Origin of the sequence: Bacillus sp. ISL-45, assembly GCF_018613195.1 — a bacterium.
Classification (GTDB): Bacteria; Bacillota; Bacilli; order Bacillales; family Cytobacillaceae; genus Mesobacillus.
Genome location: NZ_JAGGQQ010000024.1, coordinates 57,672 through 115,342 on the forward strand (window position 1 = coordinate 57,672; position 57,671 = coordinate 115,342).

At 45.3% G+C, this 57,671-nt stretch carries 56 protein-coding genes and 1 pseudogene (2 of these 57 cut by a window edge); 31 read left to right on the forward strand and 26 right to left on the reverse strand.

Features of this window, described 5'->3' with window-relative positions:
* The 3 genes from J7E35_RS22400 to J7E35_RS22405 form a co-directional block, all read left to right on the forward strand.
* Positions 1 to 294, forward strand: partial view of an MFS transporter gene (locus J7E35_RS22400; RefSeq protein WP_214784339.1) — the final stretch only. It extends 912 nt beyond the left edge of the window; the window shows 294 of its 1,206 coding nt (coding positions 913–1,206); its start codon lies beyond the left edge, outside the window; the stop codon is at positions 292 to 294.
* A gap of 216 nt (positions 295 to 510) precedes the next feature.
* Complete coding sequence (locus J7E35_RS23405; protein WP_251041186.1) at positions 511 to 882, forward strand: hypothetical protein; 372 nt, start codon at positions 511 to 513, stop codon at positions 880 to 882.
* Positions 813 to 2,618 (forward strand): choice-of-anchor J domain-containing protein, encoded by a 1,806-nt coding sequence (locus J7E35_RS22405; RefSeq protein WP_251041187.1) that lies wholly within the window; start codon positions 813 to 815, stop codon positions 2,616 to 2,618. Before J7E35_RS23405 ends, J7E35_RS22405 begins: the two co-directional genes overlap by 70 nt.
* Before the next feature lie 52 nt (positions 2,619 to 2,670).
* On the opposite strand, the gene J7E35_RS22410 is transcribed toward J7E35_RS22405, so the two are convergent.
* The gene (locus J7E35_RS22410) at positions 2,671 to 2,973 is read right to left on the reverse strand and encodes a cytochrome-c oxidase (RefSeq protein ID WP_251041188.1); all 303 of its coding nucleotides are present in this window, start codon (positions 2,971 to 2,973) and stop codon (positions 2,671 to 2,673) included.
* 297 nt (positions 2,974 to 3,270) lie between these two features.
* On the opposite strand from J7E35_RS22410, the gene J7E35_RS22415 reads away from it, so the two are divergent.
* Positions 3,271 to 5,562: a glycoside hydrolase family 65 protein gene (locus J7E35_RS22415; RefSeq protein ID WP_214784342.1), complete on the forward strand. Its 2,292-nt coding sequence runs from the start codon at positions 3,271 to 3,273 to the stop codon at positions 5,560 to 5,562.
* A 313-nt stretch (positions 5,563 to 5,875) separates the two neighbouring features.
* Complete coding sequence (gene pgmB / locus J7E35_RS22420; RefSeq protein WP_214784345.1) at positions 5,876 to 6,544, forward strand: beta-phosphoglucomutase; 669 nt, start codon at positions 5,876 to 5,878, stop codon at positions 6,542 to 6,544.
* A 290-nt stretch (positions 6,545 to 6,834) separates the two neighbouring features.
* Here pgmB and J7E35_RS22425 read toward each other — a convergent pair whose 3' ends face one another.
* A complete protein-coding gene (locus J7E35_RS22425) occupies positions 6,835 to 7,896 on the reverse strand; it encodes a hypothetical protein (RefSeq protein ID WP_214784348.1) in 1,062 nt (353 codons plus the stop codon).
* A 166-nt stretch (positions 7,897 to 8,062) separates the two neighbouring features.
* On the opposite strand from J7E35_RS22425, the gene J7E35_RS22430 reads away from it, so the two are divergent.
* Positions 8,063 to 8,992 (forward strand): NAD(P)/FAD-dependent oxidoreductase, encoded by a 930-nt coding sequence (locus J7E35_RS22430; protein ID WP_251041189.1) that lies wholly within the window; start codon positions 8,063 to 8,065, stop codon positions 8,990 to 8,992.
* A gap of 212 nt (positions 8,993 to 9,204) precedes the next feature.
* Here J7E35_RS22430 and J7E35_RS22435 read toward each other — a convergent pair whose 3' ends face one another.
* Positions 9,205 to 10,740: an FAD-dependent oxidoreductase gene (locus J7E35_RS22435; RefSeq protein WP_214784351.1), complete on the reverse strand. Its 1,536-nt coding sequence runs from the start codon at positions 10,738 to 10,740 to the stop codon at positions 9,205 to 9,207.
* A 180-nt stretch (positions 10,741 to 10,920) separates the two neighbouring features.
* On the opposite strand from J7E35_RS22435, the gene J7E35_RS22440 reads away from it, so the two are divergent.
* The 4 genes from J7E35_RS22440 (at position 10,921) to J7E35_RS22455 (ending at position 15,133) form a co-directional block, all read left to right on the forward strand.
* The gene (locus J7E35_RS22440; protein WP_214784355.1) at positions 10,921 to 12,261 is read left to right on the forward strand and encodes a UDP-glucose dehydrogenase family protein; all 1,341 of its coding nucleotides are present in this window, start codon (positions 10,921 to 10,923) and stop codon (positions 12,259 to 12,261) included.
* Positions 12,262 to 12,342: 81 nt separating this feature from the next.
* The gene (gene ybaK, locus J7E35_RS22445; protein WP_214784358.1) at positions 12,343 to 12,819 is read left to right on the forward strand and encodes a Cys-tRNA(Pro) deacylase; all 477 of its coding nucleotides are present in this window, start codon (positions 12,343 to 12,345) and stop codon (positions 12,817 to 12,819) included.
* 635 nt (positions 12,820 to 13,454) lie between these two features.
* Positions 13,455 to 14,552 carry a PRK06851 family protein gene (locus J7E35_RS22450; protein WP_214784361.1) on the forward strand — a complete coding sequence of 366 codons (1,098 nt, stop codon included), beginning with the start codon at positions 13,455 to 13,457 and terminating at the stop codon, positions 14,550 to 14,552.
* 59 nt (positions 14,553 to 14,611) lie between these two features.
* Positions 14,612 to 15,133: a transporter gene (locus tag J7E35_RS22455; RefSeq protein WP_483297671.1), complete on the forward strand. Its 522-nt coding sequence runs from the start codon at positions 14,612 to 14,614 to the stop codon at positions 15,131 to 15,133.
* Positions 15,134 to 15,370: 237 nt separating this feature from the next.
* Here the strand turns inward: J7E35_RS22455 and J7E35_RS22460 are convergent, their stop codons facing one another.
* The 6 genes from J7E35_RS22460 to J7E35_RS22485 form a co-directional block, all read right to left on the reverse strand.
* Positions 15,371 to 16,732 (reverse strand): YjiH family protein, encoded by a 1,362-nt coding sequence (locus J7E35_RS22460; RefSeq protein ID WP_251041190.1) that lies wholly within the window; start codon positions 16,730 to 16,732, stop codon positions 15,371 to 15,373.
* Between the two features lie 361 nt (positions 16,733 to 17,093).
* Positions 17,094 to 18,746 carry a glycoside hydrolase family 13 protein gene (locus J7E35_RS22465; protein WP_214784367.1) on the reverse strand — a complete coding sequence of 551 codons (1,653 nt, stop codon included), beginning with the start codon at positions 18,744 to 18,746 and terminating at the stop codon, positions 17,094 to 17,096.
* Positions 18,747 to 18,813: 67 nt separating this feature from the next.
* The gene (locus J7E35_RS22470; protein ID WP_214784370.1) at positions 18,814 to 19,839 is read right to left on the reverse strand and encodes a LacI family DNA-binding transcriptional regulator; all 1,026 of its coding nucleotides are present in this window, start codon (positions 19,837 to 19,839) and stop codon (positions 18,814 to 18,816) included.
* Between the two features lie 24 nt (positions 19,840 to 19,863).
* On the reverse strand, positions 19,864 to 20,685 hold the full coding sequence (locus J7E35_RS22475; RefSeq protein WP_214784373.1) for a carbohydrate ABC transporter permease: 822 nt from the start codon (positions 20,683 to 20,685) through the stop codon (positions 19,864 to 19,866).
* A complete protein-coding gene (locus J7E35_RS22480) occupies positions 20,685 to 21,545 on the reverse strand; it encodes a carbohydrate ABC transporter permease (RefSeq protein WP_214784376.1) in 861 nt (286 codons plus the stop codon). Before J7E35_RS22480 ends, J7E35_RS22475 begins: the two co-directional genes overlap by 1 nt.
* 127 nt (positions 21,546 to 21,672) lie before the next feature.
* Positions 21,673 to 22,980: an ABC transporter substrate-binding protein gene (locus J7E35_RS22485; protein WP_214784379.1), complete on the reverse strand. Its 1,308-nt coding sequence runs from the start codon at positions 22,978 to 22,980 to the stop codon at positions 21,673 to 21,675.
* A gap of 420 nt (positions 22,981 to 23,400) precedes the next feature.
* On the opposite strand from J7E35_RS22485, the gene J7E35_RS22490 reads away from it, so the two are divergent.
* Both J7E35_RS22490 and J7E35_RS22495 read left to right on the forward strand, forming a co-directional pair.
* On the forward strand, positions 23,401 to 24,261 hold the full coding sequence (locus J7E35_RS22490) for a Cof-type HAD-IIB family hydrolase (RefSeq protein WP_214784382.1): 861 nt from the start codon (positions 23,401 to 23,403) through the stop codon (positions 24,259 to 24,261).
* Between the two features lie 54 nt (positions 24,262 to 24,315).
* Positions 24,316 to 25,416 (forward strand): PQQ-dependent sugar dehydrogenase, encoded by a 1,101-nt coding sequence (locus J7E35_RS22495; protein ID WP_214784385.1) that lies wholly within the window; start codon positions 24,316 to 24,318, stop codon positions 25,414 to 25,416.
* 244 nt (positions 25,417 to 25,660) lie between these two features.
* On the opposite strand, the gene J7E35_RS22500 is transcribed toward J7E35_RS22495, so the two are convergent.
* From J7E35_RS22500 to J7E35_RS22545, 10 genes are all read right to left on the reverse strand, one after another.
* Positions 25,661 to 26,320, reverse strand: a complete 660-nt coding sequence (locus J7E35_RS22500; protein ID WP_214784388.1) for a TetR/AcrR family transcriptional regulator — start codon at positions 26,318 to 26,320, stop codon at positions 25,661 to 25,663.
* Positions 26,321 to 26,341: 21 nt separating this feature from the next.
* Positions 26,342 to 27,373 (reverse strand): ABC transporter permease, encoded by a 1,032-nt coding sequence (locus J7E35_RS22505; RefSeq protein ID WP_214784390.1) that lies wholly within the window; start codon positions 27,371 to 27,373, stop codon positions 26,342 to 26,344.
* Positions 27,363 to 28,085 (reverse strand): ABC transporter ATP-binding protein, encoded by a 723-nt coding sequence (locus tag J7E35_RS22510; RefSeq protein ID WP_214784393.1) that lies wholly within the window; start codon positions 28,083 to 28,085, stop codon positions 27,363 to 27,365. The genes J7E35_RS22505 and J7E35_RS22510 overlap by 11 nt, the downstream gene beginning before the upstream one ends.
* A 135-nt stretch (positions 28,086 to 28,220) precedes the next feature.
* On the reverse strand, positions 28,221 to 29,123 hold the full coding sequence (locus tag J7E35_RS22515) for a FixH family protein (protein ID WP_214784396.1): 903 nt from the start codon (positions 29,121 to 29,123) through the stop codon (positions 28,221 to 28,223).
* Positions 29,120 to 29,794 (reverse strand): ABC transporter ATP-binding protein, encoded by a 675-nt coding sequence (locus J7E35_RS22520; protein WP_214784399.1) that lies wholly within the window; start codon positions 29,792 to 29,794, stop codon positions 29,120 to 29,122. Before J7E35_RS22520 ends, J7E35_RS22515 begins: the two co-directional genes overlap by 4 nt.
* Positions 29,791 to 30,588: an ABC transporter permease gene (locus J7E35_RS22525; RefSeq protein ID WP_214784402.1), complete on the reverse strand. Its 798-nt coding sequence runs from the start codon at positions 30,586 to 30,588 to the stop codon at positions 29,791 to 29,793. The genes J7E35_RS22520 and J7E35_RS22525 overlap by 4 nt, the downstream gene beginning before the upstream one ends.
* Positions 30,552 to 31,886, reverse strand: a complete 1,335-nt coding sequence (gene nosD / locus J7E35_RS22530) for a nitrous oxide reductase family maturation protein NosD (protein ID WP_214784406.1) — start codon at positions 31,884 to 31,886, stop codon at positions 30,552 to 30,554. Before nosD ends, J7E35_RS22525 begins: the two co-directional genes overlap by 37 nt.
* Before the next feature lie 2 nt (positions 31,887 to 31,888).
* Entirely contained in the window at positions 31,889 to 32,449 is a 561-nt protein-coding gene (locus J7E35_RS22535) for a hypothetical protein (protein WP_214784409.1), read from the reverse strand.
* A gap of 88 nt (positions 32,450 to 32,537) precedes the next feature.
* Positions 32,538 to 34,409, reverse strand: a complete 1,872-nt coding sequence (gene nosZ, locus J7E35_RS22540; RefSeq protein WP_214784412.1) for a Sec-dependent nitrous-oxide reductase — start codon at positions 34,407 to 34,409, stop codon at positions 32,538 to 32,540.
* A 19-nt stretch (positions 34,410 to 34,428) separates the two neighbouring features.
* Positions 34,429 to 34,884: a cytochrome C gene (locus J7E35_RS22545; protein WP_214784415.1), complete on the reverse strand. Its 456-nt coding sequence runs from the start codon at positions 34,882 to 34,884 to the stop codon at positions 34,429 to 34,431.
* A 290-nt stretch (positions 34,885 to 35,174) separates the two neighbouring features.
* On the opposite strand from J7E35_RS22545, the gene J7E35_RS22550 reads away from it, so the two are divergent.
* Positions 35,175 to 35,510 carry a hypothetical protein gene (locus tag J7E35_RS22550; RefSeq protein WP_214784418.1) on the forward strand — a complete coding sequence of 112 codons (336 nt, stop codon included), beginning with the start codon at positions 35,175 to 35,177 and terminating at the stop codon, positions 35,508 to 35,510.
* A gap of 29 nt (positions 35,511 to 35,539) precedes the next feature.
* Here the strand turns inward: J7E35_RS22550 and bshB2 are convergent, their stop codons facing one another.
* Positions 35,540 to 36,208, reverse strand: a complete 669-nt coding sequence (bshB2, locus tag J7E35_RS22555) for a bacillithiol biosynthesis deacetylase BshB2 (RefSeq protein WP_214784421.1) — start codon at positions 36,206 to 36,208, stop codon at positions 35,540 to 35,542.
* A 35-nt stretch (positions 36,209 to 36,243) separates the two neighbouring features.
* Positions 36,244 to 36,591, reverse strand: a complete 348-nt coding sequence (locus tag J7E35_RS22560; protein ID WP_214784425.1) for a YojF family protein — start codon at positions 36,589 to 36,591, stop codon at positions 36,244 to 36,246.
* Positions 36,592 to 36,873: 282 nt separating this feature from the next.
* Between J7E35_RS22560 and J7E35_RS22565 the strand changes: the two genes are divergently transcribed.
* On the forward strand, positions 36,874 to 37,230 hold the full coding sequence (locus tag J7E35_RS22565) for a DUF2512 family protein (protein WP_214784428.1): 357 nt from the start codon (positions 36,874 to 36,876) through the stop codon (positions 37,228 to 37,230).
* 462 nt (positions 37,231 to 37,692) lie between these two features.
* Here J7E35_RS22565 and pdxK read toward each other — a convergent pair whose 3' ends face one another.
* A complete protein-coding gene (gene pdxK / locus J7E35_RS22570) occupies positions 37,693 to 38,517 on the reverse strand; it encodes a pyridoxine/pyridoxal/pyridoxamine kinase (RefSeq protein ID WP_214784431.1) in 825 nt (274 codons plus the stop codon).
* 567 nt (positions 38,518 to 39,084) lie between these two features.
* On the opposite strand from pdxK, the gene fdhD reads away from it, so the two are divergent.
* The 12 genes and pseudogenes from fdhD to J7E35_RS22625 all read left to right on the forward strand — a co-directional run bounded on the left by fdhD (position 39,085) and on the right by J7E35_RS22625 (position 51,411).
* Entirely contained in the window at positions 39,085 to 39,879 is a 795-nt protein-coding gene (fdhD, locus tag J7E35_RS22575) for a formate dehydrogenase accessory sulfurtransferase FdhD (RefSeq protein WP_214784434.1), read from the forward strand.
* A gap of 55 nt (positions 39,880 to 39,934) precedes the next feature.
* Positions 39,935 to 40,507 (forward strand): twin-arginine translocation signal domain-containing protein, encoded by a 573-nt coding sequence (locus J7E35_RS23875; protein WP_483297672.1) that lies wholly within the window; start codon positions 39,935 to 39,937, stop codon positions 40,505 to 40,507.
* A gap of 12 nt (positions 40,508 to 40,519) precedes the next feature.
* A pseudogene (gene fdnG / locus J7E35_RS22580) lies at positions 40,520 to 42,919 on the forward strand (formate dehydrogenase-N subunit alpha); the annotation flags it as partial.
* Entirely contained in the window at positions 42,919 to 43,746 is an 828-nt protein-coding gene (locus tag J7E35_RS22585; RefSeq protein ID WP_214784440.1) for a 4Fe-4S dicluster domain-containing protein, read from the forward strand. The pseudogene fdnG and the gene J7E35_RS22585, both read left to right, overlap by 1 nt.
* Complete coding sequence (locus J7E35_RS22590) at positions 43,739 to 44,446, forward strand: formate dehydrogenase subunit gamma (RefSeq protein WP_214784443.1); 708 nt, start codon at positions 43,739 to 43,741, stop codon at positions 44,444 to 44,446. Before J7E35_RS22585 ends, J7E35_RS22590 begins: the two co-directional genes overlap by 8 nt.
* 85 nt (positions 44,447 to 44,531) lie before the next feature.
* Complete coding sequence (locus J7E35_RS22595; protein WP_214784446.1) at positions 44,532 to 45,341, forward strand: formate dehydrogenase accessory protein FdhE; 810 nt, start codon at positions 44,532 to 44,534, stop codon at positions 45,339 to 45,341.
* Positions 45,342 to 45,357: 16 nt separating this feature from the next.
* The gene (mobA, locus tag J7E35_RS22600; protein WP_214784449.1) at positions 45,358 to 45,957 is read left to right on the forward strand and encodes a molybdenum cofactor guanylyltransferase; all 600 of its coding nucleotides are present in this window, start codon (positions 45,358 to 45,360) and stop codon (positions 45,955 to 45,957) included.
* Positions 45,958 to 45,988: 31 nt separating this feature from the next.
* Positions 45,989 to 47,221: a molybdopterin molybdotransferase MoeA gene (locus J7E35_RS22605; protein WP_214784452.1), complete on the forward strand. Its 1,233-nt coding sequence runs from the start codon at positions 45,989 to 45,991 to the stop codon at positions 47,219 to 47,221.
* Between the two features lie 13 nt (positions 47,222 to 47,234).
* Positions 47,235 to 49,154 (forward strand): molybdopterin biosynthesis protein, encoded by a 1,920-nt coding sequence (locus J7E35_RS22610; RefSeq protein ID WP_214784455.1) that lies wholly within the window; start codon positions 47,235 to 47,237, stop codon positions 49,152 to 49,154.
* Positions 49,155 to 49,616: 462 nt separating this feature from the next.
* Positions 49,617 to 50,081, forward strand: coding sequence for a molybdenum cofactor biosynthesis protein MoaE (locus J7E35_RS22615; protein WP_023613507.1), 465 nt, complete (start codon positions 49,617 to 49,619; stop codon positions 50,079 to 50,081).
* Positions 50,074 to 50,307 (forward strand): molybdopterin converting factor subunit 1, encoded by a 234-nt coding sequence (gene moaD / locus J7E35_RS22620; protein WP_023613508.1) that lies wholly within the window; start codon positions 50,074 to 50,076, stop codon positions 50,305 to 50,307. The genes J7E35_RS22615 and moaD overlap by 8 nt, the downstream gene beginning before the upstream one ends.
* An 84-nt stretch (positions 50,308 to 50,391) precedes the next feature.
* Positions 50,392 to 51,411: a thiazole biosynthesis adenylyltransferase ThiF gene (locus J7E35_RS22625; protein WP_214784458.1), complete on the forward strand. Its 1,020-nt coding sequence runs from the start codon at positions 50,392 to 50,394 to the stop codon at positions 51,409 to 51,411.
* A 94-nt stretch (positions 51,412 to 51,505) separates the two neighbouring features.
* Here J7E35_RS22625 and J7E35_RS22630 read toward each other — a convergent pair whose 3' ends face one another.
* Positions 51,506 to 51,832 (reverse strand): YflT domain-containing protein, encoded by a 327-nt coding sequence (locus J7E35_RS22630; protein ID WP_214784462.1) that lies wholly within the window; start codon positions 51,830 to 51,832, stop codon positions 51,506 to 51,508.
* Between the two features lie 247 nt (positions 51,833 to 52,079).
* Between J7E35_RS22630 and J7E35_RS22635 the strand changes: the two genes are divergently transcribed.
* The 3 genes from J7E35_RS22635 to J7E35_RS22645 all read left to right on the forward strand — a co-directional run bounded on the left by J7E35_RS22635 (position 52,080) and on the right by J7E35_RS22645 (position 53,742).
* Positions 52,080 to 52,769: a uracil-DNA glycosylase gene (locus tag J7E35_RS22635; RefSeq protein ID WP_214784465.1), complete on the forward strand. Its 690-nt coding sequence runs from the start codon at positions 52,080 to 52,082 to the stop codon at positions 52,767 to 52,769.
* 265 nt (positions 52,770 to 53,034) lie between these two features.
* Positions 53,035 to 53,352: a YwdI family protein gene (locus tag J7E35_RS22640; protein WP_214784468.1), complete on the forward strand. Its 318-nt coding sequence runs from the start codon at positions 53,035 to 53,037 to the stop codon at positions 53,350 to 53,352.
* Positions 53,353 to 53,370: 18 nt separating this feature from the next.
* On the forward strand, positions 53,371 to 53,742 hold the full coding sequence (locus J7E35_RS22645) for a DUF423 domain-containing protein (RefSeq protein ID WP_214741367.1): 372 nt from the start codon (positions 53,371 to 53,373) through the stop codon (positions 53,740 to 53,742).
* An 82-nt stretch (positions 53,743 to 53,824) separates the two neighbouring features.
* Here J7E35_RS22645 and gerQ read toward each other — a convergent pair whose 3' ends face one another.
* From gerQ to hemQ, 3 genes are read right to left on the reverse strand one after another with little or no spacing between them, the layout of a single operon-like run.
* A complete protein-coding gene (gene gerQ / locus J7E35_RS22650; RefSeq protein ID WP_214784471.1) occupies positions 53,825 to 54,361 on the reverse strand; it encodes a spore coat protein GerQ in 537 nt (178 codons plus the stop codon).
* 13 nt (positions 54,362 to 54,374) lie between these two features.
* Entirely contained in the window at positions 54,375 to 54,560 is a 186-nt protein-coding gene (locus J7E35_RS22655) for a hypothetical protein (RefSeq protein WP_214784474.1), read from the reverse strand.
* Between the two features lie 48 nt (positions 54,561 to 54,608).
* A complete protein-coding gene (hemQ, locus tag J7E35_RS22660) occupies positions 54,609 to 55,352 on the reverse strand; it encodes a hydrogen peroxide-dependent heme synthase (RefSeq protein WP_214784477.1) in 744 nt (247 codons plus the stop codon).
* Positions 55,353 to 55,606: 254 nt separating this feature from the next.
* Between hemQ and pta the strand changes: the two genes are divergently transcribed.
* Positions 55,607 to 56,584 carry a phosphate acetyltransferase gene (gene pta / locus J7E35_RS22665; RefSeq protein WP_214784481.1) on the forward strand — a complete coding sequence of 326 codons (978 nt, stop codon included), beginning with the start codon at positions 55,607 to 55,609 and terminating at the stop codon, positions 56,582 to 56,584.
* A gap of 430 nt (positions 56,585 to 57,014) precedes the next feature.
* Positions 57,015 to 57,671, forward strand: the 5' portion of a protein-coding gene (lipL, locus tag J7E35_RS22670; protein WP_214784485.1) for an octanoyl-[GcvH]:protein N-octanoyltransferase. It continues 189 nt past the right edge of the window; the window shows 657 of its 846 coding nt (coding positions 1–657); it begins with the start codon at positions 57,015 to 57,017; its stop codon lies off the right edge, out of view.

Below are 57,671 nucleotides of genomic sequence, written 5' to 3' on the forward strand. Positions count from 1 at the left end.
GCATTGCTTATTACAGCCGGCATCCTGCTATCATTTTTCAACCTGGGTGCCTGGGGTGCGTTATACGCCTATACGCCGGAACAATACCCAACCACAATACGCGGCTCGGGTGCAGGTATGGCTGCATCCTTTGGCCGCATCGGCGGGATTATCGGGCCGCTGATGGTCCCATATTTATCAGCACAGAATCTCACCATCACCGCCATATTCACGATTTTCTGCATAGCCATTCTCATTGGTGCCGCCGCAGTATTCTTTTGGGGTACGGAAACGAAGCAGAAGGAGCTTGCGTAATAAAATAAAAAATCGTCCGCCAGAACATTTGGCGGACGATTTTTTATTTTCGTAAAGCCTAAAATAACCCATGCACATAGAATTGGTAATTAAGTCCCGTTTGGTGAGTAACAAGGAAAAAGTGTTTCTAAATATAGTTATATATTCTCTTATTTCTGGAAAATTTAGCATGTTAAGATTTTTATAGTTATTTCGTAGGACGAAAGGAGAAAGAAAATGAAATCGAAAATACTATCAATCTTAACAACAGGAGCTTTGGCTCTTTCACTGGTTGCACCAGCAGTGTCTGTACCGGAGGCAGATGCCGCAACAACAGCCAAATGGGATATTGAAAGATATGGTGACAGAGTTGATATAGACAGCCGTTTGGACCAGCTTTCCAGGGATGAGGAATTCTTAAAGAAGGCGGAGCAATCTATCAAGGAACAGGCAGAAGGCATTCAGTTTGATGAAAATGTTGGATCAGAAAGCGGTGCTGCTGACAGCACTTTTACCTTTGATGGCGTACGAAAAAGTTTTTGGACAGAAACCTTTCTTTCAAAGATTTTACTTTACGCAGAGTCGGAGAAAATGTTGAGATTTGGGTAGCAAACGACCTTGCATTCCCTGAAGGCGACCCGCGCCCTGCGCACGTCGTGACCCAGGAACAGGTGGACAAGCTGCGCGATGAATTTGACAGCAATATTTATCCAAAGGCAACGGAATTTTTTGGTACACCTGATGTCCATGACGGCTCTCAGTCTCCGTTGATTGAATGGGGCTATTTCCCTGAGGGATACTATGAAACTAGCGATAAAGTCGTCATGCTGGTTGATAATGTTCAGGATGATAACTTCCACGATCCTAGCTATCCGTTCTTTGTAGCTGGTTTCTTCTGGCAGACGCTGGAAAATTATATGGACCGCAATATCATTACAATTGATACAAACAGCTGGGAAACACGTCTGGAAAGCACGTTCTTTGGAACAACGATCCATGAACTGCAGCACTTGATCCATGCTGATAATGACTCTGCTGAAGAAACATGGATCAATGAAGGAATGTCTACATTCTCTGAATATCTTGGAGGATACGGACATGATGATCGCTCAATCAACTTCTATCTTGATCACCCGGAGAATTCACTAGTGAATTGGGATGACCACCGTACAGCAACAACTGGTCCAGAAACGATTGCCGATTATGGACAGGTCTATCTGTTCACACTTTATATGAATGACAAATATGGCAAAGAGTTCATCCGTGATCTTGCTACAAGCGATGTTACCGGCATTGACGGCGTGAACAAGACGCTTGCGAAGCATGGTTATACAGAAGACTTCACACAGGTATACCAGAATTTCATCACAGCACTCGCACTAGACAGCAGCCAGCCTGGCGATGGCGTGTATAACTTTGACAGCATCGACCTTCGTGACCTTGCAGTGGACAACGATGGCACTAAGCGCGGCTATACTGTTGATTATGAAGGAGCGCTAGAGTTTGAAAAAGATGGCGTCCCAGCATGGGGCGGGGACTTCAAGGAGCTTGAATTCGAAGATAGAATCGACGGAATTTCCTTTGATGGTATCGACTTCCTGCCAACACTATGGAAAGCAGTAGCGGATCCAACAGATGAAACCAACCAGGTGCTATGGGGCAATAAAGGTGATGAGGCAGACAATACATTGATTTTTGAAGCGGACCTTTCAAATGTCAATAGCGCTACTCTGAACTTCGATCATTATCTTGATATCGAAGAGCATTGGGATTTTGGTGTTGTTCAGGTGTCAACTGACGGCGGACAGACATGGACAAGCCTTGCGAATGAAAATACTACATCCGATGTAGTGGAAGAGGGCTATCCAAAAATCAAGGAAAACGTACCAGGATTTACTGGTCACAGTGAAAGTTGGACAAATGAAACCTTCGATCTAAGTGAATATGCAGGACAAAAGGTTCTTCTATCATTCCGTTACCTAACTGACTGGGGCTATAATGACAAGGGCTGGTTCATTGACAACATTTCAATTCCTGAAATCGGCTTTAGCCAGGATGGTTCATCAACTGAGGCGTTCACGTCCATGAACGAGATTTTAGGCAAGTACGTAGAGTACACAGTGACCTTCATCAATGAAAAACAGGCTGCTGGCAAAAAGCCGGTTTACAAGGTAGTGACTGTCGATCCGTTTAATGTAACTGAAGAGGATGCTCTTCAGCTAAGACAATTATTCATGGACGGCAAGAACTACATGATTACAAGCTATGCGGCACCTGCTGATGATAAGAACCCGGTAGACTTCAGCTATGAAGTTCAATTACGGGAAAAAAACGGCAAGAAATAATCTGAAAAGCTGCGGCCATCCGATGGTCGCAGCTTTTTTCTGTTGCCAGAAATCATGCCTTAACATACTTAAATACATTCACCAAGAACAGAATGCCTCCGAGAACGATGACTAGTGATCCAACGATGGCAAAGACAGTGAAAATGACACCCCCTATCAACATGGATAATGTGATCCCGCCCTGCATGACGGGCACCCCGATGTTATGCAGCCAGAAATGCTTAGTGGCTAGTTTGCTGTTCCCCGCTTCAGGAAAAAAATGATAAACCGTTCCGAATAGGGCCATAGAAACCCATCCAAGCAGATTTAAGTGGGCATGTACCGAAGTCAGTGTGAAATCATGCGCGATCCCCATAATGATTCCTAAAATGATAGCAATGACGAAATAGACCGCAGAGACCTTGAAAAATCGTATGCTAATAACAGTTTCCTCCTTCCTTATTTAGTTCTTTTAGATTATATTTATTTTCTGAAAATTTATAACATATGTACTAACTAAGTAGGTGAAAAAGTTTTTTAGCGGATTATAATAGTAAAATAATAATAAGTTCAGCATGACACAAAATTATCACCGTTGCTTTTATCATTTTTACGGAAATTCATGATATAATAGTGCAAACGTTTGTACAACTTCTAAAAGGAGATAAAAGCTATGAAAAGATTATTTGGCATTGATAGCTGGAAGATCGTCGAAACGGACTTGCATAAAGAAGATTTCCGGCTTGCGGAAAGCATCATGAGCCTGGGAAATGGCCATATGGGCATGCGCGGAAACTATGAAGAAACATATACTGGAGACTTTCATCGAGGTTCATATATTGCTGGAGTCTGGTTTCCAGACAAAACGCGCGTAGGCTGGTGGAAAAATGGCTACCCGCACTATTTTGGCAAGGTCATTAACTCAACGAATTTCATCGGCATCAAAGTATTTGTCGATGGAGAGGAATTGGATCTGCACAATGCTGAAGTAAGCGATTACTACCGTGAGCTTGATATGCAGCACGGTGTCTTGACACGCCGTTTTACAGTCGTCCAGAACGGCAAGGAAACAGAAGTGGAATCCATCCGCTTTTTATCGGTTGCTGAAAAAGAACTGGCTGCGATCAAGTATTCAGTCACTGCCAAGAACTATAATGGAAACGTTACCTTTGTTCCTTATCTTGATGGGGACGTGCGCAACGAGGACTCTAACTATGACGAGGACTTCTGGTATGAAGTGAGCAGGGATGCATCAGAACATAACGGCAGCCTTGTGATGAGGACGAAAGACAATCCATTCGGAACTCCGACTTTCCAGGTGGCGACAACTATGCAAACGGTTGTCGACGGGAATGCAGCCAAAGTCGAAGTCAACGAAAAAGAAGAATACGTTGAAAATGTCATCGAAGTGAAAGCTGAGCAGGGGCAAGCTGTTACCCTTTACAAGTATGTTGCTGTGACAACAGACCGTGACTACAAAGCTGGCGAGCTTGTTTCTAAAGGCCGCGAAGTGCTAGCGCGTTCCATTGTAAAAGGCTTTGATGAACTATTGGAAGAACACAGAAATGGCTGGCTGAGCCGCTGGGATATCGCTGATGTTGAGATTGCAGGCGATGATGAAGCACAGCAGGGCATCCGCTTCAACTTGTTCCAGCTATTCTCGACATACTATGGTGAAGACTCCCGTTTGAACATCGGACCTAAAGGTTTTACAGGTGAAAAGTACGGCGGTGCGACTTACTGGGATACAGAGGCTTACGCAATCCCGCTATACCTTTCTACGGCAGAGTCTGAGGTTTCCCGTAACCTGCTGATCTACCGCCACAACCAGCTTGATGGAGCCTACCATAACGCGAAGCAGCAGGGTCTCCACGGCGCGCTTTACCCAATGGTTACTTTTACAGGCGTCGAGTGCCACAATGAGTGGGAAATCACATTTGAGGAAATCCACCGAAATGGTGCAATCGCCTACGCGATCTATAACTATGTGAATTACACTGGAGATAAAGATTACCTCCATGAATACGGAATTGACGTTCTCGCCGGCATCTCCCGTTTCTGGGCAGACCGCGTCCACTACAACAAGTCCAGTAACGTCTACATGATGCATGGTGTAACAGGGCCGAATGAATACGAAAACAATGTCAACAACAACTGGTACACAAACCGTATCGCTGTCTGGACATTGCGATACACGCTTGAAGTCATCGAGCTCCTTAAGCAGAATGGCCATGAGGACCGCCTCGCAGGCCTGGAGTTCTCTGATGCCGAGCTTGCCAAATGGCAGGATATTATCGAGAAGATGTACTTCCCTTATGATGAAGAAAAAGGTGTCTTCGTCCAGCACGATACATTCCTTGATAAAGATCTGAAGACGGTCGATGAGCTTTCTGCAGAAGACCGCCCGATCAACCAGAACTGGTCATGGGATAAGATCCTGCGCAGCTGCTTCATCAAGCAGGCTGACGTATTACAGGGGCTATACTTCTTCAACCATGAATTCACGGAAGAAGAGAAGCGCCGCAACTTTGAATTCTATGAGCCAATGACGGTCCATGAGTCATCGCTGTCACCAAGTATCCACGCAGTGCTTGCAGCAGAGCTTGGCATGGAAGAGAAGGCGTACGAAATGTATAACCGCACGGCGCGCCTTGACCTTGATAATTACAATAACGATACAGAAGATGGCCTGCACATCACAAGCATGACTGGTGCATGGCTTGCTATTGTTCAGGGCTTCGCAGGCATGCGCACAGCGGAAGGAACACTGTCATTCGCACCGTTCATTCCGAAAGCATGGAACCAGTACAGCTTCAACATCATCTACCGTGACCACCATATCAAGGTAGAAGTGAACCAGGAAAACGTCGTCCTCACGCAGCAAGGTCCGGAACTTGCGATGAAGCTTTATAGTGAAGAGGTAACGATCCCTGCAGATGGCGAGCTTTCTGTAAAATTGAAATAAGATGCTGAGGAGATCTTTGGGGAAGCCTGAAGGTCTCTCTCTCAATAAAGAGGCAGCGCAGCACTATATGTCGGTTTTAATGGACATTTTAGAGTGTGAATGGAATCGAAATGTCCAAGAAGCAGGTTTTAATGGACATTTTGAAATGTGAATGGAATCGAAATGTCCAAGAAGCAGGTTTTAATGGACATTTTGAAATGTGAATGAAATCGAAATGTCCAAGAAGCAGTTTAATAGACATTTTGAAATGGGAAGGACTCACAACAATGTCTATCGTGAAGTTAAAAGAAAGAATCGGGAAAGGAGTTTGATTATGACTAGACCATTAAAAGCATTCATTTTTGACCTTGACGGGGTCATAACGGATACTGCGGAATACCACTTTTTGGCTTGGAAGGCGCTGGCTGAGGATTTGGGCATTACTTTTACCCGTGAAGATAACGAGGAGCTGAAGGGCGTTTCCCGAATGGATTCCCTCGAAAAAATTCTTGAGCTGGGCGGCCGTTCAGGGGATTTTTCAGCTCAGGAAAAAGAAGCACTGGCTGAGAAGAAGAATGAGCATTACCTCACGCTGATCCAAAACATCACTCCAGCTGACCTTTTGCCGGCTATCAAGGACTTGATCTCGGATATCAAGGCAAAAGGTCTTAAGCTGGGTCTCGCGTCCGCAAGCAAGAACGCGTTCACCGTAATGGACTCGCTTAGAATGAAATCCGAGTTCGATATCATTGTTGACGCGAAAACAGTCGTGAACGGCAAGCCGCATCCAGAAGTATTCCTGCGCGCTGCAGAAATGCTTGGTGTTGAGCCAGAAGCATGCATTGGTGTCGAGGATGCCGCAGCAGGCGTACAGGCCATCAAAGCTGCTGGTATGTTCGCTGTTGCTGTCGGTCCAAAGGAAAGCTTCGAGAATGCTGATATTGTTTATGTAAGCACGGCAGAACTTTCGTTGGAAAAAATAGTAGAAGTATATAATGGCTAAGAAAGATTTAGGACCCAGTCGCTCTTGTACGGCTGGGTTCTTACTTTTTTTGGAAGAAGGGGAGAATATCTTGTCTGAGTGGGAGATTAAGGCCTTTTATTGGGAGATTAATTAGTTGCTTCGGGAGAATATCGCTTTGGTTCGGGAGATTAATGCACTTCATCGGGAGATTAATCCTCTTTATCGCGAGATATCCACGTTGCTTAAGGATTAATACTTTTCTTCAGGAGATAATTATCTTTCATGAGGAAATTATGTTGGTTAAATGAGAGATTTAGCAAAAAAAGCGATCACTCAGGGAGTGACCGCTGCAATTCATGGTAAAAAACATCGGGTTCGTCGACATTCAGGACGATTCGGTCCGCTTTTCGCTTCAAACCGTAGATGAGATGAAGATCCTGCGGCTTATGCAGCAGGATTTCAAACATCGGCTTTTCCTGGATCAAATCAGGCACTCTGGCATCAAAAAGTTCTTTTTGCTCTTTTTTGCTGAATTTCTCCGGCCCTTCGTAATGTTTGATTTCCTTAATATTGCTTAAAGGCAGGTGCATCGAACTTGAGAACCCTGTCTGCAATAACAAATGGTCCGCTGTCAGCAAGTATGGGGTCAGGCGTGTGGCCTGAAGTTCAGCCAGCATGAACAGAATACCGTATATGTTCAAAATCAGCCCGATATAGGAAACAATCGGATTCCAGCTGTGCAGGAAGTAGTGCAGCCCAACCGATTCAATCGCGATGGCATGGATGATCATGATATAGACAGCATTCACGCTTGTTTTTTTATGATAGGTAAAAGCCGTGCCGTGATCAATCTGAACTTTCTTTTTCCACGAGAACAGAGCGTAGTGGAACATGGAAAACTCGGTGACAAGGATTTTGGCAGTATTATGATCTGGCAGACTTGTTTCTACAGCTTTTCGGATGTTGAAAAGAAAGAACGAATTTCGGTTGGCCAGGGTTTTATACTCTTTAAGCAATTTTGGAAGCCTTGTAATGACGGTGTAGGCTATATATAGCTCAAACAATAGGAATGCGCCTTCCGAAACCAGCAAGAGATAGGGAAGGAAGGGGTAATCCGATAGATGCTCCTGCGGGACGATGAAGTAGGCGGCAGCAAAGCCAGCGAAGATCACAAGCCCCATGTATTTCAGTGAATATCTTTTGCGGATGACCATGAAGTACGTCAAGAGAGGCAAAATGAACAAAAGGTCCAGCAGTGAACCGATTACAGCACCCTCTGGAACTGGCCCGAACATCGAGGTTCGATAAAGAATGAAATTCGTTGCTAGAATCAAAGAGGCTAAAACTACATATAGCAGTAATATTGGTTTTTTGGCGATAGCACTTGTCATTATTATCCACCTCGACTTTATTATAACTGATTTCATAGTGCTAAAGCAGTAATTTAAGGGTGTTCGACAAAACTAGTGTTTATAGGAAAATTGAGAAAATTCCTTATGAATTTTTAAGTAAAAATAAACCGGATTACTCCACCTTTAAAAAGGGAAACATGCTATTATGATACTTTTGAAAAGGCGGTGGATCGGTATGTATGATTGCCTCATAGTTGGAGGCGGGATTGCCGGGCTACAGGCGGCGATACAGCTTGGGCGATACGATCATAATGTGATGGTTTTGGATGCAGGTGATGGCCGGTCGGCGATTTGCCAGAGCTACCATAATATCCTTGGCTATCCAGATGGAGTAAGCGGACCTTACTTAAGAGAAATCGGCCGTCAGCAGGCGGAGCAATATGGTGTTGAATTCGTGATTGGCAAGGCTGAAAGTGCCGAAAAGATGGAGAGTGGATTCGAAGTAAAGGCAGAGAGCGGCGACACATACAAGGCGAAGACTATACTTCTGGCCACGGGCGTCATGGATCGGATTCCCCCATTTCCTGAGCTGATGCCCACGCTTGGAATCAGTGTGTATATTTGTCCGGATTGCGATGGCCATGAAGTGAAAGACAAGTCCACAATCGTGATGGGATCGGGCAACCCTGGTGCGAACATGGCATTGACCCTGAATTATTTCACGAACAAACTCACCTATGTAAATCACGAAAACAAAGAAGTGGATGAGGAAACAATGACCTCATTGAAGGAAAAAGGCATAAAGTATGTCGAAGGGCCGATTGAAAAAGTGCTGGCAGATGGCCCTGACTTCAGGGGAGTTGTGCTTGCTAACGGTGAGGAACTCACTTCAGAACGCGGCTTCATAGCTTTCGGCGGTAATGAAGTGAAATCGCAGCTCGCACAACAACTCGGCGTCGATCTTCATAAAAACAAGCATGTTTTAGTAGATCCGCGGACAAAAATGACCAATGTCGACAAAGTCTGGGCTGCAGGTGACCTTGTCGCCCATTCTGAGCAAACGACCATTGCGATGGGAGACGGCATGCAGGCCAGCATCTGGATTCATAAGACACTTTTAGCGGATAAGGGATAGTGATTCGTGATTAATCCCTGTTGAGAGCGATATAATCCCCTTTGGGAGCGATATAATCCCCTTTGGGAGCGATATATTCCCTGTTTGGAGCGATATAATCCCTGTTGGCAGCGATATAATCCCGATTGAAAACAATATAATCCCTGTTGGAAACCTAAATTCCCTTTGGATATAATGAAAGCCGCCACTCAGACATGAATGGCGGCTTCGCTTTATTCAAAATCAATTTTTTTCAGCGGCAGTTCGGCTGGACCTTCAATGACATCCCCCTTGTAGGAGAAACGGGAGCCATGGCATGGGCAGTCCCATGTGCGTTCGCCGTTATTCCACTCGAGTTCGCAGCCCATATGGGTACAAGTTGTATCGACGACGTGAAGCTGGCCATTTTCATCGCGATAGGCGCCGGCACGCTTGCCGTTGACTGTCACGGCTGCGCCCTCGTCACTTTCAAGTGATGTCGCCTGGGTTGATGGGCGTTCCAGCTTTCCTTTTATAAGCGTTTTCGCAATGTGTGCGTTAGTTGAAATGATTTTCCTTAACTCAGGATCGGCTTTGAATCTTTGCGGGTCAAAGACTTCCTTGTAAGGATTGTCTTTTTTCAAAATTAAGTCACTGATCAGCAGAGCAGCATTAGTACTGTTTGACATGCCCCATTTCCTGTAGCCTGTTGCCACAAAGATATTCTCTGTGGCGGCGGAGTATTGACCGACGAAAGGGATTTTATCAAAGGTTGTTGGGTCCTGGGCAGACCACCTAAACGGGATTTCCTTCACGCCAAACGTTTCTCCTGCAAATGCCTCAAGTGCTTCATAGTATTGATGAGTATTCGTTTTATGACCTACCTTATGACTGTCCCCGGCAAACAGGACTAATTTCTCCCCGTTCCAATCGGTATAGCGAAGGGAACGTGTAGGAGTTTCGGCGTTGATGTACATTCCTCCAGGAAATTCCTTTTCGGTTCTGACTGCCAGGAGATAAGACCGGTTAATATGCATTCTGGAAAAATAAAATCCCTTTAAATCGTAAAAAGGAAAGTGAGAGCTGATGATCATCTGATTACAGTGCACCTTATGATTATCTCTTGTCGTGATAACCGGTTCAGAGCCTTCTTCCATATCAACTGCTGTGGTATTTTCGTAAATTTGCCCGCCCATTTCCGTAAATTCTTTCACAAGATGGTGCAAATATTTTAAGGGATGGAATTGAGCCTGGTCTCTCATAACTACAGCCGCCATTGCGTTTACCGGAATCGGCACCTCTGACACGTACTCGCTTCCGATGACACCAAGCTTTTCATAAGCCTTGAATTCATTGATCAGGCTCTCCATTTCCTTATCGGAATTCGTATAGATATAAGCATCTTCTTCGGTTAAATCACAGTCGATCTGCTGCTCTTTGACAATGTTTTTAACAAATTGCATAGCATCATAATTTGCCTGGTAGTAAAGCTTCGCCTTTTCTTCACCAAAGTGGCTGATCAGTTCATCATAGATAACCCCGTGCTGTGCAGTAATTTTTGCGGTCGTATGTCCGGTAGTCCCGTTTAGAATGGAACCTGCTTCGATGACGGCGACCTTTGCTCCTGATTTAGCAAGCAAGTAGGCTGATGTCAAACCCGTCATTCCGCCTCCAACAATAGCAATGTCGACTTTTAAATCCTGCTCAAGTTTAGGGAAAGACGGAAGCTCTGCTGTTTTACGCCAATACGGTTCCGGAAAACGCGGCAGCTTTGAAGTATAATCGTTCATCAACAATCCTCCTTAAAATTCTTCATAATAACTAATTTTTCCTATTTTGATAAAAAACATGCTTTATTCTTTTTACCCGCTTGAAAAAGGACTAGACAAGTTTTTACCAAATTGAACGGGTTGGCTAACAATGGGACGGCTGCATGATAAAATAGAAGCATCAATGATTGGAGGGCCAATATGGAAATCACAGTTGTCGGGACAGGTTATGTTGGCCTTGTCACCGGAGTTTGTTTTGCTGAAGTTGGATACAGTGTAACTTGTTTTGATATAGATGAACGTAAAATTGCTGCCCTTTCTGAAGGGAGATGTCCAATTTATGAGCCCGGTCTTGAAGAGATGCTCAAAAAGAATCTTAAGGAAGGCCGGCTTCGTTTTACATTCGATACTAAATTGGCCTGTAAAAATAAGGATTACCTTTTTATCGCTGTCGGGACGCCTGAAAATGAAGATGGGTCGGCGAACCTTGAATATCTGGAGGCATCGATTGATCAGATTGGCTTGAATCTGAACAGAGATGCAGTCATAGTCATTAAAAGCACCGTGCCGGTAGGGACAAATGAGAGGGTTTATAAGAAGCTTCAGGAGAGCATTCCGGACAATATCCAGGTGAAAGTCGTTTCAAATCCTGAGTTCCTTCGTGAAGGCTCGGGAATCCTTGATACATTCCATGCAGACCGGATTGTCATTGGGTCAGACGATCATGAGGCGGGCCGTGCGGTCGCTGATTTATATAAACCTTTTGGCCGGCCTATTTTACAGACAGATATCCGCAGTGCGGAGCTCATCAAGTATGCTTCCAATGCGTTTTTGGCAACGAAGATCAGTTTCATTAATGAGGTGGCCAATCTATGTGAGCACACAGGCGCAAATATTGAAGATGTATCAAAAGGAATGGGCATGGACGAAAGGATCGGCAGCCAATTTTTAAAAGCGGGGATTGGCTATGGCGGCTCCTGTTTCCCGAAGGATACAAAGGCACTTGAAAAGCTGACAGATTACTATAATTATGATTTTAAAATCCTCCGGTCTGTGATCGAGGTGAACAGCAGGCAGAAGCAGCAGCTGTTTGATAAAGCTCGCGAACTGCTTGGGAAACTTCAGGGGAAAAGGGTGGCTGTCCTGGGGCTGGCGTTCAAGCCGCATACTGATGACATCCGCGAGGCGCCAGCTGTTGAGCTGATTTCCCTGCTGATTGAAGAGCAGGCGGACATCTCCGTCTATGATCCGGCTGCTTCCGCAAATGTCGCAGACCTTTTTGGCAGCCAGCTATATTATGCAGAGACAGTGGATGGTGCGATTAAAGGGGCTGATGTCGTCTTCATCATGACCGAGTGGCCGCAAATCACCCAATATGATTTAGAGCGTTTCCCGCTATTCATGCGAGAACCGGTTATTTTTGACGGAAGGAACTGCTATGACCTGGCCGAGGCGGAGTCAGCTGGTTTAACGTATGTTTCCGTTGGCAGGAAGGCTGTTAATGTGAATCGGAATCTGGAAAACTCCGGACTTAAGAGCTAAGCGTGAAGAGAACGTGATTGAACCGTCACCCTTCTCTAAGGTAAAATTATCCTAAATCCCTTCAATCAAGGAGGAACGAGGATGGCTAAGGTTAAAACGAACGCAATGCGGATTCTCGACACGCAGAAGGTGCCGTATGAGATTCTGACTTATGACTCGAAGGATGGCAAGATTGATGGCGTTGCCGTTGCGGGGAAAATTGGCCGAGATGCTGCACAGGTCTACAAGACGCTTGTGGCAGTGGGATCAAGTAAGGATCTCTACGTCTTTGTCATTCCTGTCGCAGCCGAGCTCGATCTGAAAAAGGCAGCGAAGGAAGCAGGCGAAAAGAAAGTGGAAATGCTCCCGGTCAAGGATATTCAGAAATTCACCGGCTATATCCGCGGCGGCTGTTCACCAATCGGCATGAAAAAGAATTATCCTACCTTTTTGGATGAGAGCGCCCAAGAGCTTGAGACCATCATTGTCAGCGCGGGGAAGATTGGCTTCCAGGTCGAGTTGACTACTGAACATTTATTGAGTACTTCCAAGGGAAAATATGGTCAATTGACGAAATAGACAAACCACAGCTTAAGGAGCTGTGGTTTTTTCAATTAATATCAATTCTAATATCTCTAATATCATTTAGGCTTGTTTAAATTGGTCTGTGATTCCCGTTCCAAACGCTTCGCTTTCCGTGGAGAAGAGTTATGAAAATCCCAACTACCGGAGCTCCTGCGTTCTCCCATGACTTGCTAATTCCGCAGAACATTGAGTAGATTCCTTGAATTAACCCCCGTACGAAGAAAGTAAGTTAGCATTTTTGAGAAGTCTTCGCGCCTTCAAAAATCATCATTGGGCATTAACAAGAGGCTAATTTAAATAACACTTGCCCGGGAAATAGATTTCAAAAAGGCTCTTTTCTCAAACTTTGTTGCTCTTGACTACAAAATAGGATTGAATGACCTATTTTTCTTCACAAGTACTCTTTTGTGAGAAAAGAGCATGCAAACTTAATACCGACCAACAAAATGGCCTTCTATTACGTTAAAATCGGCTTTAGGATTTTAACAACAATCTTTACGAAAACCGCCTTCAAAAAAGACAAATTTGGAATGTGATCTGGGCAATCACCCAGAACAAATTCCCTGCATATAGTAAGGAGGAAGCGAAAACTTTCCGTTTAAACGAACGGTTGGAGGGAGTGCTAATCTATGTCAGGGAAAATCCTGAAATACTTTGCCGGCGGCAACACGGCACGCGGGTTTTACAGCTTATATGATTCCAGCTTGCAGGGCTTGTCCCGGCTATTCATATTGAAGGGCGGGCCAGGAACAGGAAAATCCTCGCTCATGAAAAAGATCGGCAATGAATGGCATGAAAAAGGTTATGATGTACAATTCCTGCATTGTTCATCAGACAATAAATCAATTGATGGCGTGTTAATTCCTGAATTAAATGCCGGGATCGTTGACGGAACAGCTCCTCATGTCATCGAACCGAAAGCACCTGGAGCGGTAGAGGAGTACGTCAATCTGGGTGAAGCATGGAATTCCGCAAAGCTTCAGGAACATAAGGAGAAAATCCTGCAGCTTAGTGAAAAAATCAGTGAGGCATTTAATTCTGCTTACAGCCTTTTTGCCGAAGCGCTGGGAATTCATGACGAATGGGAAAAAATCTACATTGAGAACATGGATTTCGATAAGGCGAATGAGCTGACAAACAGATTAATAGATCAATTCTTCGGAGACAGTACATCTTCAGAAGGAAGCGGCCGGGTGTACGACCGATTCCTTGGCGCCGCCACTCCGGTTGGCGCAGTCGACTTCGTTCCGAACCTGACTGAAACCGTCGGCAAGAGGTACTTCATCAAAGGCCGGCCAGGCTCTGGAAAGTCCACCATGCTGAAAAAACTGGCAGCCGAAGCACAGTCTCGCGGATATGACGTTGAAGTCTATCACTGTGGGTTTGACCCGCACAGCCTGGACATGGTCATTGTCCGCGAGCTTGATTTTGCTATCTTTGACAGCACCGCGCCGCATGAATATTTTCCTGAAAGAGAGACGGATGAAATCATCGATATGTATACAGAGTTGATCACTCCTGGTACAGATGAAAAATATGAAGCGGAAATTAAGGATGTCGGCGGAAGGTATAAAGCAAAGATGAACGAAGCAATCGCATCACTGGCCCACGCAAAAGAACTGCGCGACCAGTTGGAGTCAATCTATATCGAAGCCATGGACTTCGCAAAGGTAGACGAAATCACCGGCCAGATTCAAAAGGGTATGGAAAGCCTGGGTGCCAACTAGCACCGAATTGGGCGTTTTGCGTACATTACAAGGAAGACTTTTAGAGAGGGGATATGAGTTTGTACTATAATAACTACAACCCATATGCACAAAATCAACAATTTGAAGATGATTATGGCTTTTATGAAAATGACTTTTACCACCAGGAAGAATTGAGGACATTCCCTGGAGGACCGGGTGGATTTCCAGGCCAGGGTGGAGGCATTCCTGGAGGTGGGTTTCCGGGGCAAGGCGGTGGCATCCCAGGTGGCGGCTTCCCAGGCGGAGGACCAGGTGGGTACCCTGGAGGCGGCTTCCCAGGCGGGTACCCTGGAGGCGGCCAGCAGGGAGGAGGACCGCCATCATCACCGCCGCCGGCCTACGTGCCGCAAGAACAGGCAACGGCATTTGCTGTTGACCCAGGCGGTATCAGAAGATGTATGTACCGCTTTACGTATATCTGGCTGGTCGATGGCAGAAGCTTCTGGTTCTATCCAATCTTCCTCGGCAGGAATTCCATTGCCGGCTGGAGATGGAGCCGCCGCCGCGGGTGGGTATACTACGGCATGGACCTCAGACAGATCCGGTCATTCCAATGTTAATTTAAACGCCAAACGGAGCCCCTGAAAATTTCAGGGGCTCCGTTTTACCTTTATCATTAAAAAAGGCTGTTTTCGTAAAAATTGTTGTTAAAAGCTTAAAGCCGATTTTAACGTAATATATAACCATTTCGCAGGTCGGTATAAAGTTTGCATGCTCTTTTCTAATAAAAGAGTCAACTTTGCGAAGAAAAATAGGTCATTCAATCCTATTTAGTGGTCAATAGTGACAAAAGTGCCTTAAAAAATGATATGCGCAACCAGCACGATGATTGGCAATGTAATGAGTGTACGCTGCAGGAAAATGATGAACAATTCCCCGAAGCTGACAGGGATTTTCGATCCAAGCAGCAGTCCGCCAACCTCAGACATATAGATAAGCTGTGTGACGGATACCGACGCAATGATGAACCTTGTCATCGGGCTCGCGATATCAGCACCGATTACGGAAGGAAGGAACATATCCGCAAAGCCGACGATCAATGTCTCTGATGCCGCCTTCGCCTCAGGTACCTGCATCAGCTCAAGCAGCGGAATGAACGGCATTCCGAGCCACTGGAAAACTGGTGTGTATTCAGCGACAATCAGCGCCAATGTTCCAAGTGCCATGACGATTGGCGCAACACCCATCCACATATCAAGGATATTGCGGATGCCGGCCAGGAAGAAATCTTTAAAGCTTTTGTTAGTGCTTGCTTTTTCGACAGCCTGTGCCATACCCCAGGAGAAAGGTGTATAGCCATCAGGAATGTTTTCCTCAGAGTAGTCGTTGTTCTGCTCGACATAATACGTATCCTGCTTCCTGGAAAGAGGCGGGATTCGCGGAAGGATGACGGCTGCAACCACACCGGCCAGTGTCACAGTCAAATAGAATGGCACGAACATTTTAGCAAGGCCTACCTGGGAAATGACGACAAGGCTGAAAGTGATGGAGACAACAGAGAATGTCGTCCCGATGACAGCCGCTTCTCGTCTGGTATAATAGCCTTCTTCATATTGCTTGCTCGTCAGGAGGACCCCGATTGTGCCATCGCCGAGCCATGACGTAAGAGTATCGATGGAAGAACGGCCAGGCAATGTGAAAATTGGGCGCATGATTTTAGCCATCAAGGTGCCGAACAATTCAAGCAAACCGAAGTTCAGCAATAAAGGCAGGAATAATCCTGCAAAGAGGAAAACAGAGAAAAGGATTGGCAAAAGGTCATTGAGCAGCAGTCCGCCTGTGTTAGCTGACCAGACTGCTTCTGGTCCTAATTGAAATAAAGTCATAACTGCAAAAATAGCTCCTAGTATACGGGCAATGAGCCAGACAGTTGGAACATCGAATAAAGATTTAAGAAAATGATTGCGATTAAGGACTTCTGGTCTAACGCTTTTAATCAATAATGTTCCAATTAATGTCAGGACAATGATCACAGTCATGATCGCAGGCAGCGTTCCGCCAAGCAAGTCCTGGAGCCATCCAGAAAGAACAGCGATTGGTATCGTGATTTCTCCATTATAGGAGATTGGTAACATAAAGAAAAATATTCCTATTAATGAGGGAATGATAAATGCTAAAAAGTCCCCCGTGGATCTTCTTTTACGTAATGGTTTTTCCAAAATGATTCACCCTTAAAATACATATTTATAAGCCAAAAATTATTTTAATGCATAACCCCTGTTTTGCCAACACTTTTCTCTCCCCAATTCCTTCCTGTGTTATATTCTCCTAAAGCAAGCAAGCTAAACTTCAATTCGCCACCCTTATGTAAAATTCAATTTTTTTTAGCAAAATTCCTCCTGTTTAACGGAAATTCTTAATAGGACTATTACCTTATTTAATAAGAATGATAAAGATTCTTGAAAAAATGGAGCAGTTGGAAGTAGAGGATGGGGAAGAGGTCGTTTATCAGACCTTTGTTGTCAGGTTAGAGGTTGGAGAATAAAAGGGAGTGCCGTCAAATAGGCACTCCCTTAAAAATTACTTCAAATATACTCTTGTTTCATACGGCTTCAATGTGAATGGAGCTTCCTGTTCCTCAGCCTTATAGTTGTTCAGCAGCAATTTGCTTTCTTCAAGCGGGAATCCGTTGAAGTCAAATGCTGCTGGCACACCGGAAAGGTTAGAGATGACCAGGGCTTGCTCGTCATTTAATGTTCTTGTATAGGCATAGATTTGTTCGTGATCTTCAAGAACTAAATCGTATGTGCCATAGGTGAAAATTTCATTAGCCTTCTTTACCTCGATCATTTTTTTGTAAAAATGAAGGATGGAGTTCGGGTCTTTAAGCTGGGCTTCGACATTGACATCTCTGTAATTCGGGTTCATGCCAAGCCAGGGATTGCCTGTTGTAAAACCGGCATTGTCAGCATCTGACCATTGCATTGGCGTCCGGGAATTATCACGGCTTGTGGCCCAAATGAAATCCATGATTTCTTCATGCGGCACACCGTTTTCGCGGCGGATTTTATAAAGGTTCTTGATCGCGACATCATCGTAATCCTCAATCGAAGGGAACTGGACATTGGTCATGCCGATTTCCTGTCCCTGGTAGATGAAAGGCGTGCCCTGCATCAGGAAGTACATAGCAGCGAGCGCTGTCGCACTTTCGCGCCAATACTCCTTGTCATCACCCCAGGTTGAAACGATACGCGCTTTATCATGGTTTTCGATGAATAGTGCATTCCAGCCATGGCCTTCAAGACCTTTTTGCCAGCGGGTAAAAGTTTTCTTCAATTTTGCCAGGTCGAGTGCCTTCTTTTCAGAGTCCCACAGGTCAAGGTGCTCAAACTGGAATACCATATTGAACTTTCCTTGTTCCTCGCCAACCCAAAGATCGGCTTCCTCGATGCTGACGCCATTTGCCTCGCCGACGGTCATGATGTCGTATTTAGAGAATGTTTCCTCCTTCAATTCCTCGAGGAATGTCTGGATCCCGTCAACATTCATATGCTTGTCAAAAGAAGAAACATACTGCACTCCTTCAGGATTAGGCATGTCCTTAAAGCCTTCTTCTTTTTTGATATGGCTGATCGCATCGACGCGGAAACCATCAATTCCCTTATCAAGCCACCAGTTGATCATATCGTATAAAGCAGTGCGGACTTCTTTGTTTTCCCAGTTCAAATCAGGCTGTTTGCGGGAGAAAATATGCAGGAAGTACTGATCTGTCTTTTCGTCATACTCCCAGGCAGAACCGCCGAAAATGCTCTCCCAGTTATTAGGCTCGGCGCCATCCTTGCCATCGCGCCAGATATACCAGTCGCGCTTCTGGCTATCCTTGGACACACGGGACTCGATGAACCATTTATGCTCATCGCTCGTATGGTTTATAACAAGATCGATAATCAGCTTCATGCCGCGTTTATGCGTTTCAGCAAGCAGTTGGTCGAAGTCTTCCATCGTACCGAATTCATCCATGATATCCTGGTAATCACTGATATCATAGCCGTTATCATCATTAGGGGATTTGTACATCGGGCAAATCCAGATCACATCGATCCCTAAATCCTTTAAGTAATCAAGCTTTGAAATCATTCCTTGCAAATCGCCGATGCCGTCGCCGTTGGAATCCATGAAGCTTCTTGGATATACCTGATAGGCAACAGCCTCTTTCCACCATTTGTGTTTCATGTGAACCCTCATTTCTTTGTATGATCCTGATGTATCCCGTTATTTCACATTAGTCATTTGCGCTGCATTACTTATGAATTGGGCTGCACGATTTCCGTTCAATCATCCTCGCCGGGATTGTAACCCTTTTTGGCAGTGCAACCGGATTTTTGATGATTTCTATTAAACAGTTAGCCGCTTCAAAACCTAACTGGAAGATGTCGATATTAACAGAAGTCAGCTGCGGTTTCATATGTTCCGCGAGCGGTACATCATTAAAGCTTACGATTGAGATTTCCTCAGGCACCTTGATATTGAGTTCCTCGGAATAACTCATAAGCTCGATGGCGGTAAAATCATCTGCTACCACTAGGGCAGTAGGCGGCTCATCTGAAGAAAGGAATCTGGTGATGCCTTCTTTTCCTTCAGATTTTATGCATTGCTCGTGGATAATATATTTTTCGTCAAATGGGATGCCAGCTTCTTGCAGGGCTAGCTTATATCCCTCAAGCCGGTCTATGGTAAAAACATGCTCCAAATTGAAACCGATAAAAGCAATTTTTTGATGCCCGAGCTTGATCAAATAATCCGTAACCTGTTTGGTAATATAAATATTGTCATTGTCGACATAGGTAATCCGCTCAGCATTCATATTCGGGCGTCCTATGACCGTAAAAGGGAACTTATGCTCCAGCAAGTAGTTCATGATCTTGTCATCCGTTTTCGAATACAGAAGGATGATGCCGTCAACCCTGCGGCCCTGCACCATCGAGACAACCTGATGGAAGATTTCCTCGTCCGTGATGCCTGTGGTTAAATAAACCCCGAATTGATGTTCATGGGCTTTCATGCTGATTCCCCTGATGACCTCAGGGAAAAACGGGTTCTGTAATGCCTGGGTAGCCGAATTGGGCATGACAATACCAATGGTTTCGGTACTCCTTACAACCAGGCTCCGTGCTTGGAAGTTCGGGTGATACCCCAGTTTCTCCATCACCTTCCGTACACGCTTCTTCGTTCCTTCATTGATATGAGGGTGATCAGCAATCACCCTGGAAACGGTAGATGGTGACACACCGGCTGCCTTCGCTACATCTTTGATTGTGACTGCCATTGGTCGTCTCTCCTATAGTATCGATTATTTTACCGAGCCTTCTGAAACTCCCTTGATGATCTGCTTTTGGAGGAAGAAGTAAATAATGATGACCGGAATGATCGCGATCGTCAGTCCTGCCAGTGCCAGATGCCATTGTTTAGTATATTCCCCAAAGAAGAAGAACATCTTAAGCGGAATTGTTTCCATTCCCGGCTTATTGATGACAAGGGAAGGAAGCAGGTAGTCGTTCCAGATCCAGATGATGTTCAGGATGGCCACTGTGACAGATACTGGCTTCAGCATCGGAAAAATGATGTGCCAAAAAATCTGGAATCGGTTCGCGCCATCGATGGTTGCTGCTTCATCAAGTGATTTCGGGATCCCGCTCAATGTTCCGTGGTAAAGGAAGATCGATAAGCTGGCCCCAAAACCAAGATACATGAAAATCAGTCCGCCTCGGTTCAGCATCTCCAGTTTACCAAAAATGGACACCAATGGAATCATTACTGACTGGAAGGGGATAAGCATTGCCGCTACAAACAGCATGAAGATAATCCCGCTGGTTTTCCCGCCGCGTCTTGAAAGGGCATAGGCAGCCATCGATGAAAAAATGATGATGACAGCCACAGCCAGCACCGTAATCAATACAGAGTTGAAAAAGGTTTTTAGAAAATCCAAACGCTCAAATGCAACTGTGTAATTCTCGAATGAGAAAACATCCGGAAGCTTCAATGTATCTTCAAACATTTCACGCTTTGTCTTGAAAGAGTTAACGATCATCAGGTAAAACGGGGAAAGCCAGATCAGGGCAAGGATGATGCCGAGAATTTCAAGAATGAGTCTGCTCTGCTTCTTCTTTTTCATTACATCTCGACCTCCCGTTTTTTATTGATATAAACCTGTGTAAGCGATATAGCCGCAACAATCAGGAAGAAAATGACCGCCTTTGCCTGTGCGAATGCCATCGCGTTTTCGACGAATGCCGTTTTGAAAATTTCCATCGCAACCATCTGTGTCGAATTGTATGGACCGCCGCCGGTGAGCGACAGATTCTGGTCATAAAGCTTGAATGAATTTGAAAGTGTCAGGAACAAGCTGACTGTGAACGCCGGCATGACCAGCGGGAAGGTGACGTGATAAAAACGCTGGAAGCTGTTCGCTCCGTCAATTTCTGCTGCTTCAAGCAATTCCTGCGGTACGCCTTCCAGGAATGAAATATAAATGACCATGATGTAACCGGCCATCTGCCAGCTCATAAGAATCGCCATTGCCCAGAAGCCTGTTGTCTCAGTGGACAGCCATCCCTCCAAAGCTTCAACGCCAATCAGTTCTCCGACGCTCGCAAAAACCTTTGTGAAAATGAACTGCCAGATGAAACCTAAGATCAGTCCGCCAATCAGGTTCGGCATGAAGAAAATCGTTCTCAGGATATTATTCGTCCTGAATTTTTGTGTAACCAGCAATGCAAGTGAAAGGCCAAAGAAATTGATCAGGAATACAGAGACAACAGTGAACTTCGTTGTGAACCATAATGCATCTCTGAAATCTTCCTCAGCAAAAAGCGCTTTATAATGTTCAAGGCCTACAAATGAAGGTGTCCTGATCCCGTTCCAGTCAGTGAATGAGTAGTATACGCCGTATGCCAGCGGCAAAATGACCACTAGAGCAAGCGCGAATAGAGCTGGAGCCAGGAAAAGCCAGTACCAGAGGTTCCGGTTACGCATCTGTAAATCCTCCTATCTTAGTGGGAAGTTAAATTTTTCCGAAGCGAATGTACAAAACAGCTTCGTGAAAAAAGATAGGAAACAAAACAGCCGCAGCCGTTCTGTTTCCTTCTTTAGTTAACACTTATTACTTACGAGCTTCAGCCCAAGCTTTGGAAGACTGTTCTACTAATTCGTCCCAAGTCATTTCGCCGCTCACATATTTTTGGATGTTGATGCCAAGCTTTTCTTGTCCCCAACCAGTTGGGTAACCCATGAAAGTCCAAGCCAAAGTTTTGCCAGCTGAAGAGTATTCATAGATTTCTTTTGCAAGTGGATCAGAGATCTTGCCAGCATCGTATCCTTCATAAGCAGGGATGAATTTGAAATCTTCGATAACGGCTGTTTTGCCTTCTTCAGAAGTATATAACCAGTCTAAGAAATCCTTAGCTGCCGCTACTTCTTTTTCATCCTTGTTGCTGTTTACAGCCCAGTACATTGGCACGCCAACCGGGATTGAGTCTTCTTTGTAGCCCTCAACCGGGATCGGAAGGATGCCTACGCCGCTGTTAGCCAGCTCTTCATCGATGCCAGCGATTGAACCAGACACCCAGTTACCTTGCTGGATGATCGCTGCTTTGCCAGTAGAGAATAGCTCTTCAACTTGCTTAGCATAGTCAAGGCTTACAGTCGGCTGGTCAGAGTATTTGTTCTGCAGGTCAAGAACCTTCTTGAATGCATCGCCGTGCTTAAAAGTAACTTCCTTAGCTTCGAAAGCGTTGATTACGTTCTGGTCAAATTCAGGTGCAAGGAACACGTTTGAAAGGTGAAGTCCTGTTACCCAAGTTTCTTTTGCAGGAAGAGCGAAAACAGAAGTAAGGCCTAGGTCTTTCTTCTTGCTGTCAAGCGTCTTGACCGCTTCTTCTAGAGCGCTGTAGCTAGTGATGCTCTTTGGATCGATTCCTGCTTCTTCAAAGATTGCTTTGTTATAGATGAAGCCATAGCCTTCCTGGTTATATGGAAGCCCAAGTACTTTGTCGTCTTTTGTTACGCCTTCAAGAGTTCCGCTAAGGGCAGCTTTTGCAGCGTCTGTGTCAGAAAGGTCTGCAAGCTTATCCTTCCAGTCTTCCACGTCCTGCGGTCCGCCTACGTTATAGATGGTAGGTTCATTGCCTGAAGCGAACTTGGATTTAAGTGCAGCACCGTAATCTTCGCCGCCGCCGACAGTTGTGATGTTGATGTCAACGTCCTCATTAGCTTCTTCATAAGCTTTTGCGATGTCTTCGAACTGATCCTTGAATTCCACCTTGAATTGGAAAATGTCAACGGTTACTTTTTCTCCGCCTTTTCCACCCTCGCCGGATGTCTTTTCACCATCAGATGAACATCCTGCAAGACCTCCGCCAATCAAAAGACCAAGAGAAAGAACTGCTGGAAATAGCTTTTTTGCCTTCATTTTTGAGATACCCCCAAATTTTATATTTTTTTGCATGCAACCACATGCGTTCCGAAAGCGTTTGCATATTTTTGCATAAAACTCTAGCTGAAATCGATTTTATACAACACCTTTAAAACGCTTACATATAAGGGATGAGAATAAGAAAAACCTTGACATCATTGAGTTTATTAACATTCCTGCTATAATGCTCCCCTGATATGCAAACGATTGCAGCTCCGGATTCATAATAGCATATGAATTTTACAATGACAATATGAAAGTTTTTAAGATAATTAAATTTATAGATTATTAGTTCAAGCTGGAAATGGAAGGGATCAATAATTTGAAAATTAGTATATACACGTATTATTTGCTGTCATGAGTTTGAAGGTCTATCATGATTGTTAATACTGAAAAATAATAACTGAAGGTGAAAACATGATTAAGTGCATAGCAACAGATATGGATGGGACATTCTTGACTGCTGCCCAGCAGATCACTGCGGAAAATCGGGAAGCAGTTTTAAAAGCAAAAGAGAACGGAATCGAGGTTGTGGTCGCAACCGGCCGTTCCTATCAGGAAGCGAGGTTCGTTCTTGAGGAATCCGGCCTTAAACTGCCGATGATTTGTGTAAATGGAGCCGAGGTCCGTTCCGAGGACGGGGAAATCGTTTCTTCAAATCCGTTGAAAAAAGCGAAGGCCCGGCAGGCAGCACTAAGGCTTGTGGAAAGCGGCGTGTATTTCGAGGTTTACACAAACAAAGGTACCTTTACTGAAGATGAGGATATGGCAATCTCCATCATCGTTGATATTTTTTCAACCGCGAACCCTGAAGTGCCAATTGAAAAAATTGCTGAGGCTGCTGAGGAAAGGATGCATAAAGGTCTGATTACGAAGATAGAACATTATGACCGATTATTCGAGGACGACCAATATGAAATTTACAAGCTGCTCGCTTTTTCGCTGGATGATGACAAGCTTGAGGCTGCAAGGAACGGCCTGAAGGAAATGACAGGGCTTGCGGTCAGTTCATCCGGCCGTGAGAATATCGAAATCACCAGCCTGGACGCTCAAAAAGGGGTTGCCCTGGAAAAATTCGCAGCATCGAGAGGAATCACCCTGGCGGAAACGATGGCGCTTGGTGACAATTTCAATGATGTATCGATGCTGGAGAAGGTTGGAAAACCGGTCGCAATGGGGAATGCAGCCGAGGAAATCAAAGAGATTTGCGGCGAAGTGACATTGACGAATGAAGAAAGCGGCGTAGGAAAAGCAATCATGAAGGTGTTGGAAGACTGAATTTGATTGCAAGATTGATTTTTAATACGTTATGAAAACCAAGGAGAGGGTGTCATGAAAAGATTCTTGTATGTGTTACTGGCAATGCTGATGTTGATGGCAGGCTGTTCAGGCGGAGATGATGAAGCAAAGCCTGCAGGTGAAGTTGGTCAAAAACCAGAAGACAGCAAAGAGGCTGTTGCCCAGGCTGACATGCTTGAGGTTGTTGCGGAAAATCTCGAAGTGCCTTGGTCCATCAATAAAGTTGGCGAGACATTTTACTTAAGCGAACGGCCGGGTTCCATTGTAAAAGTGGAGGGCGGCAGCTCAGAGCGGCAGAAGGTTTCTTTTAAAAAGGAATTGTCACAGGCAGCAGAGGCTGGGTTTTTGGGCTTTGTGCTTGCACCTGACTTCGAACAGTCCAACAAGGCATTTGCTTATTATACATACGAGAATGGCACCGGGCAGTTCAATCGGATTGTCGAACTGATCTTGAAAAATGATGAATGGACAGAAGGCAAGCTGCTGCTCGATCACATCCCGAGCGGACGCTTCCATCACGGAGGCAGGCTGAAAATCGGCCCGGACGGAAAGCTCTACGCCACGGCAGGCGATGCGGCAACCAATCCGGAAATCGCCCAGGATCCAGGTTCACTTGGCGGCAAAATCCTCCGTATGAATCTTGATAGATCGATTCCGGCTGATAATCCATTTGAAGGTTCCTACGTATACAGCTATGGCCATCGCAATCCACAGGGATTGGCCTGGTCGAAGGAAGGAACGCTTTATGCCAGCGAACACGGTCCATCCGCACAGGATGAAATCAATTTGATCGAGGCAGGCAAAAACTATGGCTGGCCAGAGATAACAGGTGACGACACGAAGCAGGGCATGGAGGCGCCGGTTTTCCATTCCGGAAGCGATACATGGGCACCATCCGGAATGGCGGTGCATGGCGGGAAGTTATATGTCGCAACATTGAGAGGCAACGCGCTGCGTGAGTTCGACCCTGCGGCCAAAACTACAAGAGAAGTAGTCACAGGATTAGGACGAATCCGCGATGTCATCATTGAAGGTGATGACCTTTATTTCATCAGCAACAATACCGACGGCCGCGGCACCCCGGGTGAGGGTGATGACAAGCTTTATCGCGTAAAAGTGGAGGATTTACGATAGAAATGGAGAAGGAGTACCTGAATGGGTGCTCCTTATCTTGTTTTGGAGGAGTACGAGATTAAGTTATTGACGAAAATATGATTTTATTGGCGGAGTTCACACATTTATTGGCGAAAATGTGATTTTATTGGCGATTTTCACAGGTTGATTGGCGAAAATAAAAATATATTGGCGAATTGGAAATTTGGTTTAATTTTTTCCAGTTTCTAAAAAACAAAAACAAAAAACCGGGCACACGCCCGGTTTAATTTTTGCTGTGATTCGGGCCAGCTAACCCATGCATAATGAATTGAATTGTCCGCTCTGTTTCAGCTTCATCATCCCAGTCTGCTTCCGGCAAGATCATATACCTAGCGATCAAATAGCCAAAGATGGAGGAGAACGCCATCCGGAATACACTGTACACCGGAATCTCAATGATTTGGCCTTTTGACTGATAGTGTTCCACAAGCTTTTCAAACTGAGCATATACTTTAAGGGCGACATGCTCCTTGAATAGATCTTTCAATTCAGGGTGAAACGGAATTTCCTGCACCAAAATTTTGACTGTAGCGAGGTTTTTGATCAGGAACTCGCGGCGGTTTTCCAGCATCGCTCTCATGAAGTCTTCAACATGCTCATAATCCTGATCCAGTACTTTCTTTAAGTCTTTTATGATAAAAGGTGCCACAAACTTTGCCATCACAGGAGCGACAATCGCCAGCAGCAAATCCTTTTTCGTTTTATAATGCCTGAAAATCGTGCCTTCAGCAACGCCGGCCTTTTTGGCAATTTCGCTCGTCGATGTTGCGGAAAACCCTTTTTCGGCAAAAGATTCAATCGCAGATACGATGATTTTCCTTTGCTTCTCGGTCAGGTCTTCATCGTCAATTAATTTATCAATTTTTAAATCTTGATCACTCATGTGTTGCTCCTTTCACCTCGGTTAGACTGCACGGTGTTTCCGCAATGCCAGTATATTCAGGAACATGAACAAGGCGGAAAATCCGGCAAGCATCAACATATTCCCATAGATGGCATCCCACCCGTATCCTCTCACCATAATATCACGCAATGCTTCGGCAGCATAATAGAGTGGTGTGATTGGCCCAAGCCAGCTCAGCCATTCGGAAATTGTATCGAGATTGATTAATCCAGAGAAGAAAAACTGCGGCACGATGATGATCGGGATGAACTGGATCATCTGGAATTCATTATTTGCAAACGCCGATAACAGAGTGCCGAGCGTCAAAGCTGTCATCGACAACAACAGGGTAATCAGTAATACATAGATAAAGGAACCTTCCATCAGCATTCCAAGGACATAGATAGCATACCAGGCAATCAGCGTCGCCTGCAGCATCGTGAAGATACCGAAGCCAAGGACATAACCGATGACGATTTCCCATTTCCGCAGCGGGCTCGCCAGCAATTTTTCAAGCGTACCGCTTGTTCTTTCCCTTAAAAAAGAAATCCCGGAGATGATGAATACAAAAAAGAAGGCGAAGAAGCCCAATAGAACCGGTCCGAAATAATCAAACTGGCCCATCTCGTCTGAGCCGTGGATATACTCAATGTTCATTTCCAATTGCCCCTGTGAAGGTAAAAGCTGTTTTGTAGCCTGCTGGAACCATTTCATAACCGCACCATTCACCGATGGGTCGCTGCCCTCTAGTACAATTTTATCAACCATAATGCCTTCAAAAATGACATACCCATCAATATTATGATCTAATGCCGCCTCCTTAGCCGCTTTCGCAGAATCATAGTCTATTATTTCTGCGTCATCGATATCAAGTTTCTCCATCACAGGATCCGGCACATCGACCAGGCCGACCTTTGGAATATAGTCATCCCCATTAAAAACAAGGTGAAGCATCGTCAGGATCAGGAGCGGAGCGACAAGCATCATTGCAAGTGTCCTTTTATCCCTCAGGAATTGCCGGATAATCCTGATCACTAAAGCTCTAATTCTCATGCTGGACACCTCCGTATGCTAAAAATGCTTCCTCGACGCTAGCAGAACCAGTCTTTTCCTTCAATTCAGCAGGAGTGCCGACCGCGATCAGACGGCCATCTCGAATCAGTCCGAGTCTATCGCACTTTTCGGCTTCATCCATGACATGTGTTGTAACAATGAGCGTTTTTCCCTGAGCTTTCAAATCATAAAAGCCCGACCAGATGCTTTGGCGCAAAACGGGATCGATGCCGACAGTCGGCTCATCGAGGATCAGCAGCTCTGGCTCATGCAGCAGCGCTGAAGCGAGGGATAAACGGCGCTTCATTCCGCCAGAATAATTGGTTACCAGTTTGCTCAGATGATCAGATAAATCGACAAGCTCCATCACTTCTAAAATGCGTTTTTTGCGGTGATTGCCCTTCAGGCCGAACAAAGAGGCAAAGAATTCAAGATTTTCTTTCGCGGATAATTCAGTATAAAGTGCGTCCGATTGAGCCATATAGCCAATCCTTTCAATCAGCTTCAGTGAAGGCATCTTTTCACCGAAAAGATAGTTTTCTCCTTCACTTGGTGATTCCAGACCTACTAGCTGCCGGACTAAAGTCGTTTTTCCTGCTCCTGAGGGGCCAAGCAGTCCAAAAATTTCTCCGCTCTCAATCTCTAGATTGATATTTTCTAAAACCTTATGCTTGCCATAGCTTTTACTTACGTTGTTGATTGATACAATCATGGAATCTTCACCATCCTTTTATAAAAGTGAGTAATCACTCACTGATAGGATAACTGATAAATTCCATTTTGTATAGTGAGTAATCACTCACAAAAGTTAACGAAAAACGACAAAAAAGCCCTCAAAGAAGAGGGCCTACATGATCTCAATCTCCAAGGAATTCACCTGGCTAACCAAAAGCTCCTCATATTCCTTTTCTGCTGTGAACAGGATTTCTTGTTCTCCTGCTTTTGGGTTTTCCTTTTTCACTTTTTCAATTAAATCGTTCTGGACCTTTTGTGTCAGGACGATACGGGTATATTGATCCCGCTGGATGTTCCAGAATTTTTCTTCACCATATTGTGCAATCAGTTTTTTTGCTGCATCTGAGCTGCTGTATTTGGCGCGCACTTTTTCGATGGCCCCGTTCACTTCCTGGTCTGTTGCCTCATGACCTTTTTCAATGCCCAGCATTGCCATCGCCCTCAGCCTGATAATTTGCGTCAATAGCTGATTTTTGTCCTGATTCAGCTTTTCCTGGTTATCCCAATAAGCGAGTGCCTCACCAAGCTTTTCTCCAGTATATTTTTCTCGGTCCGTTTCACGGTTAATTTCAATATGGAGTTTATTGATGAACTGGTAAAATTCCAGATCTTCATCTGTAATCCATTCACCGTTTAGGGAAGCAACACCTTCCGCTTTTTTCACATTCAGTTTAACGACTTTTTCTTGCTCAGTGCCGTCCTTTTCAAGAGTGAAGGCGGCTTCCCATTCTCCAGCCATTGAAAATTCGGCATTTCCGGAATACACACCATCAGATCGTTCTTCCAGTTCAACCTCAATCGTTCCATGGTCCATACTGGCCATCGCAAACTCAGATGTGATATGGAGACCATTTACAGCGGATCCGTCTTCCGTCACCTTGATTTCAAAGTTTGACTCTTTCCCGTTTGCAAAGACTGGTTCTTTGGTGATTTCTAGTTTCCAATCCGGCTCCTGGTTACATCCGCCTAACAGGATCGTTGACAATAATAACAAAGATATAAATAGCTTTTTCATTTTTCCATTCCCCCTAATTGCTGAATTCTTAAAAAATCCTCGACTGTGTATTTCGTCATTATTCCTTTATCTAAAAAAGCTACATGTGTACAGATTTGTTTGATCTCTTCTAAATGATGGGAAGAGAGCAGGATGGTTTTACCCGATAAAGAATGAAGGACTTTCAGGATCTCCTTGCGGCCCATTGGGTCAATTCCGCTTGTAGGTTCATCAAGAATCAAAATGTCGGAATCCTGATAAAGAGTGATTGCGAGGCCCAGTCTCTGGAGCATTCCTTTCGAATAGCTCTTAATGGCCCTGCCGCGGTCTTCCCAGAGTCCCACGGAAGTCAAGATCTGCTCTATTTTTTCCGGATCCGCTTTTCCATTGCCAGCCTGGGCAAAGAAAACAATATTTTCATATCCCGTCAAAGAGGGATATAGCATGAACTTTTCCGGCAAATAAGCAATCTCGTTTTTCCAGCGGTTATTTCTTTTACGAGGCTTGCCATTAACAAGTATTTCGCCCTTCTTGATGGGAATCAGGCCAAGTAAACTATTGATAAATGTGGACTTGCCAGCTCCGTTCCTTCCCACGAGTGCACATACTTCATTTTTCTCGATTGACAGACTTATATTGTTCAATATTTCATCATTGCCATATGATTGTGTCAAACCAGAAACACTGATCATTCAAAACCCTCCTTGCGATGCAATAGCACGGAACTGATAAAAGTGGCAGTTATCCAAAAAATAAGGCTGGCTCCAAGGAAGGTCCCCGGCTGCAGCCACATGAATGATTTCAATAGACGGGACATATGGCCGAAAGAGTATATCCCTACCCCTGTCTCAAGATACATCCTTACTGCCTGTATCGGATTCAGGAAGTATGCAATCGAAAATAGCTGTACATTCTCATGGGTTACACCCTGGATGGCTGATAACAGGGCAAAGTCATGCAAGAAAAAGAAATAGAACCAGATGATCACTGCTATACCGGCAATCTGCATTCTTGACCTGCTGATACTGCCGACCAGTGCACCAATTTGCGTGAAAACCAACATAAGGACTGTGATCGAAAGAACAAAGACGTAGTAGGTCCCGATATCTGCTTTAAAGTAAATCTTTAAAGGGATAAGGAATAAGAAAAACCAGATGATTACCGGTACCAGAAGCACTAAGTGCATCCCAAGGCTCTTTTTGGCGAGGAATGTCCAATAGCTCTCATGTTTGGTCAAAAGCATGACAAGTGTTTTTTGCTCTTTTTCCTGGAAGATAGAGAAAGCGCCAATGAATAAGTACAAGATCGGGATAAAATAAATCAGTGTGTCAAACAGGTTGATGAGCAAGATATACAAACCCTGATCATAGGAAAGTGAAGTTGATCTTACAAGCAGTAAAACAGAGACTAGTATGATTGTACCGATCGCAAGCCAGAGCCCTTTGCCCCTTATATTTTCCTTCCATTCTTTCCAAATGAAGTGCATAGCAGTTTTCTCCTTTTTGCGCAGATGGCCGTTCCAATGACGGCAAATACGATAATGACAGGCAGGTAAGGTATTGTTTTATGCCCGTTAACCAGAGGATACTGGTCCTCAAACATCGTTTTATCATGATCCAGCAGCCGATTCAGTTTTTCATAGATTGTAATGGCAGGGCTTTTTAGGAAAAGATAGACTAGTTCCTGGTCCTCAATCAGTTCATAAAGTGAGGATTTGTAGACTGCCGGACTGTCACCCACGCCATCCTGGTCGAGATCGAGTAAAGGGAAAGACCTGCCCCAATCATTGCCGATTCCTTCAAAGCTCCAGTCATTCCTGCCCGTGCCGCCAAGTGTGACAGCTGGTATGGTGTTTTCTTCAATCGTATTTCCAGTAAAAATCTGTTCGTTTGAACTCGCCCATAGCTCGATTCCAATCTGGTTTTGTGAGAGATGGTTCGACCGAATCAGATTATCGGTAGATTGATCTATATATAACCCTCTTTGATTCATGTAGAAAGTGTTGTTCTCAATGTTATTTTCGTTAGCTGATAATACCAGCAGTCCGAAAGAGCGATGTCCATAATTAAAGATGAACTGGTTGTTCTCCAGCTTGAGCTGGTTGGAGTGCATGATGGCTGCCCCTCCTGTATTAAAGGTGAATATGTTGTTTTTAAATTCGTTGCGGTCTGAGTACATATAGTGCAGACCGTAACGTGTTTTCGTGATTTTATTGTTTAAGGCTTTATTGTCATTGGCATAATCGAAAAACATTCCATCTCTGGTGCCTTCGATATAATTGTTTTTTAATAGATTTCCATTTGAATAATAGACATGAAGGCCATTGCCCTGGGCGGCTATTTCTCCTTTGCCAAGCCCTTTTACACTTACATTTTCAATTGAATTGTCATGTGCTTTGCTTAAATAAACTCCGTGAAAGGAATGTTCAATCCCGATATTCCGGATGGTGTTCCCATCTGTATAAACCTTGATCGCTGCGTATTCTTCCGGGCTATTTCGGTCCATTCCGCTTTTTGTGACTTTGAGGTCTGATATGATTACGCCAGAAGCACGAACAGAAATGACATTGCCTTTGCCATCTCCTTCAATGATAGTCCCTTTCTTGCCAATAAGGGCAAGTGGCTTATCAATCACAATATTTCCACTGTAAATAGTGCTTTCAAGCTGAATGATTGCGCCGTCTTTGGCTGAATCAATGACGGCCTGCAGGTTTTCCGCTGCCGCCCCCTTTTCCGGAAAAGTAATAGCGGAAAGGAGTAAGAGCAGCCAAAGGATTTTTTTCATGGTCAACGATCCTTCCAAAGGGGAATGAGAATCAGGATGAATGCTGCTAATACTAAATATGAACCAGTGCCAAGGTAGCTGTTTGTTATGAAATTCGCGAGTGTATTCTCACCAATAATCGGCGGAACAAATGGATCTACTTTTATCGGAGCAGTTGGGCTTAAATCTGTTCCGAAGTCATGAAGCCAGCGGCGAAGATCCCAGACACCCAATAAACCGCCAATTGAAAATAATCCAATCAGGAAATAAAGAACCTTTTTCCTTCTGAGAACGGCTGTGATCAGAGTTAGTAACGCTAATCCGCCAATCAAATATTTAAGGTAGGTAAGCTCTGGAAAGTTTTCTTCACTGAAGCCTTTCATGCCAATATAGTGGTTGAGGCCATTGACGATATCAATTTCACCTTCCAGTTTGTCCGGATAGACAATGATATTCAAGCCTTCTGGATATTGTGGAGCAAAAAACTCCATGCCCCACCATGGGAAAAATAAGGAAGCGCCAATCAATGCAGCGGCGGCTGCGATCAAACCGGAAGAAAGGATCGAGAGTTTTTTTCCAGCCAAGGGTATCACGCCTTTCTGTTGAAAAGAATTAAAAGGTGTGAGGGTATCAACTTTAGAGGCTGATACCCTTCACCTGTTTTCAATGAAATTAAGGTTTTACAAGGAAGTAACCGGTCATTTCCTGGTGCAAGGCTGAACAGAAGTTTGTACAATAGATCGGGAATGTTCCTGCTTTATCTGCGGTAAATTCCACTGTATTCGTCTGTCCTGGCTGTACTTCAATGTTCAAATCATAGCCATTGATAGCAAAGCCGTGGGTAATATCCTGGTCAAAGTCGATATTTGTAAGGTGGATAAAGACTTTATCTCCTTTTTTGACTTCGATTTGATCAGGACGCTCTGCTTTTGCGTCAAAAATGAATTTAGAACGCATTGCGATTCCATAAACATGAACTTCGTTGCCTTTCCGTTCGATGCGGGTTTCTTCCTGGCTGTAAACTGCGTCAGGATTTTTTTCATCCTTTGGATAAACGGTAATCGTTTTGATTTTATCTGCCTTGATCATCTGTGCGTAGTGCGGTTCAGGGTTGACAGGAGCAGACTGGATGACTTCCATTTTATCCCCGCGCAGGTCAATGAGCTGCATGGATTCTGGGTGGGAAGGACCCACAGAAAGATAGCTGTCTTTCGCAATTTTATTCAATGCAATGAGGTATTTTCCATCAGGTGCGACAGTATCTCCCTCAGCGGCAACAGAATGACCAGGGGAGTACTGTACAGGCACGCGATCCAAAGTTTCACCAGTCTTCGGGTCCCATTTTACGATTTCAGATGAGATGAACATGGTTGTGTAAGCCATGCCTTGATCATCAAATTGAGTATGAAGCGGTCCGAGCGCGTTTTCTGGGTTCACTTCTTTTTCCATGACAGACTCGTATTTGATGATTGGAATACCGTTCCGTTCTCCAGCGAAGTCTTTGTTTTCAATAGCTTTGAATGCTTTATCAAAAGAGAATACAGTCATTGCCGGTGCCAGTTTACCAGAGGCAATAAAGTGCTTGCCATCAGGAGTTACATCCACACCATGAGGCGATTTTGCGACAGGAACAAGGTACATGCCGCCTTTATGCTTTTCAGGGAAGATCATCTTCTGGCCGGTCACTTCATCGTACTGTCCGTCTTTTACCATTTGCTCAAGCTCTTTCCAGTTGAACAGGACGATAAAATCGCGGTCTGCTTGTGAAGCGTTGATCTCCAGGTTGGTAGTTGCTTCTTCAGTGTTATAAGTGGTCATGACTGCCCAATCCTTGGATCCCTTTTTCCCTGCATCAGAGAGGTCATAAGACCATGGCGGAAGGGCGACCTGGTAAGCAATGTTCAATTTCTCATTTTTCTCATCGAAAGTGACAGCTGACATGACTCCGCGGTACTTTTCACTATAGTCGTCAAGCGGCGCATACTCTCTTCCGATTGGCACTGCGAAACGGGTTGGCAGGAACATATATTCAGTGTTTTCTGTAACGAACGCTGCACAGTGAGGGCCGCTCGTATTCGGTACATCAATGATGTCCTTCACAGTGAATGTTTCAAGGTTCATGACAGCGGCCCGGCTGTTGCCGACATCGGTCGCAAACATGTACTTACCGTCATAATCACCATCTGTCTCTGAAAATGCCGGGTGGTGAAGATCCCCCCAGGTAAAACCGCCCAACATTTCTTTTGAGTGTTTATCAAATCCGTATCCCGTTGCCGAGTCCGGACTGAATACCGGCACTGTCCTGATATGTCTCATGGATGGAACGCCATAAATGAACATCTGTCCTGAATGGCCGCCAGAAGCGAACAAGTAGTACTCATCCTTTTCGCCAAAAGGAACATATACCTTTTCGGCATTCGTCTTGTTCTTGCTGCTGTCCGCGATCGCTTCACCTGGATTACCAGGAGAAAAATCAGCGAAGAACACTGTTGCAGCCAGGAGCCCGGTTGCAAGTCCCGAGGCAATTGGTATCCATTTCTTCATTAACCTTGCACCACCTTATTTATTTTTTAGAGGCTTCTTCTAAAAGTTTTACTACCTCAGAAAGCTCTTGTTCCGTTAGTGGACTTCCACCAATAACCCCTGACATGACCGCTGATGTAGGCTCTTTTAAGAACTGATCGATCGGCTTGCCGTGCTTTCCTTCAACATTTTCGAATGCCTTTGATAAATCCGGGCCAGTCGCACCGCCTGTTAAATTCAAGGAAGATACGGAATGGCAGCTAAGGCAGCCCTTAGATTGTAAAATGTTTTCGTCTGAAGAAACTGTTTCAGCAGCCGGCTGGTCATCCTTCTTCTCTTGAATGTCATCACCCGCTGGCTTAGAATCCTTCGGCGACTTGGAAGCGGTTTCACTGCTGGTAGTTTCATTACTGCCGCCAACAACATCAAATGCAACGTAACCGAGCCCAAGGCCAATCAGAGCACTTATCACAAAACTGATTAAAGCTTTTTGCATGGATTTCATTACCCCCTTTATTGAATGAATTCACTAACATCGTACATGGGGATAAGGGGTGAAAAGTGTGATGCAGTTCACATTACAAGAGGGGATTTGTGAAAGGTATATGAACAGGATGTGTCAAATTTATGAAGTGCTCTAGGTTAATGAGAAGAAGTAGGACATAAGAAATAAAAGGAAGGGTATAGAAAAAAGAATGCCAAAAAGGTTTTTATGGGGTTTTGGTGGAATTTGTCTATAAACATCTATAAAAAAACTAAGAACAAAGTGAGCAGGAAGTGATCGTTTTGTTGAAAAAGAAAAAAAGATTAATCCTGATTCTGGCTCCATTGCTATTGGTTAGTATCCTTTTCATCTATGATGCAAATCTAGAAGTATACACCACAAAAGATGCTGGCACCCTGGTTTACAAAAATAAAGAATTCTACACTGGTTATGACATTCATAAGAAATTTTATTTCAATGGGGAAAGAGATTTTGAAATCGACAAGTTGATTGGCAAAACAGATAACAGTAAGTTTTTTGGCTTTAAAGAATCTGTTTGGAGTATCAAGGGTAAATCTGCAAACGAAGTGGTGTTTGTAAAAGGCTTGATGATTGAGGGAGTCTATGAACGAAAATAAAAAATCCACCTTAATAAGGTGGATTTTGATTAGGAAAACTTATAGGTCCAGAAGCGTTCATTATTGAGCCAAGCCAATGTCTTCGGATCCTTCTCCTTGAGCTTGTCAGCCATTTCTGCCAACATCAGCTCAGTCTGGGAACGGTGTGCACGGATTGCATCCAGCTTGATGTCCGCAATAGCACTTATATCATGAACGACATCAGGCTCGCCAAGCTCTTCGACACAGTTGCGTGAGAACGCCACGCAATGGAGCTTTGGCCTGTCTGCTTCAGGAATTTTTTCAACTGCACGCACCACTGCCGCACCTGTTGCCTCATGGTCCGGGTGGACTGAGTAGCCAGGATAGAAGGTAATGACAAGCGAAGGATTCAATTCTGTGATCAATGATGACATGAGATTGGCCAGCATATTTTCATCCTCGAACTCGACCGTCTTGTCACGGAACCCGAGCATGCGCAAATCATTGATACCCATAGCGCGGGCTGCGTCCTTCAATTCCTTCTTCCGTATAGCAGGAAGGGTTTCCCTGTTCGCGAATGGCGGATTCCCCATGTTCCGTCCCATCTGTCCGAGTGTCAGACAGGCATATGTGACAGGCGTTCCCATGTTAACATGGGATGCAATTGTTCCGGAAACACCGAATGCCTCATCATCAGGATGAGGGAACACGACAAGTACATGCCTTTCTTTTTCCATCGTAAAATCTCTCCTTTCAGCCAAGTCCAAATAACTTATTCGAACGGTGTTTCACTTATTTCAAGGGCGACGGCAAGCTTTCCGTTAAAATCATGGCCGGCTAGCAGCAGCCTTCCTTTGTCATCAATTTCAAAATGTGTAATTCCCTCAGCGTAAACCCAGCCAAAAGGGATCTTCAAACCTGTCCGATACGGGCCTTCACCAGTTATCTTTGCTCGTTCATAGATTACCTTCGCATTGCGGATATAAGCGCCTGATGAGAAGAATGACTCGTTGTTATGTGAGGCGTATGCTCCATTGGTTGTTTCTAAATGAATATAGACTTCTTTGTCTTTAAAACGGTCCAGGGCTTCCTGGACTTCTGATAAAATCACCGGATCCATCTTTGTTCCTCCTTCCCGGCCTTTGAAGTTTTTCAGTTTATAATAGCCGAATGAACGGCCTTCTATGTTGAAAATCAATAATATCTATATTACTAAAAAATCCTTCTAAAAGCGAAATGTACGCTTAAAGGATTTAGCAAAACTCTTGGATTATCTTATCAAAAGGGATAATTACCTATTTTAATTAGGAATATACAAAAATAGTGAGCATGAAACCAGGTTTTACATAAAGTGTTTAATCAGGAAGGTAAATGGAAATAGTGAGGAAAAAGGAGGGAGCCTATGAAACACGCGAAGGCACTTTTGATAAAAGGCATCATGACTTTTGCTGTTCTTCTTCTATTATTGGGGAGTTTTGCCGGGATAGGGGATATTCTCGTCATCACTCTTGTCCTTGGGGCGATTTCATATCTCGCCGGTGACTTGTTCATTCTCCCAAAGACAAGCAATCTTACCGCTTCTCTATCTGACCTCGCCCTTTCATTCTTCGTGATATGGGGACTTGGCTTGATGATGTTCGAACAAACAGATGGGATTATTTTCGCAGCTCTATTTTCGTCCGTATTGATCGCCTCTGGTGAATGGTTCTTCCATAGTTATATGGCAGATCGAATACTCAGGATTAACCGGAAGATATAATAACTATCGGACAAAACTATGAGGAATTCGCTGGAAATGTCCGTTAGACGGGCTCTATCGGACAAAACCACGGGGAATTGGCTGAAAAGTGTCCGTTAGAAGGGTTCTTTCGGACAAAACCACGGGGAATTCGCTGAAAAATGTCCGTTAGAAGGGCCCTATCGGACAAACGCAAGAGGAAATCCCAGAAAAATGTCCATTAGAAGGGCCCTATCGGACAAAGGCAAGAGGAAATCCCAGAAAAATGTCCGTTAGAAGAGCTCTATCGGACAAAAACAAGAGGGCAACCGGGAAAAGTGTCCATTAGAGAGGTTCTATTGGACAAAAACAAGAGGAAATCCCGGAAAAATGTCCATTAAAAAGATTCTACCGAAACACTCTCTAAATCATTCAGTAACAGAAAAAGAGGCTGTCGAAAGCTCAGAATGATGAGCTTGGAGACAGCCTCTTTTTGTTTTGCTTTTATTCCCCGCGATTGCCGCCTGCATACTTGTTGTAAGCGAGGTGGGCAGTTGGGCCTACGTATTCATTCAGCCTGAAGCCGTGTTTGATGGCTTCGGTGATGAAGGCTTTCGCCACTTCCAATGCTTCAGGTACTGTTTTGCCTTTTGCCAGCTGTGCAGTGATCGCAGATGCGAATGTGCAGCCAGCGCCGTGTGTGAAGCTTGTCTCAACTTTTTCAGATTCGAAAAGTCTGAAGTCTTTTCCATCATAAAGCAAGTCAACGGCTTTTTCATGGTTCAGCTTGTTTCCGCCCTTGATCATAACGTTCTTAGCGCCTAGATCATGGATTTTTACCGCTGCTTCCTTCATGTCATCGATTGTGCGGATTGGCCCGGTTTGTGCCAGCTGCCATGCTTCGAACAGGTTCGGAGTGACAACTGTTGCTCTTGGCAGAAGCAATTCTCTCATTGCATCTGTATTTTCAGGCATCAGGACCTCGTCTTCCCCTTTACAGACCATTACAGGGTCAATGACTACCCTGTCCAGTTTATGCTCATCGATTTTTCGTGCGGATAGCTCGATGATCTCAACTGTTCCGAGCATACCTGTCTTCATTGCATCTATTCCAACGGATAGAATCGTTTCAAGCTGTTTTTCGACCAGCTCAACTGGCTGTGGGAAAACCTCATGGTGCCAGTGATTTTTAGGATCCATAGTCACAACCGTGGTAAGAGCGGTCATTCCATATACGCCAAGCTCCTGAAAGGTTTTAAGGTCAGCCTGGATGCCAGCGCCTCCGCTTGTATCGGAACCTGCGATTGTTAACACCTTTTTCAAACTCATCTAACTACCTCCAATTTAAGAATGGCGACTGCTCATTAGTACAAGTCAAGTCACCTTCATCACTTTCTTATGATTATACCAATTCTATAGATTTAGACAAAGGATTGGATTGGTATTATTTCAAATGGGTAAAATTAACTTTTGACGATTTTGTGGCATTAGTGCATTGACGTGATGAAAGTTACTGAGAGAAAAAATAAATTGATTTACAGTTGACTATGTGAAAATTGACCCACTAAAGGATTCTTCGCAAATGAAAAATCTCAGTTTCAGGCTTTGTTAAAAAAATAGACAATTTTCATCTATATTATTGTAACAATTCAAATGGTTATAACCATTGAATTTCCAGTACATTAAAGGCATAGGGGTATTTAACCCTTTTTGCATAGTGGAATGTTGTTTTTTTAATATAAGGTCCTTAGTCTTCAATAAGAACCGAATATTGAGTTACAACAGCTTGCAAGATTCATAACAGTCTTTCAATCCTATCAAACCGATGATGGCAGGGAAGAAGTCGATAGTTGCAGCGGAGCCCGGGGATGAAGTAACAGATAAGGGGTGAAGAATATGATCAAGAAAGGCTGTCCTGAAGAATATCCAATCAGCCTGAAGCTGAATGAATATGAGATTGCAGTATTCCAGCTGACAAATCAGGATTTGGAAGACTGGGTTTATGGCTACCTTTTTTCAGAAGGATTGATTGATGGGCCGGAGGATGTTGTCAGCGTCCAATTTAGCGAAAAGACCGGCACATTGAATGTAACGCTATGTAATGCATTTGATCCTGAGCAGATGTTTTCGAAAAAGAAGCATTATACAGCCGGCTGCGGCCGGGGAGTGACCTTCTTTTCGATGACGGACGTTAAGAAGTTCAATAAAGTGAATTCCGACGAAACCTATTCGCTGACATATTTGTTGAAAAAACGCGCGGAATTCGCGCAAAATTCGCCGTTATACCTGGAAACAGGCGGCATGCACGGTGCCTGTATCATCCTTGAGGATGGCAGCATTGAGGTCCGGGAAGATATCGGCAGGCATAATGCTGTCGACAAGATTATTGGCCACGCAATTCGAAAGCGCTTGCAGCCTGACCGGCTCGTACTTTTGACGACCGGAAGGGTTTCATATGAAATGCTCTCAAAAGCTGCTAAATTTGGTTTTGCCGTCATTGGCTCGCGAACTGCGGCCACAAAGCAGGCCATCCAGCTGGCCCGCTTCCTCAACATTGAGGTCGTTGGCTACTTGAGAGGGAAAATGGCGACTGTCTATACATCTGCCAGGAGGATTAATGATGATCTAACCCCGGCGGCTGCCTCTGAGGATTTACTTGAAAGGGGGGAAGCCCAGCAAGTACTGAATTGACACCACCTGTGGGATTAGGGATGTTCTAAGCAACTATTGGGAAGGAGAGAGAGAAATGGTTGAAATCAACCTGAATCGCCGGCAATTCTTGAAGCTGTCAGGTGCCACTGCGGCGACCCTGGCAGTTGTCGAGTTGGGCTTTAACGAAAAAGAGGTCCACGCAAAATCAAAAGAACTCAAGATTGCCAAAGCTACTGTTACACCAACCATTTGCGCATTCTGCGGGGTAGGATGCGGCATTTTGGTACACACAAAGGATAATACTGTGGTTTATACGGAAGGGGATCCGGATAGCCCAGTCAACGAAGGTACACTTTGCAGTAAAGGTACAACAATCAGACAAGTCTTCACATCTGAAAAGCGCTTAACAAAGCCATTATATCGTGCTCCTGGCAGCAAGAAATGGGAAGAGAAAAGCTGGGACTGGATGTATGAAACAATTGCAAAACGTACGAAGGAAACACGCGACAAAACATTCATTGAAAAAGAAAATGGCATGTTTGTCAATAAGACCGAAGCCATTGCGAGCTTAGGCGGAGCAGCTCTTGATAATGAAGAGACCTATCTGCTTGCGAAAATGATGAGAGGGCTTGGCGTCGTCTATCTCGAACACCAGGCACGAATATGACACAGTTCTACGGTTGCCGGTCTGGCACCTACAGTAGGGCGTGGAGCAATGACAAACCATTGGAGCGATCTGCAAAATACCGATTGTGCATTGATCATGGGCGGGAATCCTGCCGAGAATCACCCAATCTCTTTCAGATGGTTGACTAAAGCGAAAGAAAAAGGCGGAAAAATCGTCTCTGTTGACCCTCGTTTCACGAGGACATCGTCAAAGGCCGACGTCTATGCTTCGCTTCGTTCAGGAACGGATATTGCCTTCATGGGCGGAATGATCAACTATGCGTTAGAGAATAACTTGATCCACAGAGAGTATGTTGCTGAATATACAAATGCATCCTTCATTGTAAAGAAGGATTTTGAGTTCAATGATGGATTATTCAGCGGGTATGATGAAGCAACCCGTAAGTATGACAAAACGAAATGGGCTTTTGAAACGGATGAAGAAGGCAATCCGAAAAAGGATAAAACCCTTACACATCCGCGTTCTGTATTCCAGCTGCTGAAAAAGCATTTCTCACGCTATGATGTCGATTCAGTAATCGCAGTAACCGGAACACCAAAAGAAGATTACCTTAAGGTCTGTGAGACTTTCTGTTCAACAAGCAAGATAGGGAAATCTGGAACAATCATGTATGCGATGGGTACAACCCAGCATACGGTAGGAACACAAAACGTCCGTGCTTTTGGAATCATCCAGCTGCTGCTTGGAAATATCGGTCTGCCTGGCGGCGGAATCAACGCGATGCGCGGAGAATCCAATGTACAGGGATCGACTGACTTTGCGCTGCTATATCACCTGCTTCCAGGATATGTTGGAACGCCGACTGCAATCCCTGAGCATACGACATTGGAAGGCTACAACAAAAAAGAAACACCTGCTGGCGGTTACTGGAGCAACAAGCCTAAGTTCCTGGTCAGCATGCTGAAGGCCTGGTACGGCCCGAATGCTACCAAAGCGAACGAATTTGGCTATCAGTACCTTCCAAAAGGAAACAAGAACTACTCGCATATCAATTTGTTCAATGCTATGTATAAAGGCGAACTGGAAGGTGCGTTCTTATTCGGAACAAACCCTGTAGTCGGAGGCCCGAATGCTGGCAAGGAAAAAGAAGCGCTGTCCAATCTTAAATGGATGGTAGCGGTTGACCTTTGGGAAACTGAAACATCTGCTTTCTGGCAAGCAGAAGCGGGCAGCGACCCATCGAAAATCGATACAGAAGTATTCTTGCTGCCGGCAGCAAGCTCCTATGAAAAAGAGGGCAGCGTGTCCAACTCTTCACGCTGGATGCAATACCGCTGGAAGGCGATTGATCCGAAAGGAGAATCCCTGGCAGACCTGGAAATCATCCATATGCTGGTCAAGAACATCAAGGCTCTTTACAAAAATGAAAGTTCAGCTGCAGCCAAGCAGATCAATGCGCTGTACTGGAACTATGGTGAAGGCCACCATCCGGATATCGACCTTGTGTGTAAGGAAATCAATGGATATGACCTTACTACTGGCAAGCTTTTGAAAACCTTTGGCGACCTAAAAGATGACGGTACAACAAGCTCTGGCAACTGGATTTATTCAGGCTTCTATCCAGAGGAAGGTGAGAACCGCGCTAAAAACCGTGACAACAAGGATACTGGCGGCGGAAACTTCCTGAACTGGGCATTTGCTTGGCCTGCAAACCGCCGGATCCTTTACAACCGTGCATCTGCTGATCCAAGCGGAAAGCCTTGGAGCGACAAGAAAGCGGTTATCTGGTGGGATGAAAGCCAAAAGAAATGGACTGGAAATGACATTCCTGACTTCAAGCCAACAATTGCACCAACAGACGCAGGCGGAACGAATCCATTCATCATGATCAACGGCGGTGTAGCGGGAGTTTTCGCACCTACGCTGAATGACGGACCGTTCCCTGAACATTACGAGCCGTTTGAAAGTCCGGTGAAAAATACCTTCTCAAGCCAGGAGATCAACCCAGCTGTTGTCATCATCGAAGGCGAGTTCAACCTGAAAGGCGACAGCAAGAAGTACCCGATCGTCGGTACTACTTACAGGGTATCTGAACACTGGCAATCCGGATCGATGACACGCAACCAGGAATGGCTTTCCGAATTGTCAGGCCATATGTATATTGAAATGAGTGAAGAACTCGCAAAGGAAAAAGGCATCAAGAACAAAGATAAGATCATTGTCAGCTCGGCCCGTGGTGATATCACAGCCTATGCAATGGTTACCAAGCGCTTCAAGCCTCATATGATGAACGGCAAGAAGGTGCATCAGGTCGGCATGCCTTGGCACTTTGGCTATAAAGGAATTGCAACAGGGGATACAGCAAACCGCTTGACACCTCATATCGGGGATGCGAATACGACCATTCCTGAATATAAGGCATTCCTCTGTGATATAAGGAGGGCTGACTAATGGCGGACTATATTAAATACGTCGATGTAACCAAGTGTGACGGCTGCCGCGCATGTATGGTCGCCTGCAAAAACTGGAACGATCTTCCGGCTGAACCGGAAGAGTTCCAGGGCAGCGTCCAGTCTCATGCGAAAGTAACAGCAAACACATGGAACGTCCTGTCATTCATTGAACACGAAGATTCAAAAGGCAATCTGGACTACCTTTTCCGCCACTCTTCCTGCTTCCATTGCTCGGACGCGGCTTGCGTCAAGGTTTGCCCTGAGGAAGCCATGCATTACACCGACTTCGGGACTGTAAATGTTGATACAGACAAGTGCGTAGGCTGCGGCTACTGCGTGCAGAACTGCCCATTCGATGTTGTCCAGCTGGCGACTTACAAAGACAAGAACGGCAAGGAATACAAGAAGGCACAGAAATGCACAATGTGCGTCGATCGTCTTGAAGAAGGCATGCAGCCTGCTTGTGTCACTACCTGCCATACAGACGCAATGGAATTCGGAACAAAAGAGGAAATGCTCAAGAAGGCTGAAAAGCGCCTGAGCGAAATCAAGGATAAGTATCCGAACGCAATGATTTACAACCCAGAAGGAGTCGGCGGTACGCACACCGTTTATGTACTTGCTGAAAAACCATCTGTCTATGGACTTCCAGAAAAACCAAAAGTACCAACATCAGCTGTTGTCTGGAAGGACTACGCACAGCCAATCGGCAAGATGATGCTTGGAGCGACAAGCATGGCGCTTGTAGGTGCTTTCGTATCCAATAAGCTATTCAATAAAGAAGGCAAAGGCCATGAAGAGGATGGAGGTGGCAGCCATGAGTAATACACAGTATTCAGGTGTGAAGGTAAAGCGCTTCTCGAAAGGTTTTGTAATCGCACACGCTGTGAACGCCCTTTCATTCTTTGCCCTGTATATCACGGCCCTGCCAATGTATACAGAGTGGTTTGACTGGCTTTATCCAGTACTGGGCGGACCAGAAGGAGCGCGCCTGCTCCACAGGATTTTCGCGATTGCCTTCATCACGCCGACTTTCATCTGGCTGATCATGGATCCTAAGGGCTTCCTGCGCTGGGGAAAAGAGCTTGTTACTTGGAAAAAGAGAGATTTGCAGTTTTTCACTGAGTTCGTCAAAGAACTATTTGGCTTTAAGTTCAAGCATGTAAAACAAACATTCTTCAACGCTGGTGAAAAAATCAACTCAATCATCCAGATCCTGACTGCGATCCTGATCATCGGTTCCGGCTTCCCAATGTGGTTCCCGGACCTGTTCCCGAAAGCAATCGTCCAGTGGGCGTATGTTGCCCATAACGTTGGCTTCGGCCTGGCAATCGCGGTAGTGGTCGGCCATATTTATCTGAGTGTCATCCACAAAAACTCAAGACCGGGATACACTGGAGTCATTACAGGTGAGGTTCCTGCCGAGTGGGCGAAGGACCACTATACAGAATGGTACGAAGAAGAAGTCAAGAAGGGCAATTTCCCTGACCTTGATAAAAACAAGAACAAGAAAAAAGGCGCGTAAAACATTAATAGAGGGAATGGCTGCTCTGACAGGGCTCCATTCCCTTCAAAATTCAGAATAATAGAGCGAAAGAGGGGCTGCAGCAATGAAAAAGTCCGTTGTCTCAAAAGAGTATCAGAAATTGCAGAAGGATATCATCGAATTGCAGGAGCAATGGAAGACTTCCCTGGATCCTGAGTGTGTCCGGCCAAAGCTTGATAAAGCGGCGATGGAGGCAGGAGTGCCTGTCACTGCGTCAGCAGCTATTGACTTTGATATTTCCCTATTCATACAGTGGATAGAGGATATAGGACATCTTTTATCGAAGTATCAACCAGAGATTGAAAGTTCGATGCAGACTCTTAAAAGTCTCATGGATGAAGAGACAGCTAAGAGATGGATCGACGAAGCATTTGCTTTTAACTATATTTACTTTGCGAGTTTCGCTGAGGAAAATGACTTGGATGGCTGGATTCCACAATTCGTGGCAGAAACGGTGCTTCGTCCATATCTGCAGCTGACTGCGGCTAAGGTCCAGGATGAAATCCATCACGGTATACACGGTGCTGGCTGTCCTGTATGCGGAGAACCTGTGCGTCTTGCGCAGCTTGAAGGAGAAGGAAAGAAAGTACTGCACTGCCCTCGTTGTTCAGCTCACTGGAATGACCGCCGCACAGCCTGCTCACATTGTGGAAATAACGATCATGAAACAGTGAAAGTCTTGACGATTGATGGCGAATCAGCCGCACAAATCCAGATTTGTGAAGAATGCAAAGGGTATACTAAAGTAATCGATACAAGACAATATATCGTAAAGCCAACACCAGCAATGCTCGACCTGAACACGATCCATCTGGACTTTGTTGCCCAGGAGCATGGATACAAATCCGCTGGGGAAACAAAACAGACAAACTAAAAGAAGGTGCTGTGGGATGAAAGCAGGAGCGATCATTTTATCAGGCGGCAAATCTAGCAGGATGGGGACGAACAAGGCTCTCCTGAAATTTCATGAAAAAACGAATATTGAAAGAATTAAGGATGAGTTACAGCACGTATTTGATGATATAATTCTAGTAACGAATGATCCTGAAACCTATCAGTTTTTAAATATAAAAATTGTAACAGACCAGTATCCGGGTTCCGGTCCGCTCGCGGGTATCCATGCAGGACTTAAGGCATCAGACTATGAGGAAAATTTCGTTGTAGCCTGTGATATGCCATTTATATCTGCTGAGCTTGCCTCAAGCCTTGTAAAAGCGCTTAAGCACCACGATGCGGTCGTGCCGGTAAGCGATGGCCGTCAACATCCGCTATTTGCCGCATATCAGAAACGGATCGCGCGAGAGGCTAAGTCCTGCATTGAAGATGGAAATTTGAGGATCAGGCACATGCTTGAAAAGCTGAATGTCCGCTTCCTCGATGAGACAGACCTGCAGCTTTATTTCGAGGGCAGCCTTGATCGCGTCTTTTTCAATATGAATCATCCAGAAGAGTATGAAGATGCAAGGAAATGGGCGGAGTCCGGAGAATAGTTTTCAGGTGCTAGAAAGGAAGTAAATCAGCATGCAATTTTTCAAAGTGAAAACGGTTGAGGAGACCATTGCTCTAATTGATGAGAAAATTGGCAAGATCACGGAAACCGAAATCCGTCCGCTTGATGAGGCGCTTCATTACATTGTGGCAGAGGATGTTACTGCGGAAGAGAATGTACCTGGTTTTGACCGCTCCACCGTCGATGGCTATGCCGTCATCGCCCGTGACACTTATGGTTCATCTGAATCGATGCCAGGCTTCCTGAATGTAGCCGGCGAGGTACATATGGGCGAGGAAGCGGTTAAACCGGTAGGCAGGGGCGAGGCTATTTACGTACCGACAGGCGGAATGCTGCCACCAGGCAGTGACAGCGTACTAATGATCGAGCACTGCGAGGAAATTGGCGGGCTGTTGAATACCTATAAGCAAATTGCACCAGGTGAGAATGTCATCAGGAAAGGTGAAGACATCAAAGCAGGAGAAGTCCTATTATCTGAAGGGACAAGATTGCGGCCACAGGAGCTTGGAGCACTGGCGGCACTTGGTGTTTCCAAGGTGAAAGTCTACCGAAAGCTGAAGGCTGCGTACCTTTCTTCAGGGGACGAAATCGTTCCTTTTGAAACAAAAACACTTGAAACAGGCCAAATCCGTGATATCAATTACTTGACCGTAAAGGGCCTGGTCAATGAGTGGGATCTCGAACTCATTTATGGCGGAATCACACGAGATGATTATGATGAGTTCGCCCAGAAAGCCCGCGAATTGTATGAACAGGCTGACTGCCTGATTTTATCCGGCGGAAGCTCTGTCGGCACAAAGGATTATACAACCGAGGTCATCCAGTCCCTTGGAGATCCGGGCGTCTTTGTCCACGGTATTTCCATCAAGCCAGGGAAGCCGACAATCCTTGCTGTTGCGGACGGAAAGCCCGTCATTGGACTGCCGGGTCATCCAGCATCTGCGATGATCATTTTTAAGCTGTTTGGCGAAAGGGTTTTCAGAAGGCTGAAGGGCGAGAAAATTGAGCATAAGCCTGAACGGATTTTTGCGCGGATTGTGAAAAATATTGCCTCCTCACCAGGAAGGTCCGATTACATCAGGGTAAGACTTCAGGAGAAGGATGGAGAATGGTGGGCGGAGCCGATCATCGGCAAGTCAGGCCTGATTACGACATTGGTAAAAAGCGATGGAATCGTCGAGATTGTATCCGCAAAAGAAGGAATATCTCAAGGCGAATACGTTCCAGTCATTTTGACGCGATAGGGGGAGCCGCATCATGGATAAAATACGCTATAACCGAAAAATTTATCTTGAAGACAAGCCGAGAGCACAAGCCAGGAATGAAGTGCTGGCCGCGTTCGACCTGCCTCAGGAAAAAGAGTGGATCCCGGCTGCCGCAGCACTTGGGCGAATTACTGCTGAACCTGTTTTCGCCAATGTCTCAATGCCTTTTTACCATGCATCCGCGATGGACGGCATTGCCGTGAATGCTGAGGATACGTATGAAGCCCATGAACAGCGCCCTCTTCATTTGAAAATGGGTGAGCAGTTCGTTTACGTTGATACCGGGAATGCAATCCCGCCTCAATATAATGCCGTGATCATGGTGGAAAACATCCAGGTCGTTGACGATGAAACGATTGAGATCATCGAGCCGGCAACACCATGGCAGCATATCCGCCCGATTGGCGAGGATATCGTCCAGGAGGAAATGCTGTTCACCCAGGGACATAGACTGCGGCCTGCTGATCTCGGAGCGCTTCTTGCAGCCCAGGTCACCGAGGTAGCCGTCGTCAAAAAGCTGCTGGTGACGATCATCCCGACGGGAAATGAGCTTGTCAGCGCAGATGCATCGCTGTCATCAGGCAGGATCATTGAATTCAATGGAACGGTTTTTAGCAACTATGTAGAAGATTGGGGAGGCAGCCCGTATCTGCATCCAATCGTGAAGGATGAGCCGGAAAAAATCAGGGAAGCGCTGCTGCAAGCGGTGGAAACATCTGATATTGTCGTCATCAATGCCGGGTCATCCGCTGGATCAAAGGATTATACAGTCCATATTCTTGAGGAGCTTGGCACTGTTTTTACCCATGGAGTCGCAACAAGGCCGGGTAAGCCAGTCATTCTCGGGAAAATTAAAGATAAGGTAGTCGTCGGTGTACCGGGCTATCCCGTTTCCGCGTACATGGCACTTGAGTGGTTTGTCAGGCCTCTCGTTTGTAAATATCTAGGGATACCGGAACCAGAAAGGCCAAAGCTCGAGGTAAAGCTTGGCCGCAGGATTGTCTCCACAATGGGGGCGGAGGACTTTGTCCGAATGAATATCGGCTATGTGGATGGACAGTTTGTCGCCAACCCGCTGACACGTGCGGCGGGCGTCACCATGTCGCTTGTACGTGCAGACGGTTTGCTCGTCGTACCGCCGGAGGAGCTAGGATATGAACAAGGAGATATCGTCGAGGTCGAGCTATACAGGCCTGTGGAAGAGATCAAGAATGCGATCGTCTTCAGCGGCAGTCATGATCTGACGATTGACCTTCTGTCCTCCCAGCTCAAGAAGCAGCGTACCGACATGAAAATTGTTTCTTCCCATGTTGGCAGCATGGCCGGTTTAATGGCAATCAGAAAAGGGGAAGCCCATGTAGCGGGCATTCATTTGCTGGACCCGGAGTCAAAAGAATATAATGTTACCTACGTAAGGAAATTCCTTGCCGGGCAAGACGCAGTCCTTTATCCATTTTTAAAAAGAACCCAGGGCTGGCTGCTTCCAAAAGGCAACCCGCTTGGAATCGAGAGCATCCGCAATATTGCCGAAAAGGGCATAGATTATGCCAACAGGCAGAAGGGTGCAGGCACGCGAATATTGTTTGATTTATTGTTAAAAGAAGCAGGGTTGTCGGCAGACGATGTGAACGGCTATGACCGCGAGATGTTCTCGCACTTGAGCGTCGCCGCTGAAGTGAAAGGAAATGACAATGCAGCAGGCCTCGGAATCTTCCCGGCAGCCAGGGCAATGGGCCTTGACTTCATCCCGGTCTCTGATGAAAACTACGATTTACTGATGACCAAGGCATTTTTCGAAAGCGAAAAGGGTATCTGGTTAAGGACCGTGATCCAATCAGAAGCCTTCAAAGCCGAAGTCGCCAAAATTGGCGGCTACGCAGTCGTCGAGAACCCAGAGCCGGTTTATTTTTAAAGTATTCGGGCCCTAACGGGCAAACGGAAGGCGGAACCCGATGGAAGTGTCCAATAGAAGAGCTCTAATGGACAAATCGGAGGCTGAAACCGGGAAAAGTGCCCTAAAAAATAGGCTCTGTTAAAGCCCAATGGTGTTTTAAAGCCCTGTTGATTGTAGTGGAAGGCGCGTAGACTCCTCCGAAAATGCTAACGCATTTCCATCGTGCGTGGGCAGGTTCGAGGAAGCTCAATCAATGTCCTGCGGGATGAGCAAGTCATGGGGAGACCCCGCAGGCGCATAAAGCGCCGAGGAGGCTCGCCGACTGCAAGGAAGAATTTGATCTTTGAAAAAGCCGGCAGTTGGGCTTTTTCATAATTCTTCCCCGCGGAAAGCGAAGCGCCTGGAACGAAAATCAACAGCCTAGTTTAACAGAGACAAAAATTAAATCCTGATCCGGATCAGTTTATTGAGGTGATTTTAATGAATTATGAAATAGCGAAAGATCCAATCAACGTTCAATCTGTCATTGATAAAGTGGTCCAGCGAGAAGCAGGGGCAATCACGACTTTCATTGGCACTGTCCGTGAATTGACAAAGGGCAAAAAAACCCTTTACCTTATATATGAAGCATATGAGCCGATGGCCGTGAAAAAGCTGGAGCAGATCGGCACGGAAATCCAGGAGCGCTGGAACGGTGCTGAGGTTGCGATTACACACCGCGTCGGCAAGCTCGACATCACGGATATCGCCGTGGTGATCGCTGTATCCACACCGCATCGCAACGATGCCTATGAAGCGAATCGCTATGCAATCGAGCGCATCAAGGAAATCGTCCCAATCTGGAAAAAAGAGCATTGGGAAGATGGCGAGGAATGGATCGGCAATCAACTAGAAACTGTCCCATATCCGACAGGGAAACCGGAGGAGAAGGATCTCAATGAATAAAATATTGTTCTTTGCCCATTTACGAGACGAAGCTGGCCATGAATCAGTGGAAATCGAAGCAGCTGGCAAAACAGTTGCTGAGTTAAAAGAAATGGTTGCTGAAAAGTACGGTGTCCAGAAGCTCGATACATCCATGACAGCAATTAACGAAGAATTTTCATCCAACGATGAAGTCATTAAAGAAGGAGATACAATCGCCTTCATTCCGCCTGTATCTGGCGGTTGATCCGATATAGCAAGTGCGGCGCCCGTTCTGTTGACTTGATGGTCGATGGCTCAGGGCGTTTGTTTTTACAAGGAGGGGTAACCCATGTCAGAAAGATATTCACGTCAAACTCTGTTTCCTCCAATTGGCAAGGCCGGACAGGAGAAAATCCGCAGCAAGCATGTACTGATGATTGGTGCCGGGGCGCTCGGTTCAGGCAATGCTGAGCTGCTGGTCAGGGCAGGTGTTGGCCGACTGACGATTGTGGACCGTGATTATGTTGAAGCGAGTAACTTACAGCGGCAGCAATTATATACAGAGGAAGATGTTGCCGAGAAACTTCCAAAGGCCGCGGCGGCGGAAAAAAGGCTCAGAGCGATCAACTCGGATGTAGCTATCAATTCCTATATCGCCGATGCTACTCCTGAAAAATTGGCCGAGCTTGTTGATGGGGTCGATCTGATCATCGATGCAACGGATAATTTTGAAACACGGATGGCGATTAATGATATTTCGCAAAAACACCAGATTCCCTGGATATATGGTGCCTGCGTTGGCAGCTTCGGCATGAGTTTTTCCATCATTCCGGGAAAAACGCCCTGCCTGAACTGTTTGCTGAAAACCGTTCCGCTGCAGGGGATGACATGTGATACAGGAGGCATTATCGGACCGGCTGTGCAGATGGTCATTGCCCATCAGGGAGCGGAAGCGCTGAAAATCCTTGTTGAGGACTGGGATGCGGTGCGAACGTCATTCGTCAGCTTTGATTTATGGCGAAACCAGTACACCAGCATGAAAATGTCCAAAGCGAAGGACCCAGGATGCCTTAGCTGTGGTGAACACCCTGAGTATCCTTATTTAAACGTCGAGAACATGACCAAGACGACAGTCCTTTGCGGACGCGATACCGTCCAAATCAGGCCGCCAAAGCAGCAGAAAATTAACCTGCAGGAAACAGCTGAAAAAATGAGGGACTTGGGCTATCAGGTTAAAGGAAATCCATACCTTGTATCCGTAGACATGGATGACAACAGGATGGTTATTTTCCAGGATGGACGTGCCCTCATTCATGGAACAAAGGACCTTGCCCAGGCACGGAGCATCTATCAAAGATTTTTCGGATAAGCCCTATTCACGCGCAAACCCCCTGCCAAATCGGCAGGGGGTTTCTATATAAACGACCTCTATGGATCGGTTATGATACTACGTCTAAGGTTGATTACTTTTCGTCAGTTGCCACTAGTACAAGACGGCCTTTATCCAGTTCCATTTCGTACTGTTCTGCTTCTTGCTTAGAAAGGCCCAGTGATTCAAATTTATTGCGAAGCTCGTCTCCGCGGGATTTGAAAACATTTCCGATAGAATCAAAGAACCCTTGCTCCTTGATGCCCATGCCGCCTGTTTCAGTAGCATCAGTCAAGTGCTCACTGCGGTTTTCATCATGGGCGAAAATATAAATGTTTTCCTTGCCAAAACCGGAAGCTTCTAAAGTGTTGATTTTCTCTGTAGCTTGAACTCCGTTTTCTACTACTTCTACTTTCATCATAGTATCTTCCTCCTTAAATTTTTTTACTTAATATAAGTTGAACTTAAGAATTACCCATTGAATAAACACCTGGAGCGAACTGAAAAGGTAAACTTTCTAGTTCAACTTATTTATACTAGTTCTGGGAAGCTTTTTTAGCTTTCCGCGTCTACACTATTTATATAACCTGTACAGGCACTTTTAAACATGCTGGGAATTGTTCACATATAGTTTTGAAAAACGGGTAGTTTGATAGAAATGAAGGGAGATGGTCACTATAGCACTTATAAGTAATGGCTGGGAGCCGCTGTTGGCGGAGGAGTTTGAAAAAGCCTATTATCTGGATTTGAGGGAATTTTTAATAGATGAATATCGCACCAGGACAGTCTATCCGGAAAAAGAAGATATATTTAATGCTTTGAAGTTCACAGATTATGAAGACGTAAAAGTCGTGATTCTTGGACAGGACCCGTATCATGGCCAGGGGCAGGCCCATGGCTTGAGTTTTTCGGTGAAACCCGGTGTTAAGGTCCCACCTTCGCTCCGGAATATTTATAAGGAGCTGAATGCCGATTTGGGCTGTGAGATTCCGGATCATGGCTATCTGAAAAAATGGGCAGACCAGGGAGTGCTTCTATTAAATACCGTCCTTACAGTAAGGGAAGGGGAAGCCAATTCACACAGGGGAAAAGGCTGGGAACACTTTACCGATAAAGTAATCACCCTGTTGAATGAGCGTGAAAAGCCGGTAATTTTCATCCTCTGGGGCAAGCCGGCACAAAGTAAATTGAAGCTGATTGATGAGGGAAAACATAAAATCATCATGTCTGCCCACCCAAGTCCGCTGTCGGCCAGAAGAGGCTTCTTCGGCAGCAAACCATTTGCAAAGGTGAACGAACTGATGAGAGAGCAGGGAGAACAAGAGATTGACTGGCAAATAGAAAAATTGGAAAGTTAAGGACTCCATCTTTATAAGACTAATAGAGGCATTTGTAACACTCCATACTAAGTTTGTAAGTCCTGTTGATTGTAATGGAAGGTGCGTAGACTCCTCCGAAAATGCTAACGCATCTTTTATTTGCAAAAAACGACATGTTCCACGTGGAACTGTCATGTTTCATTCCTAAAGTCGAAAAAACATGTGAATTGTTGTAGAATGGAACGGTACAATAATTACATGATTCGTAAGATATACATATATAACACCCTATGGAGGTGAGTCGATGAACATTTCATTGCAAAAATTATTATTAAAAATGGAAGAGGAATTAAATCGGGCAAAATCTGCGGAATCGGAGGCAGTAAAGCGGGAAAGGATCCATTCGATCAAAACGCTTTGCGAGCTTGTCCTTGATGAACCGCCAGAGCATAGCAGAGGGTATGCTGAACCCATGAAACAGGCAGCACAGCCTTTTATTCCTCCACAGCATAGCATTCCTCAGCAGCAGATACCGGTAAACCAGCAGTCGACAATGATTCCGCAGCCAAAGAAGCTGGAAATGGAAGATAGCGCAAACGGAGACTCGCTCTTCGATTTCTAATTTTAAGAGGTGAAAGTGATGAAATTATTTATATTGATTGGAGCCATCAATGCTTTCCTGGCAGTCGGGCTTGGAGCATTTGGAGCACATGGACTTGAAGGCAAGGTTGAGCCCAAATATTTAGAAACATGGAAAACAGGCGTTACATACCAGATGTTCCATGCAACCGGAATTTTAATCATAGGAGTTCTTTTAGGGAAGCTTCCCGCCAGTGCACTTCTTTCCTGGTCAGGCTGGCTTATGCTGATTGGAATTGTATTGTTTTCCGGCAGCCTGTATGTCTTGAGTGTCACAAAAATCAGCGTGCTTGGTGCAATTACCCCGCTTGGCGGTGTATCCTTCCTGGCAGCCTGGGTATTGCTGATGATTGCGGCCGTAAAGTATTTGTAAATGAGGCAGGCTTTTAAAATACAAATGAACAGCAAAGATGAAAAGGAGCACCCCGTGTTGGCGTGCTCCTTTTAGCTTCCTCTTATCTTGGTGGATAAGCAGTCAATCCCGCTCCGCCGCCGAAAGGGTAGTCGTATTCAATTTCTTCGTCAAAGGTAACGTAATCCAGATAAATCATTGGCAATAATACGCGTTTTCCCGTTTGCGGGTCACTTAGAATCAGGTGATCCCTTCCAGCTGCTTCGATGATACCCTGGAAAATTTTCGCGTTCCATTCAGTGTTGTTTTCAAAGGTCGCATAGACGGTAGCAAGCTTGCCTTTATTCAGTCGAAGGATATTTTCAATATAGGATGCTTCTATCGGCAGCATTCCCGGGATTTGGGCACCTGCTCCTGCACCTGGCATAGCCCCGCCTGGCACGGAAACACCTGGCATGGCACCGCCAGACTGGGCAGGAAAGGGCGTTGCTTGTGGGAATCCAGCTTGCCCCATTTGCCCCATTTGTCCCATCTGCCCCATTTGCCCTTGAGAAGTTGCCTGTTCCTCAGTGCCGCTATACGGCTGATACATTTGCGGATAGGTTCTGTAGTTATAGTATGGGTTATTATATTGAGTCATTGTGTAGCCTCCTTTAAGGTGTTTTTTCCTTTCCTTCAAATTCACCTTTAGATATGTAAATGGTGAAGTTGACTTTTACAGGATGAGAGTGCAAGTAAAATGAATCCTCACTATTCAATACATATGAGGGAAGCTTGATTTTATGACTCGAACATTTTAAAACAAAACTCTTTTCTGGAGTTGGAATTTCCATAGCCATAAACAAAATAATCCCCAGGCAGATGCCTGGGGATTGAATTAATCTGTCTTATACGTTCAGGAAACTGGCTACTTTGTCTTCTTCAAGCAGGTTTCCTACGAAGAATGAACCGAATTCACCATATCGTGCGCTGACTTCGTCAAAACGCATTTCATATACAAGCTTCTTGAATTGAAGGACATCATCCGCGAACAATGTTACGCCCCACTCGTAGTCGTCAAAGCCTACAGAACCAGTGATGATCTGCTTTACTTTGCCGGCATACTGGCGGCCGATCATGCCGTGGCTGCGCATCATATTGCGGCGGTCTTCCATCGGAAGCATATACCAGTTGTCTTCGCCCTGGCGGCGCTTGTCCATTGGATAGAAGCAAACATGCTTTGCCTTTGGAAGCTCAGGATAAAGACGCGCAAGGATTTGCGGGTTCTGGTATGGATCTTCGCCTGCTGGCAGGTAGTTGCTCAGTTCGACAACGGAAACATAGGAATGAGCAGGAATCGTGTATTCAGCAAGCTTAGACTTGTTGAATTCTGTCTCGATCTCATTCAATTCTTCCATAGTAGGGCGCAGGATCATCATCATGAAATCTGCTTTTTGGCCAACAATCGTATAAAGGGCATGGCTTCCCTGTTTATCTGCCTGTGTTTTATTCCATTTTTCCACAAGGCCGAGGAATTCCTGGATAATCTCCTGGCGCTCTTCTGCAGGGAGCATCTTCCAGGTTGTCCAATCGACGGTACGGAAATCATGAAGGGAATACCAGCCATCCAAAGTCTGTGCTGCTTCAGTCATTTTATATCACTCCTAAAAATCATCAATATACCAATATCATATCATAGTTTCTCCATTCGTCATGTTTATAAAACCCGGTTTGTTTATACTGAGCGGAAAAAGGATATTTTGTTAAAGATTGCAAATAGTAAAAGGGGCAGGGAAACATGCTTGAAAATTTCTAATATAAAGACTTCAGGAGTGTAAACGGTAACATTCTTGAATTTTAAGGTTGGTAAAGTATGCTATAAGTATAGATTAAAGGAGGAGTCAGCATGAGTGATTTATTTGAAGGCTTAAAAGCCAAATTAAGCGGACAAAATTTACGGATCGTGTTTCCGGAAGGCCTCGACGAACGGATTCTGGCAGCAGCGGGAAGACTGGCTGCAGACGGAGTATTAACACCAATTTTAGTGGGGAATATTGAACGGATCCAGGCAAAAGCAGCCGATATGGATGTTTCGCTTGAGGCGGTTGAAATTTACGATCCCGTCAATTTTGCGATGATGGATGAACTTGTCGCTGCATTTGTGGAAAGACGGAAAGGGAAGGCGACGGAAGAGCAGGCTCGCAAAATACTTCTCGATGAAAACTACTTCGGCACGATGCTTGTCTATTCAAACAAAGCAGATGGTCTTGTCAGCGGTGCGGCCCACTCTACTGCGGATACGGTAAGGCCTGCATTGCAGATCATCAAGACGAAGGAAGGCGTTCGCAAGACTTCCGGTGTCTTCATCATGGTACGCGAAGATGAAAAGTATGTATTCGCCGACTGTGCGATCAATATCGCGCCTGACAGCCAGGACCTTGCTGAAATCGCGGTGGAAAGTGCGAAGACAGCAAGAATGTTCGACGTCGAGCCGCGCGTGGCAATGCTAAGCTTTTCTACAAAAGGCTCAGCTGTATCTCCTGAGACGGAAAGAGTATCAAAAGCAGTCGAAGAAGCTAAGCTTCGTGACCCGCTACTGATTGTTGATGGCGAGTTCCAGTTCGACGCAGCATTCGTTCCATCCGTTGCGGAAAAGAAAGCTCCGGATTCAGTCATCATGGGCAATGCAAATGTTTTCGTATTCCCAAGCCTTGAAGCAGGCAATATCGGCTATAAAATCGCTCAGCGCCTAGGCGGATTCGATGCAGTAGGACCGATTTTGCAAGGTTTGAACCGCCCCGTAAACGACCTGTCCCGCGGCTGCAGCGAGGAAGACGTGTACAAGCTGGCATTGATAACAGCAGCTCAGGCACTAAGCAAGTAAAATAAAGTACTTCAGCCGGTCGGACTATTCGATCGGCTTTTTTGCTAGGGTCTGTAAAGCTCAATGTTGTATTAAATCCTGTTGATTGTAGTGGAAGGCGCGAAGACTCCTCCGAAAATGCTAACGCATTTCCCTCGTGCGTGGGCTGATTCAGGGAGGGCTAATCAATGTCCTGCGGGATTAGCAAGTCATGGGGAGACCCCGCAGGCGCTTGAAGCGCCGAGGAGGCTCCTCGACTGCAAGGAAGAATTTGATCTTTGAAAAAGCCGACAGTAGGGCTTTTTCTTAATTCTTCCCCGCGGAAAGCGAAGCGCCTGGAACGAAAATCAACAGCCTAATTTTACAGAGCCATTGCACAACCGTGTAGCTGAACAGCCCTATATGCTATAATATCAACGAAAAAGCTACAGAAAGAAAAGAGGAAATCACGATGGATGAGGCGCTCAATTTATTGCGTCAGGATAAGTGGAGGTTGATCGACCAGTCGGTGCTGGGTGCCCACTTTCATGCTCTTCAGTCGTTCGGGACGGATGATACATTATGCGAATCGGTCGGCACAGGCTTGTCACCGGCTACGGCAAGAGCATGGGTGCACCATGACACAGTCGTCCTCGGAATCCAGGATACACGTCTCCCGCACCTCCAGGAAGGACTGGATTATCTCGAAGAGCAAAGCTGCCAATATATAGTCCGCAATTCTGGGGGACTTGCCGTTGTGCTCGATGAAGGGGTCCTGAATCTATCACTGATCTTCCCTGAGAAGGAAAAAGGGATTGATATCAACAGAGGCTATGATGCTATGTGGTTATTGATCAAGGAAATGTTTGCCGATTTTAATAAAAATATAGAGGCAAAAGAAATTTCTGCTTCATACTGTCCGGGAAGCTATGATTTAAGCATTGGCGGTAAAAAGTTTGCCGGAATCTCGCAGCGCCGCCTGAAAAAAGGGGTCGCCGTGCAGGTTTATCTTTGTGTGACGGGGAGCGGAAGCCAGAGGGCTGATCTGATTCGTGAATTTTATGCCCGCTCTAAAAAAGGGGAGCAGACCAAATTCATCTATCCGGAGGTCCAGCCAGAAGTCATGGCA

Coding starts and splice junctions, on each gene's coding strand:
- J7E35_RS23405 (WP_251041186.1), top strand. CDS start 511: ATGAAATCGAAAATACTATCAATCTTAACAACAGGAGCTTTGGCTCTT.
- J7E35_RS22410 (WP_251041188.1), bottom strand. CDS start 2,973: ATGGGGATCGCGCATGATTTCACACTGACTTCGGTACATGCCCACTTA.
- J7E35_RS22415 (WP_214784342.1), top strand. CDS start 3,271: ATGAAAAGATTATTTGGCATTGATAGCTGGAAGATCGTCGAAACGGAC.
- pgmB (WP_214784345.1), top strand. CDS start 5,876: ATGACTAGACCATTAAAAGCATTCATTTTTGACCTTGACGGGGTCATA.
- J7E35_RS22425 (WP_214784348.1), bottom strand. CDS start 7,896: ATGACAAGTGCTATCGCCAAAAAACCAATATTACTGCTATATGTAGTT.
- J7E35_RS22430 (WP_251041189.1), top strand. CDS start 8,063: ATGATACTTTTGAAAAGGCGGTGGATCGGTATGTATGATTGCCTCATA.
- J7E35_RS22435 (WP_214784351.1), bottom strand. CDS start 10,740: ATGAACGATTATACTTCAAAGCTGCCGCGTTTTCCGGAACCGTATTGG.
- J7E35_RS22440 (WP_214784355.1), top strand. CDS start 10,921: ATGGAAATCACAGTTGTCGGGACAGGTTATGTTGGCCTTGTCACCGGA.
- ybaK (WP_214784358.1), top strand. CDS start 12,343: ATGGCTAAGGTTAAAACGAACGCAATGCGGATTCTCGACACGCAGAAG.
- J7E35_RS22450 (WP_214784361.1), top strand. CDS start 13,455: ATGTCAGGGAAAATCCTGAAATACTTTGCCGGCGGCAACACGGCACGC.
- J7E35_RS22465 (WP_214784367.1), bottom strand. CDS start 18,746: ATGAAACACAAATGGTGGAAAGAGGCTGTTGCCTATCAGGTATATCCA.
- J7E35_RS22470 (WP_214784370.1), bottom strand. CDS start 19,839: ATGGCAGTCACAATCAAAGATGTAGCGAAGGCAGCCGGTGTGTCACCA.
- J7E35_RS22475 (WP_214784373.1), bottom strand. CDS start 20,685: ATGAAAAAGAAGAAGCAGAGCAGACTCATTCTTGAAATTCTCGGCATC.
- J7E35_RS22480 (WP_214784376.1), bottom strand. CDS start 21,545: ATGCGTAACCGGAACCTCTGGTACTGGCTTTTCCTGGCTCCAGCTCTA.
- J7E35_RS22485 (WP_214784379.1), bottom strand. CDS start 22,980: ATGAAGGCAAAAAAGCTATTTCCAGCAGTTCTTTCTCTTGGTCTTTTG.
- J7E35_RS22490 (WP_214784382.1), top strand. CDS start 23,401: ATGATTAAGTGCATAGCAACAGATATGGATGGGACATTCTTGACTGCT.
- J7E35_RS22495 (WP_214784385.1), top strand. CDS start 24,316: ATGAAAAGATTCTTGTATGTGTTACTGGCAATGCTGATGTTGATGGCA.
- J7E35_RS22500 (WP_214784388.1), bottom strand. CDS start 26,320: ATGAGTGATCAAGATTTAAAAATTGATAAATTAATTGACGATGAAGAC.
- J7E35_RS22505 (WP_214784390.1), bottom strand. CDS start 27,373: ATGAGAATTAGAGCTTTAGTGATCAGGATTATCCGGCAATTCCTGAGG.
- J7E35_RS22510 (WP_214784393.1), bottom strand. CDS start 28,085: ATGATTGTATCAATCAACAACGTAAGTAAAAGCTATGGCAAGCATAAG.
- J7E35_RS22515 (WP_214784396.1), bottom strand. CDS start 29,123: ATGAAAAAGCTATTTATATCTTTGTTATTATTGTCAACGATCCTGTTA.
- J7E35_RS22520 (WP_214784399.1), bottom strand. CDS start 29,794: ATGATCAGTGTTTCTGGTTTGACACAATCATATGGCAATGATGAAATA.
- J7E35_RS22525 (WP_214784402.1), bottom strand. CDS start 30,588: ATGCACTTCATTTGGAAAGAATGGAAGGAAAATATAAGGGGCAAAGGG.
- nosD (WP_214784406.1), bottom strand. CDS start 31,886: ATGAAAAAAATCCTTTGGCTGCTCTTACTCCTTTCCGCTATTACTTTT.
- nosZ (WP_214784412.1), bottom strand. CDS start 34,409: ATGAAGAAATGGATACCAATTGCCTCGGGACTTGCAACCGGGCTCCTG.
- J7E35_RS22545 (WP_214784415.1), bottom strand. CDS start 34,884: ATGCAAAAAGCTTTAATCAGTTTTGTGATAAGTGCTCTGATTGGCCTT.
- bshB2 (WP_214784421.1), bottom strand. CDS start 36,208: ATGGAAAAAGAAAGGCATGTACTTGTCGTGTTCCCTCATCCTGATGAT.
- J7E35_RS22560 (WP_214784425.1), bottom strand. CDS start 36,591: ATGGATCCGGTGATTTTATCAGAAGTCCAGGAAGCCCTGGACCGTTTT.
- J7E35_RS22565 (WP_214784428.1), top strand. CDS start 36,874: ATGAAACACGCGAAGGCACTTTTGATAAAAGGCATCATGACTTTTGCT.
- pdxK (WP_214784431.1), bottom strand. CDS start 38,517: ATGAGTTTGAAAAAGGTGTTAACAATCGCAGGTTCCGATACAAGCGGA.
- fdhD (WP_214784434.1), top strand. CDS start 39,085: ATGATCAAGAAAGGCTGTCCTGAAGAATATCCAATCAGCCTGAAGCTG.
- J7E35_RS23875 (WP_483297672.1), top strand. CDS start 39,935: ATGGTTGAAATCAACCTGAATCGCCGGCAATTCTTGAAGCTGTCAGGT.
- J7E35_RS22585 (WP_214784440.1), top strand. CDS start 42,919: ATGGCGGACTATATTAAATACGTCGATGTAACCAAGTGTGACGGCTGC.
- J7E35_RS22590 (WP_214784443.1), top strand. CDS start 43,739: ATGAGTAATACACAGTATTCAGGTGTGAAGGTAAAGCGCTTCTCGAAA.
- J7E35_RS22595 (WP_214784446.1), top strand. CDS start 44,532: ATGAAAAAGTCCGTTGTCTCAAAAGAGTATCAGAAATTGCAGAAGGAT.
- mobA (WP_214784449.1), top strand. CDS start 45,358: ATGAAAGCAGGAGCGATCATTTTATCAGGCGGCAAATCTAGCAGGATG.
- J7E35_RS22605 (WP_214784452.1), top strand. CDS start 45,989: ATGCAATTTTTCAAAGTGAAAACGGTTGAGGAGACCATTGCTCTAATT.
- J7E35_RS22610 (WP_214784455.1), top strand. CDS start 47,235: ATGGATAAAATACGCTATAACCGAAAAATTTATCTTGAAGACAAGCCG.
- J7E35_RS22615 (WP_023613507.1), top strand. CDS start 49,617: ATGAATTATGAAATAGCGAAAGATCCAATCAACGTTCAATCTGTCATT.
- moaD (WP_023613508.1), top strand. CDS start 50,074: ATGAATAAAATATTGTTCTTTGCCCATTTACGAGACGAAGCTGGCCAT.
- J7E35_RS22625 (WP_214784458.1), top strand. CDS start 50,392: ATGTCAGAAAGATATTCACGTCAAACTCTGTTTCCTCCAATTGGCAAG.
- J7E35_RS22630 (WP_214784462.1), bottom strand. CDS start 51,832: ATGATGAAAGTAGAAGTAGTAGAAAACGGAGTTCAAGCTACAGAGAAA.
- J7E35_RS22635 (WP_214784465.1), top strand. CDS start 52,080: ATGGTCACTATAGCACTTATAAGTAATGGCTGGGAGCCGCTGTTGGCG.
- J7E35_RS22640 (WP_214784468.1), top strand. CDS start 53,035: ATGAACATTTCATTGCAAAAATTATTATTAAAAATGGAAGAGGAATTA.
- J7E35_RS22645 (WP_214741367.1), top strand. CDS start 53,371: ATGAAATTATTTATATTGATTGGAGCCATCAATGCTTTCCTGGCAGTC.
- gerQ (WP_214784471.1), bottom strand. CDS start 54,361: ATGACTCAATATAATAACCCATACTATAACTACAGAACCTATCCGCAA.
- J7E35_RS22655 (WP_214784474.1), bottom strand. CDS start 54,560: ATGGCTATGGAAATTCCAACTCCAGAAAAGAGTTTTGTTTTAAAATGT.
- hemQ (WP_214784477.1), bottom strand. CDS start 55,352: ATGACTGAAGCAGCACAGACTTTGGATGGCTGGTATTCCCTTCATGAT.
- pta (WP_214784481.1), top strand. CDS start 55,607: ATGAGTGATTTATTTGAAGGCTTAAAAGCCAAATTAAGCGGACAAAAT.